53 protein-coding genes, 1 tRNA gene and 2 rRNA genes (1 of these 56 running past the window's edge) are annotated in these 56,834 nt (G+C 58.9%); 40 read left to right on the forward strand and 16 right to left on the reverse strand.

The window, feature by feature from the left end; genetic code table 11:
* The 4 genes from ACTJKV_RS00005 to fdhA form a co-directional block, all read left to right on the forward strand.
* Positions 1–2,591 (forward strand): 23S ribosomal RNA (locus tag ACTJKV_RS00005); the annotation flags it as partial.
* A 128-nt stretch (positions 2,592–2,719) separates the two neighbouring features.
* Positions 2,720–2,834: ribosomal RNA gene (rrf, locus tag ACTJKV_RS00010) — 5S ribosomal RNA — on the forward strand.
* An 80-nt stretch (positions 2,835–2,914) separates the two neighbouring features.
* Positions 2,915–2,991: transfer RNA gene (locus tag ACTJKV_RS00015), tRNA-Met, on the forward strand.
* Between the two features lie 685 nt (positions 2,992–3,676).
* Entirely contained in the window at positions 3,677–4,867 is a 1,191-nt protein-coding gene (gene fdhA, locus ACTJKV_RS00020; RefSeq protein WP_062444156.1) for a formaldehyde dehydrogenase, glutathione-independent, read from the forward strand.
* 89 nt (positions 4,868–4,956) lie between these two features.
* Here the strand turns inward: fdhA and ACTJKV_RS00025 are convergent, their stop codons facing one another.
* Positions 4,957–6,006, reverse strand: a complete 1,050-nt coding sequence (locus ACTJKV_RS00025) for a Fe(3+) ABC transporter substrate-binding protein (protein ID WP_440598371.1) — start codon at positions 6,004–6,006, stop codon at positions 4,957–4,959.
* 279 nt (positions 6,007–6,285) lie between these two features.
* Here ACTJKV_RS00025 and rirA point away from each other — a divergent pair, with 279 nt between their 5' ends.
* The 13 genes from rirA (at position 6,286) to ACTJKV_RS00090 (ending at position 18,269) form a co-directional block, all read left to right on the forward strand.
* Positions 6,286–6,762 (forward strand): iron-responsive transcriptional regulator RirA, encoded by a 477-nt coding sequence (rirA, locus tag ACTJKV_RS00030; protein ID WP_062427286.1) that lies wholly within the window; start codon positions 6,286–6,288, stop codon positions 6,760–6,762.
* A gap of 135 nt (positions 6,763–6,897) precedes the next feature.
* On the forward strand, positions 6,898–7,932 hold the full coding sequence (locus tag ACTJKV_RS00035) for an AbrB family transcriptional regulator (RefSeq protein WP_062427333.1): 1,035 nt from the start codon (positions 6,898–6,900) through the stop codon (positions 7,930–7,932).
* Positions 7,933–8,100: 168 nt separating this feature from the next.
* A complete protein-coding gene (gene osmF, locus ACTJKV_RS00040; protein ID WP_062443412.1) occupies positions 8,101–9,012 on the forward strand; it encodes a glycine betaine ABC transporter substrate-binding protein OsmF in 912 nt (303 codons plus the stop codon).
* A gap of 9 nt (positions 9,013–9,021) precedes the next feature.
* A complete protein-coding gene (locus ACTJKV_RS00045) occupies positions 9,022–10,218 on the forward strand; it encodes an ABC transporter permease (protein WP_274101069.1) in 1,197 nt (398 codons plus the stop codon).
* Complete coding sequence (locus ACTJKV_RS00050; protein WP_274101068.1) at positions 10,215–11,153, forward strand: ABC transporter ATP-binding protein; 939 nt, start codon at positions 10,215–10,217, stop codon at positions 11,151–11,153. The genes ACTJKV_RS00045 and ACTJKV_RS00050 overlap by 4 nt, the downstream gene beginning before the upstream one ends.
* Positions 11,150–11,905 (forward strand): ABC transporter permease, encoded by a 756-nt coding sequence (locus tag ACTJKV_RS00055; RefSeq protein ID WP_440598372.1) that lies wholly within the window; start codon positions 11,150–11,152, stop codon positions 11,903–11,905. The genes ACTJKV_RS00050 and ACTJKV_RS00055 overlap by 4 nt, the downstream gene beginning before the upstream one ends.
* A 98-nt stretch (positions 11,906–12,003) precedes the next feature.
* Entirely contained in the window at positions 12,004–12,945 is a 942-nt protein-coding gene (locus tag ACTJKV_RS00060; protein ID WP_274101066.1) for an ABC transporter substrate-binding protein, read from the forward strand.
* A gap of 69 nt (positions 12,946–13,014) precedes the next feature.
* Positions 13,015–13,788, forward strand: a complete 774-nt coding sequence (locus tag ACTJKV_RS00065; RefSeq protein WP_062443393.1) for an ABC transporter permease — start codon at positions 13,015–13,017, stop codon at positions 13,786–13,788.
* Positions 13,788–14,573, forward strand: coding sequence for an ABC transporter ATP-binding protein (locus tag ACTJKV_RS00070; RefSeq protein ID WP_062599077.1), 786 nt, complete (start codon positions 13,788–13,790; stop codon positions 14,571–14,573). Before ACTJKV_RS00065 ends, ACTJKV_RS00070 begins: the two co-directional genes overlap by 1 nt.
* A gap of 151 nt (positions 14,574–14,724) precedes the next feature.
* Positions 14,725–15,459 carry a histidine utilization repressor gene (gene hutC / locus ACTJKV_RS00075; protein WP_062599616.1) on the forward strand — a complete coding sequence of 245 codons (735 nt, stop codon included), beginning with the start codon at positions 14,725–14,727 and terminating at the stop codon, positions 15,457–15,459.
* Positions 15,460–15,668: 209 nt separating this feature from the next.
* On the forward strand, positions 15,669–16,805 hold the full coding sequence (gene exbB / locus ACTJKV_RS00080; RefSeq protein ID WP_274101094.1) for a tonB-system energizer ExbB: 1,137 nt from the start codon (positions 15,669–15,671) through the stop codon (positions 16,803–16,805).
* Positions 16,806–16,809: 4 nt separating this feature from the next.
* Positions 16,810–17,319 (forward strand): TonB system transport protein ExbD, encoded by a 510-nt coding sequence (exbD, locus tag ACTJKV_RS00085; RefSeq protein WP_274101065.1) that lies wholly within the window; start codon positions 16,810–16,812, stop codon positions 17,317–17,319.
* On the forward strand, positions 17,316–18,269 hold the full coding sequence (locus ACTJKV_RS00090) for a TonB C-terminal domain-containing protein (protein ID WP_274101064.1): 954 nt from the start codon (positions 17,316–17,318) through the stop codon (positions 18,267–18,269). Before exbD ends, ACTJKV_RS00090 begins: the two co-directional genes overlap by 4 nt.
* An 11-nt stretch (positions 18,270–18,280) precedes the next feature.
* Here ACTJKV_RS00090 and phnF read toward each other — a convergent pair whose 3' ends face one another.
* Entirely contained in the window at positions 18,281–19,018 is a 738-nt protein-coding gene (gene phnF / locus ACTJKV_RS00095) for a phosphonate metabolism transcriptional regulator PhnF (RefSeq protein WP_194286750.1), read from the reverse strand.
* Between the two features lie 80 nt (positions 19,019–19,098).
* On the opposite strand from phnF, the gene phnG reads away from it, so the two are divergent.
* The 14 genes from phnG (at position 19,099) to phnN (ending at position 31,486) form a co-directional block, all read left to right on the forward strand.
* Positions 19,099–19,557 carry a phosphonate C-P lyase system protein PhnG gene (gene phnG / locus ACTJKV_RS00100; RefSeq protein WP_274101063.1) on the forward strand — a complete coding sequence of 153 codons (459 nt, stop codon included), beginning with the start codon at positions 19,099–19,101 and terminating at the stop codon, positions 19,555–19,557.
* Positions 19,557–20,162, forward strand: a complete 606-nt coding sequence (gene phnH, locus ACTJKV_RS00105; RefSeq protein ID WP_274101062.1) for a phosphonate C-P lyase system protein PhnH — start codon at positions 19,557–19,559, stop codon at positions 20,160–20,162. Before phnG ends, phnH begins: the two co-directional genes overlap by 1 nt.
* 3 nt (positions 20,163–20,165) lie before the next feature.
* The gene (locus ACTJKV_RS00110; RefSeq protein ID WP_440598373.1) at positions 20,166–21,275 is read left to right on the forward strand and encodes a carbon-phosphorus lyase complex subunit PhnI; all 1,110 of its coding nucleotides are present in this window, start codon (positions 20,166–20,168) and stop codon (positions 21,273–21,275) included.
* Between the two features lie 149 nt (positions 21,276–21,424).
* Positions 21,425–22,342 carry an alpha-D-ribose 1-methylphosphonate 5-phosphate C-P-lyase PhnJ gene (locus ACTJKV_RS00115; RefSeq protein WP_440598374.1) on the forward strand — a complete coding sequence of 306 codons (918 nt, stop codon included), beginning with the start codon at positions 21,425–21,427 and terminating at the stop codon, positions 22,340–22,342.
* Positions 22,339–23,115 carry a phosphonate C-P lyase system protein PhnK gene (phnK, locus tag ACTJKV_RS00120; RefSeq protein ID WP_112955327.1) on the forward strand — a complete coding sequence of 259 codons (777 nt, stop codon included), beginning with the start codon at positions 22,339–22,341 and terminating at the stop codon, positions 23,113–23,115. The genes ACTJKV_RS00115 and phnK overlap by 4 nt, the downstream gene beginning before the upstream one ends.
* A 1-nt stretch (position 23,116) precedes the next feature.
* Positions 23,117–23,824: a phosphonate C-P lyase system protein PhnL gene (phnL, locus tag ACTJKV_RS00125; RefSeq protein WP_113175715.1), complete on the forward strand. Its 708-nt coding sequence runs from the start codon at positions 23,117–23,119 to the stop codon at positions 23,822–23,824.
* Positions 23,821–24,438, forward strand: a complete 618-nt coding sequence (locus ACTJKV_RS00130) for a DapH/DapD/GlmU-related protein (RefSeq protein ID WP_440598375.1) — start codon at positions 23,821–23,823, stop codon at positions 24,436–24,438. The genes phnL and ACTJKV_RS00130 overlap by 4 nt, the downstream gene beginning before the upstream one ends.
* A gap of 115 nt (positions 24,439–24,553) precedes the next feature.
* The gene (phnC, locus tag ACTJKV_RS00135) at positions 24,554–25,429 is read left to right on the forward strand and encodes a phosphonate ABC transporter ATP-binding protein (RefSeq protein WP_062443354.1); all 876 of its coding nucleotides are present in this window, start codon (positions 24,554–24,556) and stop codon (positions 25,427–25,429) included.
* 94 nt (positions 25,430–25,523) lie between these two features.
* Positions 25,524–26,429 (forward strand): phosphonate ABC transporter substrate-binding protein, encoded by a 906-nt coding sequence (gene phnD, locus ACTJKV_RS00140; protein ID WP_062443352.1) that lies wholly within the window; start codon positions 25,524–25,526, stop codon positions 26,427–26,429.
* 166 nt (positions 26,430–26,595) lie between these two features.
* Positions 26,596–27,570 (forward strand): phosphonate ABC transporter, permease protein PhnE, encoded by a 975-nt coding sequence (gene phnE, locus ACTJKV_RS00145; RefSeq protein WP_062427267.1) that lies wholly within the window; start codon positions 26,596–26,598, stop codon positions 27,568–27,570.
* A complete protein-coding gene (phnE, locus tag ACTJKV_RS00150; RefSeq protein WP_062427266.1) occupies positions 27,570–28,919 on the forward strand; it encodes a phosphonate ABC transporter, permease protein PhnE in 1,350 nt (449 codons plus the stop codon). The genes phnE (ACTJKV_RS00145) and phnE (ACTJKV_RS00150) overlap by 1 nt, the downstream gene beginning before the upstream one ends.
* Before the next feature lie 149 nt (positions 28,920–29,068).
* Positions 29,069–29,761, forward strand: coding sequence for a DUF1045 domain-containing protein (locus tag ACTJKV_RS00155; protein ID WP_062427265.1), 693 nt, complete (start codon positions 29,069–29,071; stop codon positions 29,759–29,761).
* Complete coding sequence (locus ACTJKV_RS00160) at positions 29,754–30,890, forward strand: alpha-D-ribose 1-methylphosphonate 5-triphosphate diphosphatase (RefSeq protein WP_062427264.1); 1,137 nt, start codon at positions 29,754–29,756, stop codon at positions 30,888–30,890. Before ACTJKV_RS00155 ends, ACTJKV_RS00160 begins: the two co-directional genes overlap by 8 nt.
* Positions 30,887–31,486, forward strand: coding sequence for a phosphonate metabolism protein/1,5-bisphosphokinase (PRPP-forming) PhnN (phnN, locus tag ACTJKV_RS00165; protein WP_062427263.1), 600 nt, complete (start codon positions 30,887–30,889; stop codon positions 31,484–31,486). Before ACTJKV_RS00160 ends, phnN begins: the two co-directional genes overlap by 4 nt.
* A 9-nt stretch (positions 31,487–31,495) precedes the next feature.
* Here the strand turns inward: phnN and ACTJKV_RS00170 are convergent, their stop codons facing one another.
* Positions 31,496–32,377, reverse strand: coding sequence for a LysR family transcriptional regulator (locus ACTJKV_RS00170; RefSeq protein ID WP_062427262.1), 882 nt, complete (start codon positions 32,375–32,377; stop codon positions 31,496–31,498).
* Positions 32,374–32,685, reverse strand: coding sequence for a putative quinol monooxygenase (locus tag ACTJKV_RS00175; RefSeq protein ID WP_062427261.1), 312 nt, complete (start codon positions 32,683–32,685; stop codon positions 32,374–32,376). Before ACTJKV_RS00175 ends, ACTJKV_RS00170 begins: the two co-directional genes overlap by 4 nt.
* A 155-nt stretch (positions 32,686–32,840) precedes the next feature.
* Here ACTJKV_RS00175 and ACTJKV_RS00180 point away from each other — a divergent pair, with 155 nt between their 5' ends.
* The gene (locus ACTJKV_RS00180; RefSeq protein WP_062427260.1) at positions 32,841–34,337 is read left to right on the forward strand and encodes a CoA-acylating methylmalonate-semialdehyde dehydrogenase; all 1,497 of its coding nucleotides are present in this window, start codon (positions 32,841–32,843) and stop codon (positions 34,335–34,337) included.
* Positions 34,338–34,563: 226 nt separating this feature from the next.
* Here the strand turns inward: ACTJKV_RS00180 and ACTJKV_RS00185 are convergent, their stop codons facing one another.
* From ACTJKV_RS00185 to hutI, 5 genes are read right to left on the reverse strand one after another with little or no spacing between them, the layout of a single operon-like run.
* Positions 34,564–35,130 carry a HutD/Ves family protein gene (locus ACTJKV_RS00185; protein WP_062427259.1) on the reverse strand — a complete coding sequence of 189 codons (567 nt, stop codon included), beginning with the start codon at positions 35,128–35,130 and terminating at the stop codon, positions 34,564–34,566.
* A gap of 3 nt (positions 35,131–35,133) precedes the next feature.
* Positions 35,134–36,819 carry a urocanate hydratase gene (gene hutU, locus ACTJKV_RS00190; RefSeq protein ID WP_062427258.1) on the reverse strand — a complete coding sequence of 562 codons (1,686 nt, stop codon included), beginning with the start codon at positions 36,817–36,819 and terminating at the stop codon, positions 35,134–35,136.
* A 12-nt stretch (positions 36,820–36,831) separates the two neighbouring features.
* Positions 36,832–37,632 (reverse strand): N-formylglutamate deformylase, encoded by an 801-nt coding sequence (gene hutG / locus ACTJKV_RS00195; protein WP_062427257.1) that lies wholly within the window; start codon positions 37,630–37,632, stop codon positions 36,832–36,834.
* Between the two features lies 1 nt (position 37,633).
* On the reverse strand, positions 37,634–39,169 hold the full coding sequence (hutH, locus tag ACTJKV_RS00200) for a histidine ammonia-lyase (RefSeq protein ID WP_274101060.1): 1,536 nt from the start codon (positions 39,167–39,169) through the stop codon (positions 37,634–37,636).
* 3 nt (positions 39,170–39,172) lie between these two features.
* Entirely contained in the window at positions 39,173–40,417 is a 1,245-nt protein-coding gene (gene hutI, locus ACTJKV_RS00205; protein ID WP_274101059.1) for an imidazolonepropionase, read from the reverse strand.
* Positions 40,418–40,502: 85 nt separating this feature from the next.
* Between hutI and ACTJKV_RS00210 the strand changes: the two genes are divergently transcribed.
* The 7 genes from ACTJKV_RS00210 (at position 40,503) to pncB (ending at position 47,830) form a co-directional block, all read left to right on the forward strand.
* Positions 40,503–41,846, forward strand: coding sequence for a formimidoylglutamate deiminase (locus ACTJKV_RS00210; protein WP_062599099.1), 1,344 nt, complete (start codon positions 40,503–40,505; stop codon positions 41,844–41,846).
* 89 nt (positions 41,847–41,935) lie between these two features.
* Positions 41,936–42,865: a DMT family transporter gene (locus ACTJKV_RS00215; RefSeq protein ID WP_440598376.1), complete on the forward strand. Its 930-nt coding sequence runs from the start codon at positions 41,936–41,938 to the stop codon at positions 42,863–42,865.
* A 349-nt stretch (positions 42,866–43,214) separates the two neighbouring features.
* On the forward strand, positions 43,215–44,321 hold the full coding sequence (locus ACTJKV_RS00220; protein WP_062599101.1) for a DUF475 domain-containing protein: 1,107 nt from the start codon (positions 43,215–43,217) through the stop codon (positions 44,319–44,321).
* A gap of 314 nt (positions 44,322–44,635) precedes the next feature.
* On the forward strand, positions 44,636–44,980 hold the full coding sequence (locus tag ACTJKV_RS00225) for a MarR family winged helix-turn-helix transcriptional regulator (RefSeq protein ID WP_062427251.1): 345 nt from the start codon (positions 44,636–44,638) through the stop codon (positions 44,978–44,980).
* Positions 44,981–45,051: 71 nt separating this feature from the next.
* Complete coding sequence (locus tag ACTJKV_RS00230; protein ID WP_274101058.1) at positions 45,052–45,909, forward strand: C40 family peptidase; 858 nt, start codon at positions 45,052–45,054, stop codon at positions 45,907–45,909.
* Positions 45,910–45,996: 87 nt separating this feature from the next.
* Positions 45,997–46,362: a hypothetical protein gene (locus ACTJKV_RS00235; RefSeq protein ID WP_274101057.1), complete on the forward strand. Its 366-nt coding sequence runs from the start codon at positions 45,997–45,999 to the stop codon at positions 46,360–46,362.
* A gap of 163 nt (positions 46,363–46,525) precedes the next feature.
* Complete coding sequence (pncB, locus tag ACTJKV_RS00240; protein ID WP_062443305.1) at positions 46,526–47,830, forward strand: nicotinate phosphoribosyltransferase; 1,305 nt, start codon at positions 46,526–46,528, stop codon at positions 47,828–47,830.
* A 74-nt stretch (positions 47,831–47,904) separates the two neighbouring features.
* Here pncB and ACTJKV_RS00245 read toward each other — a convergent pair whose 3' ends face one another.
* Positions 47,905–49,302: a leucyl aminopeptidase family protein gene (locus ACTJKV_RS00245; protein ID WP_113175703.1), complete on the reverse strand. Its 1,398-nt coding sequence runs from the start codon at positions 49,300–49,302 to the stop codon at positions 47,905–47,907.
* Positions 49,303–49,545: 243 nt separating this feature from the next.
* Between ACTJKV_RS00245 and ACTJKV_RS00250 the strand changes: the two genes are divergently transcribed.
* Positions 49,546–50,262 (forward strand): tetratricopeptide repeat protein, encoded by a 717-nt coding sequence (locus ACTJKV_RS00250; protein ID WP_162236319.1) that lies wholly within the window; start codon positions 49,546–49,548, stop codon positions 50,260–50,262.
* A gap of 108 nt (positions 50,263–50,370) precedes the next feature.
* Here the strand turns inward: ACTJKV_RS00250 and ACTJKV_RS00255 are convergent, their stop codons facing one another.
* The 6 genes in view from ACTJKV_RS00255 to ACTJKV_RS00280 are tightly spaced (at most 42 nt apart) and all read right to left on the reverse strand, a layout consistent with a single transcriptional unit that may run on beyond the window.
* Positions 50,371–51,357, reverse strand: coding sequence for a type II secretion system F family protein (locus ACTJKV_RS00255; RefSeq protein ID WP_274101056.1), 987 nt, complete (start codon positions 51,355–51,357; stop codon positions 50,371–50,373).
* Positions 51,358–51,366: 9 nt separating this feature from the next.
* Positions 51,367–52,371, reverse strand: a complete 1,005-nt coding sequence (locus ACTJKV_RS00260; protein ID WP_062443296.1) for a type II secretion system F family protein — start codon at positions 52,369–52,371, stop codon at positions 51,367–51,369.
* A complete protein-coding gene (locus ACTJKV_RS00265) occupies positions 52,368–53,858 on the reverse strand; it encodes a CpaF family protein (RefSeq protein WP_274101055.1) in 1,491 nt (496 codons plus the stop codon). Before ACTJKV_RS00265 ends, ACTJKV_RS00260 begins: the two co-directional genes overlap by 4 nt.
* 42 nt (positions 53,859–53,900) lie before the next feature.
* A complete protein-coding gene (locus ACTJKV_RS00270) occupies positions 53,901–55,190 on the reverse strand; it encodes an AAA family ATPase (RefSeq protein ID WP_274101054.1) in 1,290 nt (429 codons plus the stop codon).
* Positions 55,191–55,224: 34 nt separating this feature from the next.
* Entirely contained in the window at positions 55,225–55,917 is a 693-nt protein-coding gene (locus tag ACTJKV_RS00275) for a CpaD family pilus assembly protein (RefSeq protein ID WP_274101053.1), read from the reverse strand.
* Positions 55,914–56,834: the 3' portion of a type II and III secretion system protein family protein gene (locus ACTJKV_RS00280; RefSeq protein ID WP_111850253.1), read on the reverse strand. It continues 660 nt past the right edge of the window; only the last 921 of its 1,581 coding nucleotides appear in the window; its start codon lies beyond the right edge, outside the window; the stop codon is at positions 55,914–55,916. Before ACTJKV_RS00280 ends, ACTJKV_RS00275 begins: the two co-directional genes overlap by 4 nt.

Raw genomic sequence — 56,834 nt, forward strand, 5'->3', positions numbered from 1 at the left:
CTGAATACATAGGGTGTAAGAAGCGAACGCAGGGAACTGAAACATCTAAGTACCTGCAGGAAAGGACATCAACCGAGACTCCGTAAGTAGTGGCGAGCGAACGCGGACCAGGCCAGTGGCAATGATGAATAAAGCGGAACGATTTGGAAAGGTCGGCCATAGCGGGTGATAGCCCCGTACGCGTAGAACAGTCATTGTCCTTGAGTAGGGCGGGACACGTGAAATCCTGTCTGAACATGGGGAGACCACTCTCCAAGCCTAAGTACTCGTGCATGACCGATAGCGAACAAGTACCGTGAGGGAAAGGTGAAAAGCACCCCGACGAGGGGAGTGAAATAGAACCTGAAACCGGATGCCTACAAACAGTCGGAGCCCGCAAGGGTGACGGCGTACCTTTTGTATAATGGGTCAACGACTTAGTGTAACGAGCAAGCTTAAGCCGGTAGGTGTAGGCGTAGCGAAAGCGAGTCTGAATAGGGCGTTCAGTTCGTTGCATTAGACCCGAAACCGAGTGATCTAGCCATGAGCAGGCTGAAGGTTGGGTAACACCAACTGGAGGGCCGAACCCATAACTGTTGCAATAGTTCGGGATGACTTGTGGCTAGGGGTGAAAGGCCAATCAAACTCGGAAATAGCTGGTTCTCCGCGAAATCTATTTAGGTAGAGCGTCGACCGAATACCCTCGGGGGTAGAGCACTGGATGGGCTATGGGGACTCACCGTCTTACTGATCCTAACCAAACTCCGAATACCGAGGAGTACTAGTCGGCAGACACACGGCGGGTGCTAACGTCCGTCGTGAAGAGGGCAACAACCCTGACCTCCAGCTAAGGTCCCCAAGTCATGGCTAAGTGGGAAAGGATGTGAGGATCCCAAAACAACCAGGATGTTGGCTTAGAAGCAGCCATCATTTAAAGAAAGCGTAACAGCTCACTGGTCTAAATAAGGGTCTTTGCGCCGAAAATGTAACGGGGCTAAAGCCATGCACCGAAGCTGAGGATACAACGTAAGTTGTGTGGTAGCGGAGCGTTCCGTAAGTCTGTGAAGGCGGACCCGTGAGGGCTGCTGGAGATATCGGAAGTGCGAATGTTGACATGAGTAACGATAAAGGGAGTGAGAGACTCCCTCGCCGAAAGACCAAGGGTTCCTGCTTAAAGTTAATCTGAGCAGGGTTAGCCGGCCCCTAAGACGAGGCGGACACGCGTAGTCGATGGGAACCACGTTAATATTCGTGGGCCTGGTGGTAGTGACGGATCTTGTGTGTTGTTCAACCTTATTGGATTGGTTGGGCGGCGAAGAGGTTCCAGGAAATAGCTCCACCGTATAGACCGTACCCGAAACCGACACAGGTGGTCAGGTAGAGTATACCAAGGCGCTTGAGAGAACTATGTTGAAGGAACTCGGCAAATTGCACGCGTAACTTCGGAAGAAGCGTGACCCTTTTGCACGCAAGTGTGATGGGGTGGCACAGACCAGGGGGTAGCGACTGTTTATCAAAAACACAGGGCTCTGCGAAGTAGCAATACGACGTATAGGGTCTGACGCCTGCCCGGTGCTGGAAGGTTAAAGGGAGAGGTGCAAGCTTTGAACTGAAGCCCCAGTAAACGGCGGCCGTAACTATAACGGTCCTAAGGTAGCGAAATTCCTTGTCGGGTAAGTTCCGACCTGCACGAATGGCGTAACGACTTCCCCGCTGTCTCCAACATAGACTCAGTGAAATTGAATTCCCCGTGAAGATGCGGGGTTCCTGCGGTCAGACGGAAAGACCCCGTGCACCTTTACTATAGCTTTACACTGGCATTCGCCAAGGCATGTGTAGGATAGGTGGTAGGCTTTGAAGCAGGGACGCCAGTTCCTGTGGAGCCATCCTTGAAATACCACCCTTATCTTCGTGGATGTCTAACCGCGGTCCGTTATCCGGATCCGGGACAGTGTATGGTGGGTAGTTTGACTGGGGCGGTCGCCTCCGAAAGAGTAACGGAGGCGCGCGATGGTTAGCTCAGACCGGTCGGAAATCGGTCGTCGAGTGCAATGGCATAAGCTAGCCTGACTGCGAGACTGACAAGTCGAGCAGAGACGAAAGTCGGTCATAGTGATCCGGTGGTCCCGTGTGGAAGGGCCATCGCTCAACGGATAAAAGGTACGCCGGGGATAACAGGCTGATGACCCCCAAGAGTCCATATCGACGGGGTTGTTTGGCACCTCGATGTCGACTCATCGCATCCTGGGGCTGGAGCAGGTCCCAAGGGTATGGCTGTTCGCCATTTAAAGCGGTACGTGAGTTGGGTTCAGAACGTCGTGAGACAGTTCGGTCCCTATCTGCCGTGGGTGTAGGAATATTGACAGGATCTGTCCCTAGTACGAGAGGACCGGGATGGACGTATCTCTGGTGGATCTGTTGTCCTGCCAAGGGCATAGCAGAGTAGCTATATACGGAATGGATAACCGCTGAAGGCATCTAAGCGGGAAACCAACCTGAAAACGAGTGTTCCCTATCAGAGCCGTGGAAGACGACCACGTCGATAGGACGGGTGTGGAAGTGCAGTAATGCATGAAGCTTACCGTTACTAATAGCTCGAGCGACTTCTTCGTTCCCATTGTTCATGCTCATCGAATAAAACTCGATCGCATCACGTGTTCATATCAAATAGAGCCAAAAGCTCTCCAGCTTCTCGATACAACAGCACATGCAAAAGCATGTGCCAGTTGCGTTTCGCCGACCTGGTGGTTATCGCGGGGCGGCTGCACCCGTTCCCATTCCGAACACGGCCGTGAAACGCCCCAGCGCCAATGGTACTCCGTCTTAAGACGCGGGAGAGTAGGTCGCTGCCAGGTCTGCTAAACGCAACTAATTATCTTCTCAATCACAAAACCAACCGGAAGAACACCTTCCAGCCCACCACATTACCAGTTAACGCGGGGTGGAGCAGCCCGGTAGCTCGTCAGGCTCATAACCTGAAGGCCGCAGGTTCAAATCCTGCCCCCGCAACCAAATATACGACGATCATCAAAACCCCGGGGCTCAAAGCCGCGGGGTTTTGGCGTTTCTGGTGCAGCAATGCTTGCCTCCCAGAGTGCGTGGCGTTGGAAGAAGATGCTAACCGCTCCACAATGCGATTCCACTCGAACGGAATGAAAACGGCCGCCTCTCGTTCGGAGGCTCGGTGAACGCTATCACTGATGAAAGTCATTCTCGACCCGTTCGATGACTCTTCGGTACAGAGTAAGCCATTGAGAAAATTGCAAAATCCAATGCAATAGTTTTAGATTTCGCCGGCTTCACTTCCAGCCATACAGTGAGCGCGCGCCTGCCCGACATCCAATATCAAACCCTGATCCCGTGGAATCCGTTGGAAACTGACGCCTGGAAAGCGCAATCTACTGGTTAGAAGCTGGACCTCAGTGTCGTTGAACACACAAGGCGTGTCGTAATCCAGAACGTTTACCTCGGCCCCACGTGGTCTGCTGTCAGCATCGAAACGCCACTTGAGGAGGTGGCGTCATTTGTGTCGATGGCCGGACTCAACCGGTCAGGAGGAGGATCACTCTGGAGGATTCGTTGGTGAGGAACTGGACGTCCCAGTCTTTACAGGATCGCCTATTGATCGTCCGACAGTGGAGAATGTCGCGGCCCTGACGGCTTCGGCATTAATGTTCAAACCATGGAGGAGATGGATATGAGCAGGAACCGAGGCGTTGTCTATTTACGGCCGGGTCAGGTGGAGGTTCGTGATATTGACGATCCGAAGCTGGAAGCCCCGGATGGACGCAGGATCGAGCATGGCGTGATCCTAAAAGTCATTTCGACCAATATTTGCGGCTCGGACCAGCACATGGTGCGTGGTCGCACCACTGCCATGCCAGGTCTCGTCCTAGGTCACGAGATTACCGGCGAAGTCATCGAAAAGGGCATCGATGTCGAGATGCTCGAGGTCGGCGATATCGTCTCCGTACCGTTCAACGTTGCCTGCGGTCGTTGCCGTTGCTGCAAGTCGCAGGACACAGGCGTCTGCCTCACGGTCAATCCATCCCGCGCCGGCGGCGCCTACGGCTATGTCGATATGGGCGGCTGGATCGGCGGCCAGGCGAAATATGTCACCATCCCCTATGCCGACTTCAACCTTCTGAAATTCCCCGATCGCGACAGGGCGATGTCGAAGATCCGCGACCTGACCATGCTGTCCGATATCCTGCCGACCGGTTTCCACGGTGCGGTGAAAGCTGGCGTCGGCGTCGGCTCGACCGTCTATGTGGCGGGTGCGGGTCCCGTCGGTCTTGCTGCTGCAGCCTCTGCCCGTATTCTTGGTGCAGCCGTTGTGATGATCGGCGATTTCAACAAAGACCGTCTGGCGCATGCCGCCAAGGTCGGCTTCGAGCCGGTGGACTTGTCCAAGGGCGATCGCTTAGGCGACATGATTGCCGAGATCGTCGGCACCAATGAAGTCGATAGCGCGATCGACGCCGTTGGCTTCGAGGCGCGCGGACATGCCGGCGGTGAACAGCCTGCTATCGTTCTCAACCAGATGATGGAAATTACCCGTGCCGCCGGTAACATCGGTATTCCGGGCCTCTATGTGACGGAAGATCCGGGCGCGGTGGATGAGGCGGCCAAGCAAGGCAGCCTGTCGCTGCGCTTTGGTCTTGGCTGGGCGAAGGCGCAATCCTTCCACACAGGCCAGACGCCGGTTCTCAAATATAATCGCCAACTCATGCAGGCCATCCTGCATGACCGCCTGCCGATCGCCGATATCGTCAATGCCAAGATCATTGCGCTGGATGACGCGGTCCAAGGCTATGAAAGCTTCGATCAGGGTGCTGCGACCAAGTTCGTCCTCGATCCGCATGGCGATCTGATCAAGGCGGCGTGATCGATTCTGTGGCACGACACCACAAAGAAACGCCCGCGATGTCGTCGCGGGCGTTTCTTTGTCATCGAATAGGTTTCGGCGGCCTGATTTTACTGCGACGGCCCGTCGTTGAAGCCGACTTCGTCGACCAGTTCGGAAGCCTCTTTCCGGTGCGCTGCAATCTCGGTCAGAGACAATGTATCGGGCTTGATCGGGCCAAAGCCCTTGACCACGTCGGAAGGCTGGGCGCCGGGCAGCACCGGATACTCGAACACCTGCTTGGCATAGATCTCCTGCGCTTCTCCTGACGCCAGGAATTCCATCAGCTTCAGGGCGTTTTCCTTGTTCGGCGCATATTTTGTCATGGCGACGCCCGAGATGTTGACATGGGTGCCGCGATCTTCGGCATTGGGGAAGATCACCCTGACGGAATTGGCCCAGACCTTTTCTTCCGGTTCCTGCTCATTGGTCAGCATCAAGCCGACATAGTAGGTATTGCCCAGCGCAATATCGCACTCGCCGGAATAGATGGACTTCGCCTGGCTGCGGTCCGTGCCGTCCGGCTTGCGCGCCAGATTGTTTTTGAGGCCCGTCAGCCAAGTGCGCGTGTAGTCGAGGCCATGATGAGCAATCATCGAGGCAAAGAGTGCGATGTTGTAGGAATGCTGCCCGTCGCGAATGCAGATCTTGCCCTTCCACTTCGGATCGGCAAGTTCCTCATAGGTGATCGACTGCTGAGGCACGCGCTCCTTTGAGGCGTACACTACGCGTCCACGGGTTGTCAGTCCAAACCACTCGCCTTCCGGGTCGCGAAGATTGGCCGGAATATCCTTTTCGATGATCGGGTCGTTGAGCACCGGCTGCGTGACACCACCCTCCTTCGCCTCGACCAGCCGGGCGATATCGACAGTCAGCAGAATATCGGCAGGAGAATTGACGCCTTCGGCCTGGATACGTTCGACCAGGCCCTTGTCCAAGAAGAGAACATTTGTCTCGATCCCGGTTTCCTTGGTGAAGGCGTCGAGCAGCGGCTGGATCAATTCAGGCTGGCGGTAGGAGTAGACATTAACCTCACCACCGGCAAAAGCAGATGACGTGCTGCCACAGGCGATAGATACCACCGCACCGAGCGTCAGAAAGCTGGTTTTCAATCTTGCCATGCCACAGGTCTCCCTTAGCGCGCCGCGCGTCCAAGAATGAACGCACAAAGGACGCGCGATTCACGTTGAATCCACGCATCGTGCTTATCGAAAATCGGTTCCGATTTTCGGGCCGATGCAGTAGGATTGAATAGTGGAGTTCTTTGTTCATGAATCGGCGGGCCGGTCAACGGTCAACCACCGGAGATCGAGCGGGTAAGGAAGTTTTTTTCATGTCTGGAATTGTTCTAAACTGAAAAACAAACTATATAACTCCACATTACCGATCAGGAGATCAGCATGCGTTTGACCAAACAGACCAACTATGCAGTCCGCATGTTGATGTATTGCGCCGCCAATGACGGCAATCTGAGCCGCATCCCTGAAATCGCCAAGGCTTACGGCGTGTCGGAGCTTTTCCTCTTCAAGATTTTGCAGCCGCTCACCAAGGCCGGCCTCGTTGAAACCGTTCGCGGCCGCAATGGCGGCGTCAAGCTTGGGAAACCGGCCGACAAGATTAGCCTGTTCGATGTGGTCAAAGTCACCGAAGACAGCTTTGCCATGGCGGAATGTTTCGAGGACGGCGCTGTCGAATGTCCGCTTGTCGATAGCTGCGGCCTTAATTCCGCACTTCGCAAGGCGCTGAACGCATTCTTCGACGTTCTGACCGAATATTCGATCGACGATCTCGTCAAGGCCCGCCCGCAGATCAACTTTCTTCTCGGTCTCGATCAGCTGGCGCCTCGTGTGCATCCGACGCCGGTCGCAGCGGCCTGATCATCACATCGAGATTTTTTCAAAAGCCCGCCCGCAAGATTGCCGGCGGGCTTTTCTTTTGGAAGAGCTTGATTTCGGCGGCGATGACGGCGCAAGTGGGCGTCTCCTGCTTGCGTTTTGATTCTTACCGGTGCCATGATCTCCATATCCGAGCTTTCTCGCCTTGCCTTGACCGTCTTCATCGGCAGTCTTGGCGCGCTGTTCGGTGTGCTCGTGGGCCTTCCGGCCCCCTTTCTCTGCGGCCCGGCACTCGCCGTTACCGGCGCAAGTCTTCTCGGCCTGACGCTCTCGGTGCCGAAGAATCTTCGCAGCGCCACTTTCGTCATCGTCGGCGTATCGATGGGAACGAACATCACGCCGAACGTCTTTGAAGCGGCCAGAACCTGGCCCTTGAGCTTCGTTGCTGTGCTGTTGACGGTGGTGGTGCTTCTTTATGCAGCCTATTGGATCCTGCGCTTCATCTTCCGCTATGACCACACGACAGCAATGCTCGGTGCGTCTCCCGGCCACCTCAGCTACATCATCAGCCTGACGGCAGAGACCAAGAGCGATCTCGCAACCGTCAGCGTGATCCAGAGTGTGCGCGTTCTGGCACTGACGCTCACCGTGCCTCTGATCGTCAAATATCTCGATCTCGTCAGTGTTGAACCCTCTATCCTGCCGCCACCCATGCCGGCGCTGGAACTTGGATTGACCCTGCTTGCCTCGCTGGCGGTCGGTCTTGTTTTCATGCGCTGGCGCTTTCCGGCGGCACTCCTTCTCGGTGGCGTCGCCGTTTCTATCGGTTCGCACGTCACGGGCTTCTCCAGCGGCGGTGTACCGGATTGGCTTGCCATCCCCACCTACATTGTCCTTGGAAGCCTGATCGGCACGCGCTTCTCGCGCTCCTCGTTGAAGGATATGAGGAAGGCATTCTTGGCTGGTGCCGTCGTGACGGTCGCGGTCGTTGTCCTTGCCTGCTCGATTGCCGTGCTCGTTTCCAGTCTGACGGGTGTTCCGCTCAACGCCGTGATGATTGCATTTGCGCCTGGTGGGCTCGAGACGATGGCAGCCATGGCGGTGATGATGCATGCGGATACGGCCTATGTCGGTTCACATCACGTCCTGCGCCTGCTGTTTCTCTCGGTGCTCATGCCTTTCGTGATCGGTAAACAAGCGCGCGGGCGTTGACCGTCAGGCACGAAACTGCGGATTTTCCTCTGCCCGTATTTTTCGCTGCAACTTTTTTGCCGCCTGCTTCGTTACTTCGTGCTGAACCGGGGACAGTCGCTCATTCGTATTGGTCAGAAAAACGAGGCATTGTCCTGCCCGCGTAACCGTTCCGAGTGGAGATTGCCCATGAACCGTCTGATGAAGCTGGCCAGCGCTGGATTTGCGCTTGCTCTTTATGCCTCCATTGCCCAAGCGCAGGTCGTCGTCTCATCCAAGATCGACACCGAAGGCAGCGTTCTCGGCAACATCATCCAGTCGGTTTTGAACGTCAACAATATCGCCACCACTGACCGCATCCAGCTGGGCGCGACGCCCGTCGTGCGCAAGGCGATTATCGCAGGCGAAATCGATATCTATCCGGAATATACCGGCAACGCCGCCTTCTTCTTCGAAAAGGCAGATGATCCTCTCTGGAAGGATGCCGCCAAGGCCTATGAAGAAGCCAAGACGCTGGACTACGACGCCAACAAGATCGTCTGGTTGTCGCCTTCTCCGGCCAATAATACCTGGGGTATCGCGGTTCGCAAGGATGTGGCGGAGAAGAACAATCTCAAGACACTGAGCGATCTCGGCAAATATGTTGCCGGCGGCGGCCAGATCGTCCTTGCTGCATCTTCTGAATTTGTCAACTCGGCGGCAGCTCTACCCGCCTTCCAGAAGACCTATGGCTTCACGCTGAAGCCGGAGCAGTTGATCACGCTTTCGGGCGGCGATACGGCAGCGACGATTGCCGCGGCCGCCAACCAGACCAACAATGCCAACGCTGCCATGGTCTATGGCACCGATGGCGGCATTGCGCCGTCCGGCCTCGTCGTTCTCACGGATGACAAGAATGTGCAGCCGGTCTATCAGCCTGCGCCCATCATCCGTGAAGAGGTGCTAAAGAAGCATCCTGACATCGAGAAGGTCCTGAAGCCGGTCTTCGAAAAGCTCGATCTTACGACCCTGCAGGAGCTGAATGGCCGTGTGCAGGTGGGCGGGGAGCAGGCCAAGGCCGTTGCGCTCGATTTTCTCACCAAGAACGGCTTCGTGAAGTAAGAGGTGTCGTTGCAGAGCGAGAGCGCCATTTCAAAGCCGCAGACTGTCACACGACATGTCGATAAGGTCGGCGTGCTGATCTGCGGCCTGCTCCTCTATGCTGCACTCGTTCCGCCCTTCGTCAGCTTCCGCGCAAACCGTATTGTGCAAGGGGAAGGGCGCTTTCTGCTGGACAGCATGCCGACCTCTGTCGGTTACGGCCTGATCGGCATCATCATCTTGGCCGCGGCGGTGGCGCTGTTCGTCGCCAACACAAAGGTCCGTTTGGCGACGGCCTTTGCGGCACTGGTCGCGCTGGCCGTTGCGATCGGCCTTTCGGCGTCGTCTCTCATTCCGCCTGAAAACACCTATGCCCGCGTGTCGGCGGCCAGTGGTTTCTGGCTTTTGCTCGCCGGGCTGGTGGTCCTGGCGACGGATGCGATCGCGAGGCTTAATCCAAAGCCTCTGACACGTCTCATCCTTCTGGCTGTGTCACTGCTTCTCCTCAGCGCCTTCCTGCTCTCCGGCCTGTGGAAGGATCTCTCTATCATGAAGGAGTATCAGAGCCGCTCCGATATCTTCTGGACGGAAGCGCAGCGCCACCTTCAACTGGCCTTGGGCTCCGTCTTCGCCGCCATGCTGGCAGGCATTCCTCTGGGAGTGCTCTGTTTCAAGGTGGAGCGCATCCGCGCCGCCATGCTGAACAGTCTCAACATCATCCAGACGATCCCATCCATCGCGCTCTTCGGCCTCCTGATTGCGCCGCTGGGCTGGATCGGCACCCATGTCCCGGGCGCCTCGCAGATCGGTATCCGCGGCATCGGCGCCGCCCCGGCCTTCGTTGCGCTGTTTCTTTATTCCCTGCTCCCGATCGTTTCCAATACGGTCGTCGGGCTCGCCGGCGTTTCGCCTGCCGTGCGTGATGCGGCGCGCGGTATCGGCATGACGGGCCGGCAAAGCCTGTTCAAGGTCGAGTTCCCGCTGGCGCTTCCCATCATCTTGACCGGCATCCGCATCGTGATGGTGCAGAACATCGGGCTTGCAACGATCGCGGCGCTCATCGGTGGCGGGGGCTTCGGTGTCTTTGTCTTCCAGGGGATTGGCCAAACGGCCATGGACCTCGTTCTTCTCGGAACCATCCCGACCGTCATCCTGGGATTTGCCGCGGCAATTCTGCTGGATGCGCTGATCGACAGCAAGCTCCTGGCACGAGGAAAAGCCACATGATCGAAATCGAAGGCCTCACCAAACTATATGGCGAAGCGACGGTGGTCGATAATGTGAGCCTCGCTGTCCAACCCCAAAGCGTTACCGTCATCGTCGGCACATCCGGCTCGGGCAAGACGACGCTTCTGCGCATGATCAATCGTCTCGTCGAGCCGACCTCGGGCGTCATTCGCATCGATGGGCGCAACGTTCTCGATCTGCCGGGCTTCGAACTGCGTCGCAGCATCGGTTATGCCATCCAGGGGCATGGGCTTTTTCCGCATCGGACGGTGGGACAGAACATTGCGACCGTGCCGGAACTGCTGGGCTGGGATCGGCAGCGGGTCTCGGCGAAAGTCCACGAACTACTCACCCTCTTTCAACTTGACCCAAAGCTTTATGCCGACCGCTTCCCAAGCGAACTCTCGGGCGGTCAGCAGCAGCGCGTCGGCGTGGCGCGCGCGCTGGCAGCCGAGCCGAACATTCTTTTGATGGACGAGCCCTTCGGTGCGCTCGACCCGATCATCCGCGCCAAGGCGCAGGAAGATCTCCTGGCGATCCAGAAGAAACTCGGTGTCACCATCGTGCTCGTCACCCACGATATGGATGAGGCCTTCTTCCTGGCGGATCGGATTGCCGTCATGGATAAGGGAAAGGTCGTCCAATATGGACCACCGGCGGAGCTCGTCCTCAACCCGGCAACGCCATTCGTCAGAACGCTGATCGGCGAGCGGGAAAGGCCTTTACGGCTGCTTTCCGTGGCAACCGTCTCCGAGATCGTTGAACCCGGAGAGGCGGAAGGCGAGCCGCTCACCGGCAGCCTTAGCCAACGTGATGCACTGTCCGCCATGCTCTGGGCGGGACGGGACAGTCTCCCGGTTGTCGGCACCGACGGGCAGAAGATCGGTCGCATCCGGCGCGAAACCCTGCTGCAGCAAGCTGCGGGCCGTTCATGACGCGCGCGCACCCAAAAGCGCTGCTCGGACCTCTGCTCCTATTGGGGCTCGCGCTGCTGCTTGTCGTCTTTTTGGCGACACCAGGCACTTTCGCTCCGATCTTCTCACCGCTTGTCCAGACCAACGCACCGGCTATCTACCAGCAGGCCAATCTTCTCTCCCTCACGCTGTCCCATCTGGCAATCGTGGGGATGGCGACGGCAGCTGCCACACTGGTGGCCGCGACACTTGCCATTCTGGTCAGCCGGCCGTTCGGTCGAGAATTCCTGCCGCTGTCGCGCAGCATCGTCAATATCGGCCAGACATTTCCGCCGGTTGCCGTGCTTGCACTTGCGGTGCCGATCATGGGATTTGGGCAGAAGCCAACGCTGGTGGCGCTGTTTCTCTATGCCCTACTTCCCGTCTTCGAAAACACCCTCACGGGCCTGACGACGGTCCCGGCATCAATCACCGAGGCAGCCCGCGGTGCTGGCATGACCGGTTGGCAAAGGCTGTGGAAGATCGATATCCCGCTTGCCATGCCTGCGATCCTCGCCGGCATTCGCCTATCGGCCGTCATCAGCCTCTCAACCGCGACGATCGGCTCGACCGTGGCAGCGCGCACGCTGGGCGAGGTCATCATTGCCGGTCTGCAATCCAACAATCTTGCCTTCATCCTGCAGGGCGGTTTGATCGTGGCGGCACTTGCCGTTTTGATCCACAGTGTGTTTTCGATGCTGGAATCCAAGGCCGCACATCGTGCCGGTCGGTAACGCATTTTGTCTAGACAAATTATTTCCCTTATGAATTAATGCCCCCTAAAGAAGCGGAGAAAATCGCCGCTCAAAAATAAAGCAACAGGGGATCGATCATGAGAAAGACACTGGGTTTCACCCTTTTCGCCGCCGCACTTTTTGCCACCGCGGCCCATGCTGAAACGTCCGTCACCATCGGCATGTCCGGCTGGACCGGCTTTGCGCCGCTGACACTCGCCAAGGAAACGGGTATTTTCGAAAAGAACGGCCTCAAGGTCGATATCAAGAAAATTCCGCAGGCAAGCCGCCATCTGGCGCTGGCGTCTGGTGACATCCAATGCGCGGCGACCACAGTCGAAACCTGGGTGGCATGGAACGCCAATGGCGTGAAATCCACGCAGATCTTCCAGATGGACAAGTCGCATGGCGCGGATGGCATTGCGGTTCGCAATGACATCGCCAAGATTTCCGACCTGAAGGGCAAAACCATCGCCGCATCGGCCCCTGGCACCTCGCCATACTTCTTCCTCGCATGGATCCTCAAGGAGAACGGCCTGACGCTGAAGGACGTGAAGGTGGTGAACCTTGAGCCGGGCCCGGCCGCCCAGGCCTTTGTCGCCGGCCAGAACGATGCCGCCATGACCTATGAGCCCTATCTGTCGACGGTTCGTGCCGCGCCCGACAAGGGCAAGATCATCGCCACCACGCTGGATTATCCAGCCGTCATGGACACCTTCGGCTGCACGCCGGAGTTCCTCAAAGCCCATCCGGACGCGGCAAAGGCATTGGCGACAAGCTATTTCGAAGCGCTCGATGCCATCAAGGCCGATCCTGAAAAAGCTTACGCCACGATGGGCGCGGATGTGAAGCAGTCGGGCGAGGCCTTCGGCAACTCCGCCAAGTTCCTCGAATGGCAGGACAAGGCAGCCAACCAGACGTTCTTCGAAGGCGAGTTCAAGACCTTCTCGGAAAAGGCTGCAGATCTGCTTCTCGAAATCGGCGTCATCAAGTCGAAGCCCGATCTTTCGACGCTCGCCGATACCTCCTTCATCAAGTAATCGGCCATCACGTAATCACATTGGGCGCGGCTTGCCGCCGCGCCCCGCCTCATGACTGTCGGGATCGACATGCAGCCATTACAGCCTATCAGACACAGCACGCGGATTGCGCTCGGCATCCTGTTCTTCGTGCTGTTCTTCCTCGCCTGGGGCATCGCGACGCTGGGTGGGTTCGTTTCGCCAACCTTCCTCGCAGACCCCATCACCATGCTGAATGACGGGATTTATCTGATCACCGCGCAAGGCTTCGCCTATGATATCGGCATGACCATCTGGCGCGTGGTGGGCGGCTTCGTCTTGGCTTCGATCATCGCCGTACCGCTGGGCATCGCCATGGGCGCTTACAAACCGATCGAAGCCTTGCTTGAGCCCTTTGTCTCCTTTGCCCGTTATCTTCCCGCTTCGGCTTTTGTACCGCTGCTGATCCTGTGGGCCGGCATCGGCGAAATGCAGAAGCTGCTGGTGATTTTCATCGGCGCAGTGTTCCAGATCATCCTCATGGTCGCCGTCGCCGTTGCCGCAACGAGGCGTGATCTCGTCGAGGCTGCCTATACGCTCGGCGCCAAGGACCGCGGCGTCGTGCGCCGGGTTCTCATCCCCGCCAATGCACCGGATATTGCCGAGATTCTGCGGCTCGTTCTCGGCTGGGCCTGGACCTATGTCATCGTGGCGGAACTGATCGGCGCGTCGTCCGGCATCGGCTATATGATCATCAACAGCCAGGCGCTGATGGCGACGGGCCAGATCATCTTCGGCATCATCGTCATCGGCGTTATCGGCCTTATCTCTGACTTTGCCTTCAAGTCTCTCAATCGCAAACTGTTCGCCTGGAGGCTTGCCTGATGAATGAACTCGTCATCCAGGGCGTCAGCCGCACCTTTCCGGGCGTGCGTGGCGGCACGCCGACACTTGCTCTGCAACCGACGGATCTCGAAATTCCCAGGAATGATTTCGTCACCATCCTCGGGCCATCCGGCTGCGGAAAGTCGACGCTGCTTCGTATTATCGCCGGCCTCGATCGCCCGACTACCGGCAAGGTTTTGCTGGCTGGCCAGGAGGTGAAGGGACCGGGCGCCGATCGCGGCATGGTCTTCCAGTCCTACACGCTGTTTCCCTGGCTCACGATCCGCGAAAACGTGGCCTTTGGCCTGCGCGAGCGCGGGGTGGCGGAGAAGGAAAAGTGGGAGATCGTCGATAGCTACATCGACAAGGTGGGCTTGAGAGGCTTCGAGAACCACTGGCCGAAACAACTGTCCGGCGGCATGCAGCAGAGAACGGCGATTGCCAGAGCGCTGGCCAACGGTCCGCGCATTCTGCTGCTCGATGAACCCTTCGGCGCACTGGACAACCAGACGCGCGGCCTCATGCAGGAACTGCTGCTGGGCATCTGGGAGCGGGAGCAGAAAACGGTGATCTTCGTGACGCATGATATCGAGGAAGCGGTCTTCATGGCCAACCGTGTGGTCACGATGTCGGCGCGTCCCGGTCGCATCAAGTCGATCACCCCGGTCGATCTTCCGCATCCGCGTCATTACACCGTCAAGGCAAGCCCTGAATTCTCGGAGTTGCGTGCGCGGCTGACAGAGGAAATCCGCGGTGAGGCTATTGTGGCAGCCACCCATGGCTAAGCTTCGGCGACGGTGATATCAGGCGGCTATTAAAGCGCCGTGCGTCCTATTGGACGCACAAGGGACGCTTTATCTTTTTGAATATACGCATCGTGCTTTTCCGAAAATCGATGCAGATTTTCGAGCCGATGCCGTAAACGGAACAAAAACCATGGCTGAAGCGGCGGCACCGCAGGAAAGGTCCTTACACGAACGCATCATGAGCGACGTGGAAGGCCGGATTCTGTCGGGCGAATGGCCCCCCGGCTATCGTATTCCCTTCGAGCACGAGCTGACGAAGGAATATGACTGTTCCCGCATGACGGTGAACAAGGCGCTGACCGAACTGGTCAAAAAGGGCCTGATCGAGCGCCGCCGTCGCTCCGGCAGCTTCGTTACACGGCCGCACGCCCAATCCGCCGTTCTGGAAATCCACGATATCCAGCGAGAAGTTCAGCAGATGGGCCTGACCTACCGTTATCATCTGGATCATCGCGAGCTGCGCAAGGCGACAGCACAGGATCGCGCCGCGCTGGAGGTAAAGGCGGGGGCCAGCATTCTCTCGCTGACCTGCCGGCACTTCACCGGCGACATTCCTTTTTGCCTGGAAGATCGCATCGTCAACGTATCCGCCGTGCCTGAGGCAAAAGATGCGGATTTCTCCTCGGTGGGTCCGGGGTCATGGCTTTTGCAGATGGTCCCCTGGAGCGCTGCCGAGCACCGCATCCGCGCCATCTCCGCCGACCGCCGGATCGCAGATGCGCTGGCCATTCCTGTCGGTACCGCTTGCCTCGTCGTTGAGAGACGGACTTGGCATGGTCAAGTCTATGTGACCCATGTCACGGTGACCTATCCCGGCGAGCGTCATGAACTTGTGGCGCAATTCCTGCCGATGCAACAGCAGTGATGGTGCACGAACGGAGGTGCAGAAACATCGCTTCATCACGCATGTTTTTGTAAAAGATGAGTTTACAGCTCCGGTTTCTCCAATGTATTAGTGGCTAATCTTACTCCACTTATAGCGGAGCGGGCTTGCGTGTCCGCTACTCTGGTGCGGGTGAGGGCTATGCCGATGCGTCTGGTCGTCGTGCAGTACAGAAAACCCGGGACCATCTGATGACCTCCATACTCTCGATTTCTTCGTCCAATCCTGTCATGGCATCCTGGGCGCGCTGCCGACCCATGGCGCTGGCGGTGACCGTCTTGATCAGCGCCTCCTCCTTGCAGGCGTTTGCCCAGACCGCGGCGCCCTCAGAGAACATGCCTGCGACCACTCAGACAGAGCAGGTTCCTTCGCCGGCTACGAATTCCGCCCCATCCGCCCCCACTCAGCCCTCGCAGACACCACAGGCGCAGCAAGCCGCACCACAGAATCAGCAACCGCCTGCAGCGACTGCTCCGGCCACGCAAGCTCCGGCTCAACCGTCGGACGCACAGGCACCTGCATCAGCAGAGCCACCGGCAGCACAGCCAACGCTATCTGGCGAGGCTCTTTCTGCGGTGGAGGTCAGTGCCGATGAACGGTCCGATATTCCGCACAACCTCTCTCCCTGGGGCATGTTCATGGCGGCCGATTGGGTCGTCAAAAGCGTCATGATCGGCCTTGCTCTCGCCTCGCTCATCACCTGGACGGTCTGGCTGGCGAAATCGATCGAGCTTGCCGCCGCGCGCTTGCGGGCGGGCTCGACGCTGAAAATCGTTCACAAGGCGAAAACGCTGGCCGAAGCGACGGAGGCGGTCGAGAGCAAGGGCGGTCCCGCCGCCTTGATGTTGCGCATGGCCTCCTACGAGATGCAGCTCTCCGACGCGGTTGTGGCTCATACCGATGGCGGAGGCATCAAGGAACGCGTGTCCTCCATCCTGTCGCGTATCGAAACCCATGCAGGACGCCGCATGTCGCGCGGCACAGGTGTGCTGGCCTCGATCGGCTCGGTATCACCCTTCGTCGGCCTCTTCGGCACGGTCTGGGGCATCATGAACGCCTTTATCGGCATTTCCGAATCGCAGACGACGAACCTAGCGATCGTGGCACCCGGCATCGCCGAAGCCTTGCTGGCAACGGCAATCGGCCTGGTAGCCGCCATTCCTGCGGTGGTGATCTACAACGTCTTTGCCCGTTCCATTACCGGCTATCGTCATCTGCTGGCCGATGTTGCCGCCGGCGTCGAGCGCCTGGTCAGCCGTGATCTCGATTTCCGCCGCATCCCCCCGGGCAGTGCCAGCAAGCCCCAGGTCTCCCTGGTAGGACGATAAGATCATGGCAGGCGGTATTCGAGAAAGCCACGGGGACGACCTTCCCGAAAACCACGAGATCAACGTCACGCCGTTCATCGACGTGATGCTGGTGTTGCTCATCATCTTCATGGTGGCGGCACCGCTTGCGACCGTGGATGTCAATGTCGACCTTCCGGCTTCGACAGCAAAACCGGCCGAGCGCCCCGATGAGCCTCTGTATCTGACGGTAAAGGACGACCTCTCGCTCAATATCGGCAATGATGCGGTGGCGCGTGAAGCGCTTGCGACGAGCCTCGACGCCAAGACCGGCGGCAAGAAGGACACACGTATCTTCCTGCGCGCTGACAAGGCGGTGGATTACGGCCACTTCATGGAGATCATGAACCTGCTGCGTGACAGCGGCTATCTGAAGATCGCGCTTGTTGGGTTGGAGGGGACTGCAGGCTCTGCGCCAGCAGGGGCACCGGTCTCCAATTCCAGCCAGCCGCAACCGGGCCAGCCTGCGCCTGGCCCGAATGGAGGGTCGCAGTGACGGACCCCGTCTACCCTCGTTCCAGACAATCCCGCTTGGGAGAGGTCGCGCTCTGGTCCGTCGCGGCACTGGTGATGATCTCGGTGCATGCCGCAGGCGCCTATTATCTGATGCAGGAAAAGCCTAAAGAGCAGGGCGATAACGCGCCTCAGGCGGCGATCATGATTGAGCTTGCCGCCCTGCCTGAGGCCGTCAATACCGAAGAAACGGTCGAAGCCAATGACGAGGTCGAGACGGAAGAGGTCAAAAGCAACGTCACCCAGCCTGTCGAAGAACCTCCGCCCGTAGAACCTCCGCCGGAGCCGGTTCCAGAGCCTGTCGTTGAAGAGCCGCCAGTGGAGCCCGAGCCTACCCCCGAAGTGCCGCCGGAGGTGGTGCAGCAGCCTGTAGAGGAGCCCGCGCCGCCAGAACCGGTGCAGGAGGTCGATCCCATCGAGCAGCAGCAGGTGGCGGAACTCGAAAATGTCGAGGTTCCCCTTCCTGTGCTTCGTCCTCCGCCTCCGCCACCAGTACAGAAGAAGGTGGAGAAGGAAAAAGAGCCGGAAAAGAAACGAGTGCAAAAGCCGACGCCGGCGCCACAGCAATCGCAGCGCCGCGATATCGCCAAGGCTGAGGCAACACAGTCGGACAGAACGGCGGCATCTCGCAACAGCGCGGGTTCTGCATCGTCTTCCATGTCTCCCGCTGACTGGAAATCGAGGGTGCATAGCGCTGTTGCACGTAGTGTGAAACGAATGAACCCCCGAGGCAAAAAAATGATTGTTGATTTCTCCGTCTCTTTCACCGCTGCGTCGGACGGCTCTCTACAGCAGGCGAGACTTTCTCCGTCTACGGGCAATCCTGAATGGGATAAGAAAATAATCGCGGCTGTCGGGCGTGTGTCGGTCCCGCCGCCGCCGTCTGGCGCGGACCCATTTGTCAAACTACCACTAAGAATTGAGGTGAACTGACCTGCGCTTCCTCAATTCTCTACAGTGAATTGCACCACATCCGCCGGAAAGCGGCTTGTGCCGAACTGGATCGGCTGGCCGTCCATGTCGACATTCAAGGAATCGGAGACGAGAAGAATGGCGCCCGGCGACAATTCGAGATCGGCCAGATCGTCGGCCTCCGCATGCCGGGCAGAGACTGTTGTTGACGCCCGGACGTAGTCGGCCACGCCGGATCGCTTCAGCGCCTCCGTTATTGAGCCCGTGTCTTCATAGTCAGTGGCGATGCCGCTGAAACGGTCGGCTGGAAACCAGGAGGTCGAGCGCGACACTGGCTTATGATCGACCTTTCGCAGCAACTCCAGCCGGATCAGTGGCGTACCCGGCGCAACATTCAGCTTCTCGGCAAGAGCTGTCGTCGCTCCCTCGAGGGAATGCGCCAAGAGCAGCCCTTCCATCTCCCGTGCCTGATCGCCAAGACCAGTGGTAAAACGCGTTCGCTTCGAGATCGGGAAATTCAGGCGATCTTTTCGGGTGATGAGTGTCCCGCGGCCTTGCAGTGCCTGAACGATGCCTTCATCCGCAAGTGCTGCAATGGCGCCTCTGACGGTATGGCGATTGACGCCGAAGCGCTCCGCCAGCACCATTTCAGATGGTAACATGCCGGTGCCGTCATAGTCGCCCGCAGCAATCGCCGTTCTGATCCGGTCGGCGATCTGGCGCCAAAGCGCCACGCCATTCTTCTTTCGCATATTGTTCGTCAGGGTCATGTCACACGCTTGTCATGCTGGAGGCTTACATCTAAGCTATCTTGTATGGTTGTCTATATCAATAGACGTTTGAGGATAAAATGAACGAACCGACCGAAATTCAAGAGGCGAGAAAGCGGGCCGCAGGGCTGCTGGCCCGTGCGACGGTTGAAGAGCTTCTCAAGTGCTGGAGCGCTCTGGATACCAAGCCGCAAGTCGAAAAGGTGCGTGGACCGGAAACCGGGCTCGTCATGGTGCGCGGAAAGATCGGCGGCGGCGGTTCGCCCTTCAATCTCGGAGAAGCGACCGTGACGCGCGCCACCGTCAAGCTTGCCTCCGGCACGATCGGCCATGCCCATGCGCTCGGCACCAGCCGCAAGCAGGCGTGGTATGCAGCAATCGCCGATGCGCTTTGGCAGGAAGAGACGACCCGTCCTCTGGTTGAGCGTGAGGTCCTCGCTGTGGTCGCGTCTCGTCTTGAAAAACGCAAGACCAACGCCATTCAGCAAACCGCCGCAACCCGCGTCGATTTCTTCACCATGGTACGGGGAGACGACTGATGTCCGCCAAAGCAAACATCGTAACCGGCGGCTTTTCCGATCCGGTCTTCGATTCCCAGCACATCTTCAAGGCTGCGATGGACGGCATGGCGCGGCCGGGAAAGCTGCAGTCGTTCGATCTGCCGATCCAGCCGCCAAGCCCTCTAGGCAAGGCCGCAGGCGGCATTCTTCTCACCCTTTGTGACTACGAGACGCCCGTGTGGATGAACGGCGCCTTTTCGAAGTCGGTTGTGCCAAGCTGGCTGAGCTTCCATACCGGAGCGCAGATGGCGCCCACCAAGGCTGACGCCCGTTTCGCGGTTCTGGATGCCGGAAGCACGCTCTCCTCCTTCGCTCTCTTCGCTCAGGGTAGCCAGGAATATCCCGACCGCTCCGCAACCGTGATCATCGAAGTACCAGATCTGACAAGCGGCCCAGCCTTGCGCCTTTCCGGCCCCGGCATCCGCGAGAGCGAGATCATCCGCCCTTCGGGCCTGCCCGACATCTTTGTGCGGCTTTGGAGCGAAAACCGCGCGGTCTTCCCCCGCGGTGTCGATGTCATCCTCACCTGCGGCAGCCACTTCATCTGCCTGCCGCGCTCCACCCGCATCGAGACGGAGGCCTGAGCCATGTATGTTGCCGTAAAGGGCGGAGAAACCGCCATTGCCAATGCACACCGCCTGCTGGCCGATCGTCGTCGTGGAGACCGCAACCTGCCGGCCATGACGATCGGCCAGATCGTCGAACAGCTTGGCCTGGCCGTCGACCGGGTGATGGCCGAAGCCTCGCTTCATGATCGCTCGCTCGCAGCTCTCGCCGTCAAGCAATCGCGTGGGGACATGATCGAGGCGATCTTCCTGCTGCGCGCCTATCGCACGACACTCCCACGTTTCGGCTATTCCAACCCGGTGGAAACGGGCGAGATGCTGGTCGAGCGCCGCGTGTCGGCGACCTACAAGGATCTGCCCGGCGGACAGTTGCTGGGCCCGACCTTCGACTACACCCACCGCCTGCTCGATCCTTCGCTTCTCGAAGATGGAGAAGTGGAGGAGCCTGTCCTGCGCGATTCAGAAGCCGAACACATCATGCGCGTTTCGGAAATCCTGGCGGAAGAAGGCCTGATCGAAAGCGATGGTGACATGCCGGAAGACCATATTACCGGCGATCTGACCCGCGAACCGATGGAATTTCCCATGGCACGCGATTTGCGGCTGCAGTCGCTCGCCCGCGGCGATGAAGGTTTCCTCCTCGCATTGGCCTATTCGACCCAGCGCGGCTACGGCCGCAACCATCCCTTCGTCGGTGAAGTCAGAATTGGCGAGGTGGAGGTCGAGCTGGATATCCCCGAACTCGGCTTTGCCGTCTCCATCGGCGATATTCAGGTGACCGAGTGCCAGATGGTGAACCAGTTCAAGGGTTCGGCCAAGGCGCCGCCGCAATTCACCCGCGGCTACGGCCTCGTCTTCGGGCAAAGTGAACGCAAAGCCATGGCGATGTCGCTGGTGGACCGGGCGTTACGCGCAGACGAGTTCGGTGAGGACAGAACCGCACCGGCTCAGGACGAAGAATTTGTGATTTCGCATGCGGACAATGTTCAGTCGACAGGTTTCGTGGAGCATCTGAAACTCCCGCACTATGTCGATTTCCAGGCTGAACTTGGTCTTGTCAGAAAGATGCGCGCCGATTTCGAGGCTGCGCAAAGATCAGATGAAAGTTGGTTGAACGATGCTGCCGAATAAAGACTTGGTTTCAGCGCTGCTCGTTGAACCAGTATGCGCAAAATACGCTGGATGCTGCAAATACAGTGAAGAACAGCGCAATGAGAATTCCGATCTCCATGATCATTTACTCCTGACATCCGTTGTGACTTACGGAAGGACAACGCACGATGCTTGAAGAAGTTTCATTTGAAGAGACCTTCGCCGATGAAGGTCTCGCTACGTACAATTTCGCCTATCTGGACGAACAGACCAAGCGGATGATCCGCCGCGCTATTCTGAAGGCGATCGCCATACCCGGCTACCAGGTGCCGTTTGCCTCGCGTGAGATGCCCATGCCCTACGGCTGGGGAACGGGTGGCGTGCAGGTGACAGCCTCGATCCTCGGACTGCATGATGTGCTGAAGGTCATAGATCAGGGGGCGGATGATACGACCAATGCCGTCTCCATCCGCGCCTTTTTCCAGAAGGTTGCGAATGTCGCCGTCACCACGCATACCAAGGAAGCCACCGTCATCCAGACCCGTCACCGCGTTCCTGAAGAAACGCTGACGGAAGGTCAGGTGCTGGTCTACCAGGTGCCGATTCCTGAGCCTCTGCGCTTCCTCGAGCCACGCGAGACCGAGACCCGCGTCATGCACGCGCTGGAAGAATATGGCCTGATGCATGTGCGCCTCTATGAGGACATTGCCCATAATGGTCGCATTTCGAAAACCTACGCCTATCCGGTGAAGGTCGCAGGCCGATACGTTATGGACCCGTCGCCGACGCCGAAATTCGACAATCCGAAAATGCATATGTCGGAAGCCTTGCAGCTCTTCGGCGCCGGGCGTGAAAAGCGTATCTATGCCGTGCCGCCTTACACCGAAGTCGTCAGCCTCGATTTCGACGACCATCCCTTCGAGATTCAGACCTTCGACAAGCCCTGTGCGCTGTGTGGTGCGGACCATGTCTATCTCGATGAAGTCATCCTGGATGATCGGGGCGGGCGCATGTTCGTCTGCTCCGATACCGACCATTGCGAAGATCGGCGCGAACATGGCCATCGCGGCCATCTCCTGGCCGATGTGAAGGAGGCCGCAGAATGAGCGACCAGCCGCTTTTGAAAGTCCGCGACGTTTCCAAATATTACGGTGACCGCGCCGGTTGCCGCAACGTCTCCTTCGATCTTTGGCCGGGAGAAGTCCTGGCGATCGTCGGCGAATCCGGTTCCGGCAAGACCACGCTGCTGAACTGCATTTCCACCCGGCTGATGCCGACCACCGGCAGCGTCGAATATCGCATGCGCGACGGGTCTCTTCGCGATCTCTATCATATGGGCGAGGCGGAGCGACGTTTCCTCATGCGCACCGATTGGGGCTTCGTTCACCAGAATCCGGCTGACGGTCTGCGCATGACGGTATCTGCCGGCGCCAATGTCGGCGAACGGCTCATGGCAGTCGGCAACCGGCATTATGGCAATATCCGCAACACCGCCAGCGAATGGCTGGAGCGGGTGGAGATCGGCACCGATCGCATCGATGATCAGCCGCGTGCCTTTTCCGGCGGAATGCGCCAGCGCCTGCAGATCGCCCGCAACCTCGTCACCTCGCCGCGCCTCGTCTTCATGGACGAGCCGACCGGCGGTCTGGATGTCTCGGTCCAGGCAAGGCTTCTCGATCTCGTTCGCGGTCTCGTCAACGATCTCGGCCTGTCCGTCATCGTCGTCACCCATGACCTTGCGGTTGCACGGCTCCTGTCGCACCGCATGATGGTGATGAAGGATGGCAACGTCATCGAGCATGGCTTGACAGACCGCGTGCTGGACGACCCGCGCGAGCCCTATACTCAGCTTCTCGTTTCCTCGATCCTGCAGGTGTGACATGCCGACCCCCCTCATTGTTTCGGAAGTCTTCAAAAGCTTCACCATGCATCTGCGTGACGGGATCGAACTGCCTGTCGTGCGCAATGTGAACTTCTCTGTCCAGGCGGGCGAATGCGTCGTGCTTGGCGGGCCTTCGGGGATCGGGAAAAGCTCCATCCTCAAGATGCTCTATGGCAATTATGCCATCGATAGCGGCCAGATCCTCATCAAGCATGAGGGACAGATGGTCGATATCGGCAGTGCCGCACCCCGCACCGTGCTGGAGGTCCGTCACCGCAGCCTTGGCTATGTCAGCCAGTTCCTGCGCACCGTTCCGCGCGTCGCCGCCGTCGATGTGGTGGCCGAGCCGCTGCTTGCTCGAAAAATTCCGGTCGAAGAGGCGCGCGAGCGGGCAGGGGAGTTGCTATCGAAGCTCAACTTGCCACGGGAATTGTGGTCCCTGCCACCCGCGACCTTCTCCGGCGGCGAACAGCAGCGCGTCAACATTGCCCGCGGCTTCATTACCGACCACGCCATCCTGCTTCTGGATGAGCCGACGGCGTCGCTCGATGCGGCCAATCGCAAGGTCGTGGTGGAGATGATCCGGCAAAAGAAGGCCGAAGGAACAGCCCTTCTCGGCATTTTTCACGATGAGGAAGTACGTGAAGCCGTGGCCGATCGCATCCTCGATGTCTCGCAGTTCTCACCCAGAAAGATCGCAGCATGAGTGTCAAAGTTGGCCTGGAACCGGCCATTCACGAAAGCGCCCGCGTCGTCAACTCCAAGCTCGGCCGTTACATCGAAGTCTCGGAGCGCTGCCGCATCGAAGAAGTGGAGATGGACGACTACTCCTACATCATGCAGGACGGTGCCGTCTGGTGCGCGACGATTGGCAGGTTCGTCAACATCGCCGCCTCGGTGCGCATCAATGCAACCAACCATCCCATGTCGCGCGCGACGCTGCACCACTTCACCTACCGCGCCCATAACTATTGGGACGATGCGGAGGATGAGACGGAGTTCTTCGCCGCAAGACGCGCCAGACGCGTCGTCATCGGCCATGATGTCTGGATCGGACACGGCGCGACCATCCTGCCCGGCGTCACCATCGGCAATGGCGCCGTCGTCGGTGCCGGTGCCGTGGTCTCGAAAGATGTTGCGCCTTACACCATCGTCGGCGGTGTCCCGGCCAAAATCATCCGGCGCCGTTTTCCAGAAGAGATCGGCGAGCGCATGGACCGACTGGCCTGGTGGGATTGGGATCATGCGAGGCTTCGCGCTGCCCTCGATGATTTCCGTTCGCTCGAAGCGGAGGCCTTTCTTGCCAAGTATGACGGGTAAACGAACACCATCTCCCGTAACGTCAGCCTTGTAATAATTTCTTCATCAAACTGACATTCGCGCTTCACGCACCCCTGATAGGCCGAATCCGAAATAACGAGACTGGATTTGGCCTATGACTTTTCACCTCAAGCAGGTAACGCGCCGCTTCGGCAAATCGACCGCCGTCGACAGCGTGACGCTCGATATCCCCCAGGGCCAGATGGTCGGCGTCATCGGACGTTCGGGTGCAGGCAAATCCACCCTCCTGCGCATGATCAACCGCCTGGTCGATCCCACATCCGGCTCCATTCATTTCGGTGATCTCGAGGTTTCCTCACTCCGCGGCGCCGCGCTTCGCCACTGGCAGCGCGATTGCGCCATGATCTTCCAGCAATTCAATCTCGTGCCGCGTCTCGACGTTCTGACCAACGTCATGCTCGGTCGCCTCGATCACCGCTCCACGGTCTTGAGCCTGCTCAGCATCTTCACCACCGAAGAGCGTCTGATGGCGATTTCAGCACTGGAGCGCCTGGGGATCGAACATGTGGCGATGCAGCCGGCCGGCACGCTGTCGGGTGGGCAGCAGCAGCGTGTGGCGATCGCACGTGCACTGATGCAGTCGCCGCGCATGCTGCTTGCCGATGAGCCCATTGCCTCGCTTGACCCGCTCAACGCAAAAATCGTCATGGATGCGCTGCGCGACATCAATGAGCGCGAAGGCATCACCGTCATCACCAACCTGCACACGCTGGATACTGCCCGCAATTATTGTGAGCGCATCATCGGCATGGCGGCCGGTCGCGTCGTCTTCGACGGCACGCCCGCCGAACTCGATGCCCGCGCGGTCAAGGAAATCTACGGTACTGATTCTCATGGTGCCGGCATCGACGAAACCATGACGTCGACCAGCATCACCATTGAAGGTGCGGAGCTTGCCGCGCGCGCCCAACACCCATCTGCCGGTCCTGAAGCTTCTGCTCCCAAGCCGCTTTCCATGGCTGGACTGTAAGGACCGCACAGCATCGATCCGCCCGCGTCAGGGGCCAATATCACATTCCATATCGTGTCAAACTCCGGCTCGCCGGAAAAACGGAGATAAATCCATGTTGAAGAAAGCTCTTCTTTCGGCGGTTGCACTTGGCCTTCTGGCCGGTTCGGCTCTCGCTCAGGACGTCAAGGTTCTGCGCATCGGCCTCGATGGCGGCGAAAACTCCAACGACCAGCTGCGCAACGCGCAGTGCATTGCCGATGGCCTGAAGGCTGCAACCGGTGTTGAGCAGGTTCAGCTCTTCCCATCGCCGGACTATAACGGCGTTATTCAGGGTCTGCTGGGCGGCACCATCGACATTGCTTCCATGGGCGCATCCTCCTACGCCAAGATCGCTATTCAGGACCCGAAGGCTGTCGATCCGATCCTGACATACACCGGCGCTGACGGCTCCAGCGGCTATTACACCATCATGGTTGCCCGCAAGGACTCCGGCATCAAGACGCTGGCAGACGCCAAGGGCAAGAAGCTCGGCTTTGCCGATCCGGACTCCACCTCCGGTTACTTGATCCCGAACGTCGCTCTGCCGAAGGAAACCGGCAAGCCGGTCAAGGAATACTTCTCTGAAACCGGCTTCGGCGGCGGCCATGAGAACCTCGTTCTCGCCGTTCTCGACAAAAAGTTCGATGTCGGCACCACCTTCGGTTCCGGCGTGGGCAAGTGGGAAGAAGGCTACAGCTCCGGCAACCTCCACCAGATGGTCGCCAAGGGCAATCTCGACATGGACGATCTCGTCGAAGTCTGGAAGTCGCCGCTGATCCCGAACGGTCCGCTTATGGTTGCCAACAAGGTCGGCGAGCCGATGAAGGAAAAGATCGAAGCTTTCTTCCTCGACCTGCCGAAGAAGGACCTCGCTTGCTTCCAGGGCTTCACCCAGGGCAAGAACAAGGAATACATCAAGGTCGATCCGTCCTTCTACCAGACGATCGTTGATGCCCGTAAGGCCGTTATCGGCGGCTGATTGCCAACAACAGCATGAGACGGCGGCGTCAGAAAGACGCCGCCGTTTTTTTAAAGCGCAGCCCGGGAACGCCGTCACGCTTCCAAAGGGATGCCGCTGAAACGGTGAATGAGAGCATCGGTGAATCCATCGTCACCCGCATGGCTCCGGCAAGGACGCAAAAGACATGGCCAGCACGCCAATCACCCCAGATACGTTGGGCGAGGCCTCGAAGAAGGTCATGCAGCACTACCAGCAACAGCTGGTCACGCGACGCATCTACACCGGCATCGCCATCGTCGTCTTTCTTGCGTTGCTCTTTGCCTCGCTCGATTTTGCCAATAGCGCCAATTCCGGCAAGTTTTTCGAGCGGCTGCCCTATTTCTTCGATTTTATGAAGACCTTCCTGCCGAACAGCCCGATGGAAGTCGTTCGCGCCATGTTCGATCTGCCGTCACCCTATGCCGACGGCTCTCTGAAATACGACTATGTCTCGGAGCGGGTCTATATCGGCGACGGCTTTTATATTCCGCATTTCTTCTATCAGCTGATCATCACTCTGAACATTGCGCTGGTTTCGACACTGATCGGCACGGCCTTCGCTTTCGCACTGTGCTTCTTTGCTTCCACCAATCTCGTCGGCGCCGGTGCCGTGCGTTTTGCCGTCAGACGCATGCTGGAAGTGATGCGCGCCTTTCCGGAAATCGTCATCGCCGGATTGCTGACCGCCATCCTTTCGCTCGGGCCCATTGCCGCCATCGTCGCCATCACTATTCATACCGTCGGCGCGCTCGGAAAACTCTTCTTCGAAGTCGTCGAAAATGCCGACATGAAGCCGGATGAGGGCTTGCGGGCATCGGGTGCCAACTGGCTGGAGCGTGTGCGCTTTGCCATCGTGCCGCAGGTTCTGCCAAATTTCGTCTCCTATGCGCTGCTGCGCGCCGAAATCAATGTGCGCGCCTCCACCATCATCGGCGCTGTTGGCGGCGGCGGTATCGGCGAGGTCTTTCGCCTGGCGATCGGCAATGATCATGCCGCCAAGACCTATGCCATCATCATCATGCTGCTGGTCACCATCATCGCCGTCGACCAGTTTTCCGGCTGGCTGCGCCGCAGGCTGATCGGCCATCAATCCTTTGAATTCGGACGGGGAGCGGCCTGATGTCCACTAGCTTTGTCATAAATGGTGCGGATCGCGAACGCCTTCTTTCGCAATATCCGCAGGTCTTCCAGCAGAGCTTCCTGCGCCGGTACGGATTGTTCCTCGGCCTCGTCGCGGTTTTCGCCTATCTCGTCATCTGCTTCTTCGCCTTCAATGTCGGCCCCGCTCTGATGAATGGCCGCTGGGAGCGCGCGTCGAGCTATATTCAGGACTGGTATTCCTGGCGCGCTCAGCCGCGACTTCGCTTTGAAGATGGCAAGGTGGTTCCGCAGTGGACGAGCCGCGGTCAATATCCGGCCAATGCCCATATCAGCTGGCTTCAGCCTCTTCCGGATGGCGGCTATAGCGTGATCTATGGCGGTGGGCAGAACCGTATCGATGTCATGCCGACGCAGGCGAACGTCTATATTGACGGCACGCTCTATCCGGTGGCGATCGGCGCAGACCGCGTTACGGCGCCCGCCGGCGCGCCGTCTCAGATCCGCCAGGACGAGAACAAGGTCGTGGTCGACTACGGTTTTGCCGGACAGGCGGAAATCCGCACCTCGCAACTTTACGTCCAGCGCCGTTTCCTTGGTTGGGCCAATTTCTTCTTCGATACCCGTTCGCAGTTCTGGGGCAAAAGCTGGGGGGAGCTCGCGTCGCTCGCCCTTTGGCAGCCCCGCATCGATCCAGCGCAGTCCAACATTTCGAAAATGGTCGATGACTTCCTGGGGAACGACGTCTGGCAGCATGAGGATATCTTGTCCAAACTGCTGCAGACGCTCGTCATGGCGTTTCTCGGCACGCTGCTCGGCACGCTCGTTGCGTTCCCGCTCGCCTTCATCGCCGCGCGCAACATTACCGCCAACAGGGTGGCAAACTGGGGCATGAAGCGCGTGTTCGATTTCCTGCGCTCCATCGATATGCTGATCTGGGCGCTGTTCTTTACCCGCAGCTTTGGCCCCGGACCGATCCCCGGTATCGCTGCGATCTTCTTCACCGATACCGGCGCGCTTGGAAAGGTCTATGCCGAGGCGCTGGAAAATGTCGATGACAAGCAGCGCGAAGGCGTGAAGTCTGTCGGTGCGTCGCCAATGATCGTCAATCGCTATGGCGTCATTCCGCAGGTGCTTCCGGTTTTCATTTCGCAGTCGCTCTATTTCTGGGAAAGCAACACCCGCTCCGCCACCATTATCGGCGCGGTCGGTGCGGGCGGTATCGGCCTCAAGCTTCTGGAAGCCATGCGCACCAATCAGGATTGGGACAAGGTCGCCTATATGGTGCTGTTGATCCTCATCGTCGTCTTCCTTTTCGACAATATGTCGAATGCGATCCGCTCCCGTCTGATCGGCAAACCGCATCATTAAGACGATGTAGATATCCGGCAAATTTGTCGGGCGATATCATCATTCTGTCATGGAAAAGGTCTACCTCGCACTTCTGACCTTGCGGGGTAGAGACGAGTCGTCTCAAATGACGCTTCCGCTGTTTTCATGACGTTTGAAAGTGCGACATCGTGCGCTACGCTCTCTATTTTTCGCCCTCCGCCACCGATCCGCTGACTGAGACAGCGTCGCGGTGGCTGGGGCGCCACGCCTTTTCCGAAGAGGTGTTTGACGATTACGTGAGCTTCGCCGATGTGACGGAAGATCCGAGACGCTACGGCTTCCACGCCACGCTGAAAGCGCCCTTCGAGCTCGCGGCCGACAAAAGCGAAGAGCAACTGGTCGAGGCATTTTCGGCCTTTGCCTCCTCACGCACCGCCTTCGATATTCCGGAAGTCGTTGTTGGATCGCTCGGACCCTTCTTCGCTCTGGTGCCTGCGGCACGCCACCAGCCGCTTCAGGATTTTGCCGCCGATGTGGTCGAGCATTTCGAGCCCTTCCGTGCGCCCCTCTCCGAGCGCGACATTGCCCGTCGGAAACCCGAGACGCTGAGCGAAAGCCAGCGCGCCAACCTGCATCGCTTCGGCTATCCCTACGTCATGGACGATTTCCGCTTCCACATGACCCTGACCGGGCCGGTGAGTGACGGGCGCAGCGACGAGATGGCGGATATCCTTACCAAGACATTTGCCGGCTTCATCCATCGCCCGCTGACGATCTCCGGCCTTGGCCTTTTCGTCGAAAAGGAGCGGGGCGAAGCCTTTACCGTTCATAGCTGGCAGCCACTGGCTGCTCCCAATACGAAAGATGTCCGAAATGGCTGAACATGTCCTATCCAATGCGCGCATCGTGCTGTCCGACGATGTCGTCCAAGGCTCCGTCCTGATCCGCGATGGCGTGATTGCCGATATCAGCGAGGGTTCATCAAGAACCGGAGAAGATTTCGAGGGCGACTATCTGATCCCCGGCCTCGTCGAATTGCACACCGACCACCTGGAGCAGCATTATTCGCCGCGCCCCGGTGTAACCTGGGACAAGATCGCCGCCATTCAGGCGCATGATGCGCAGGTCGCATCTTCCGGCATCACCACCGTCTTCGATTGCCTGCGTCTAGGCTCGGATGAGGATGGCGGCTTTGCGCGAGGCGAAATGCGTGACATGGCCGATGCCATCGAAAAGGCGAAGGGTGAAGATCGCCTTCGCTCCGACCACCTGCTGCATCTACGCTGCGAAGTCGCCTCCGCCGACGTGCTGGAGCATTTCGAAGATTTCGAAAACGATCCGCATGTGCGGCTGATCTCGCTGATGGACCATTCCCCAGGCCAGCGTCAGTTCCAGACGATGGATCAGTACGTCATGTTCTACCAGAAGAAGCGCGGCTTGAGTGACGAAGCCTTCAAGGCTTTTGTTGATCGACGCGTCTCTGCGTCGGAAAAATTCTCCGGCAAGCACCGCGACTATCTGTCGGCCCGTTGCGCTGAACGCGGCATCACGGTGGCAAGCCATGACGACGCGACGGAAGCCCATGTCGAGGAAGCTATTGGCCATGGTGTGCGTCTTGCCGAATTTCCAACGAGTGTCGAGGCTGCCCAGGCCTCTCACACCGCTGGCATGAGCGTGCTGATGGGCGCGCCGAACATCGTTCGCGGCAAATCCCATTCCGGCAATATTGCTGCCCGCGATCTCGCCGAACTCGGCGTTCTCGATGTACTGTCGTCGGACTACGTGCCTTTCAGCCTGCTTTACGCACCCTTCCTGCTGGCCGATCAGGTGGAAGGCATGACCCTTCCCAAGGCGCTTGCGATGGTGACGGCAACGCCGGCGAAGACCGTTGGCCTGACGGATCGCGGTTCCATTGCCGAAGGCCTGCGTGCAGACCTCGTGCGGGTTCGTCGCGAAAGCGGCGTGCCTGTGGTGCGGAGCGTCTGGCGACAGGGAAAACGTGTCGCATGAGCCTCGCATCGTCTGACTCACCGTCACCAAGCCTCAACCTGCTCGGAACGATGATTGTCGTCGTCGGCCCGAGTGGCGCCGGCAAGGATACGCTCATCGATTATGCCGCAGACCACCTGCGGGATAATCCCGATGTGCATTTCGTTCGCCGTGTCATCACCCGAGACAGCGATGCTGGTGGTGAAAACCACCAGGGCTGCACCGAAGAAGCGTTTCAGCGCAAAAAGGTAGCCGGCGAATTTTGTGTGTCATGGAGTGCCCACGGCCTGCATTACGGCATTCCCGCATCGGTTAAAGAGCATCTGAAGACGGGTGGTGTGGCGGTGGCCAATGGCTCGCGCTCGGCGCTGCCGCATTTCAGAAGTGCTTTCCCGTCATTGAAGGTGGTCGTGGTTACGGCCCGGCCGGAAATCCTGTCGGAGAGGCTGGCAAATCGCGGACGCGAGAGCATGGCGGAAATCATGGGGCGGCTCGATCGTAGGGTCGATGCCATCTGCGATAGTTTCGATGTAACGACCATCGACAATAGTGGCGAGATTGAAGAGGCCGGATCGGCCTTGCTGGCTCTGCTCCAGGATTGTCTGTCGGCTCGCTAACCGGTTCGCTTACAAGAAGCTGCGACGTTCTTTCGCGACGATATCCTGCAAAAACTGCACGACTGTCCTCACGCGGGCAAGTTGGCGGGCATTCTCGTGATAGGCCGTCCAGTAGGATCGCCGGATAGAAATCTCGGGAAGCAGCCGCACAAGGCTTGGATCGTTGCGGGCAATGTAATCATGCAGGATGCAAATCCCCGCGCCGGAACGCACCGCCTCGGTCTGACCGATCGCGCTGGAAACCGCAAATGTCGCGTCCCAGTCGCGCATGATTTCAGCGGTAAAATTGAGCGATGGCGAAAAGATCAGATCTTCGACATATCCAATCCGCCGATGCTGCCTCAAATCCTCGACAGATTGAGGTGCCGGATTTTGTTCGAGATAGGTTTTCGACGCGTAGAGGCCGAGTGAGTAATCGGTCAGCTTTGAAAAGACCAGCCGCCCCTGCTCGGGCCGCTCGATTGTAATGGCAATGTCGGCCTCGCGGTGGGAAAGCGAAAAAGACCGCGGTACAGGCACCAACTCGATCCGTAATTCCGGATGCGCCGCCGTCAATGCACCAAGACGCGGCGCGAGAAACGAGACGCCAAAGCCATCCGGAGCTCCGATCCTGACCGTACCGCTGATCGCTGAGAGGCCTTGGCCCAGAACAGCCTGAGCGGAAAGCATTTCAGCTTCCATGCGCTCTGCGGAGATGAGAAACCGTGCCCCTTCTTCCGTCAATTCGCAGCCATTGGTGCGGCGGACGAAGAGCCTTGTCTCCAGGGCGGTTTCCAGCAAGGTCAGGCGCCTCGACAAGGTTGCGTGATTGAGACCAAGCCGTCGTGAGGCGGCAAGGATCTGGCCTGTCCGGGCGACCGCCAGAAACAGGCGCACATCGTCCCAGTTCATTTGCTCACCATTGCTACAGGCTCGACATCGATCAGGCTCAGCGACCGGATCATCATCTGGGTTTCGCGCTTGTATTTGAGAAAATGCGGCGTCTGTAAGTGCGCCTCATAGGCCTGGACGTCGCGGTAGACTTCTAGAATGCGGATTGTCTCCGGGGCATCCTTCAAGGCGACGGCGTTGAGAGCGAGGACGCCCTCTTCAAGTCGCACCGAAGCCTCGATCTCCTCAATCAAGAGATGGCGGTAATCTTCAAGATGGACAGGATCGATTTCGAGCTCCGCCATCCTCACAATGCGCTTGTTATCCATCGCACTTCGCCTCCGCTTTGCAAAAAACCCCAAACATCGATCGCCTATCATGGGGTAGGACTTTAATTTACGCACAACGGATGATTACTCCCGGTCATTGATTTGTGCAAATTAAAGCGCGAAGGTGCCGCAACGAAAAATCCAAGGAGGACACCATGAACGAGATCGGCCATTTCATTGACGGCAAGCGCGTGGCAGGCACGAGCGGCCGCACGTCGAATGTCTTCAACCCGGCAACCGGCGAAGTGCAGGCAACGGTGGCGCTGGCAAGCGATGCCGAAATCCTCGCCGCGGTGCAGAGCGCCAAGGCCGCGCAGCCGAAATGGGCCGCGACCAACCCGCAGCGTCGCGCCCGCGTCTTCTTCAAGTTCGTCGAACTCCTCAACAAGAACATGGATGAGCTGGCGGTGCTTCTCTCCAGCGAGCACGGCAAGACGGTCGAAGATTCCAAGGGCGATATCATTCGCGGCCTGGAAGTCTGCGAGTTCGTCTGTGGCATTCCGCATCTCGCCAAGGGCGAGTTCACCGAAGGCGCTGGCCCGGCGATCGACATGTATTCCATCCGCCAGCCGGTCGGCATTGGTGCAGGTATCACGCCGTTCAACTTCCCTGCCATGATCCCCATGTGGATGTTCGCCCCGGCAATCGCCTGCGGCAACGCCTTCATCCTCAAGCCATCCGAGCGTGATCCTTCCTTGCCGATCCGTCTCGCAGAATTGATGATCGAAGCAGGTCTGCCCGCCGGCATTCTCAACGTCATCAATGGCGACAAGAGCGCGGTTGATGGTCTTTTGACCAACCCGGACGTCGGCGCTGTCTCCTTCGTCGGCTCCACGCCGATTGCCCGTTACGTCTATGGAACCGCTGCCATGAACGGCAAGCGCGCCCAGTGCTTCGGCGGCGCGAAGAACCACATGATCATCATGCCGGATGCCGATCTCGATCAGGCCGTCAACGCGCTGATGGGTGCCGGTTACGGTTCGGCTGGCGAACGCTGCATGGCCGTCTCAGTCGCCGTACCTGTGGGCGAAGACACCGCCAATCGTCTCGTCGAAAAGCTTATCCCGCAAATTGAAGCTCTGAAGATCGGTCCTTACACTGACGACAAGGCCGATATGGGTCCGCTCATCACCAAGGAAGCCCAGGCGCGCGTCAAGGGTCTGATCGACAGCGGTGTCGAGCAGGGCGCCAAGCTTCTCGTCGATGGTCGCGATTTCAAGCTGCAGGGCTATGAGGACGGTTACTTCGTCGGCGGCTGCCTGTTCGACCACGTCACGCCTGACATGGATATCTACAAGCAGGAAATCTTCGGACCGGTTCTCTCCGTCGTCCGCGCCCAGAACTACGAAGAAGCGCTCGACCTGCCGATGAAGCATGAATATGGCAATGGCGTCGCCATCTTCACCCGCGACGGCGATGCCGCCCGCGACTTTGCTTCCCGCATCAATATCGGCATGATCGGCGTCAACGTTCCGATCCCGGTTCCGCTCGCCTATCACTCCTTCGGCGGCTGGAAGGCCTCGAGCTTCGGCGACCTCAACCAGCATGGCACGGATTCAATCAAGTTCTGGACCAAGACCAAGACGATCACCGCCCGCTGGCCATCCGGCATCAAGTCGGGTGCTGAATTCGTCATGCCGACGATGAAGTGATGCGGATTGAAGTTTGAAGGATGGAGGCCCCGTTTGCGCGGGGCCTTTCTTTTGGTAGCCCAAACTCTTCCTCGGGTCATCCTAGGGCTTGACCCGAGGATCCATTTTTCCCAACGGCGTTAATGGCTTATAGATCCTAGGCTCAAGGCGGAGGATGACGGCTAAGAGGGAAGTTGGCCGTCGTCTTCAAGCAGAGCATCGCTTGAGCTCGTCTCTTAGTCCAGCGCTAAGCAGCCCCTTGAAGTCGTATTTCATAGCAGACGATATTCTCAGCCGTCACGCTGGCATCCTCTCCAACGAGCACGCAATCCATCGCCTCCAGCTTCACCGTCTCGCCCGCAGTGGTGAACGTAACGGGCCCCGTCGCCAGAAGATACACCGTCTCCCCACGTTCACAGCCATGCACCGAGAACGAACTAGCGCGTCGCTCAACGCAATGCGCAAACCGCCCTCGACGCGTCATGACGTTGAGATCGGTGATCGCGCCATCCACAAGCGTTGCGTCGACAGGAACATCGGCGGCAAAACGAAGCGGATCGCTTTCCATCGTCAAAAGAACCTGTGCCGCAGCATCGATGGTGAGCGACATGCCGTGCCCGGACAGAATGGATAGCGTTCGATCAATCTCCGGAAACAGAGAAAAAGCGCCGTCATTGGCTACGCTTGCCATGCTGATCCGCCACTCGAACGCGTCCATGGACGCGCCCGGCGGAAAGACGGCGATTTCCACCGTCTCTCCCTTGCCGTTCTTCCACGGCATGCGCTTGTACTCTGACGCGCGAAGCCGCCTCATCGCTCAGTTACCCAGAATGCCGGGCAGGCGAAGGCCCTTCTCCTTGGCGCAATCGAGCGCGATGTCGTAACCGGCATCCGCGTGGCGCATCACGCCCGTCGCCGGGTCGTTCCACAGCACGCGCTCCAGACGGCGTGCGGCATCATCCGTGCCGTCGGCGCAGATGACGACACCCGAGTGCTGCGAGAAGCCCATGCCGACGCCGCCGCCATGGTGCAGCGACACCCAGGTGGCGCCCGATGCGGTGTTGAGCAGCGCGTTCAACAGCGGCCAGTCGGAAACGGCATCCGAGCCGTCCTTCATCGCTTCGGTCTCGCGATTGGGTGAGGCGACCGAGCCGGAATCGAGGTGATCGCGACCGATCACGACCGGGGCCTTCAACTCGCCGCTCTTGACCATGTCGTTGAAGGCAAGCGCCAGGCGATGCCGATCGCCAAGACCAACCCAGCAAATACGCGCTGGCAGACCCTGGAAGGCGATGCGCTCACGCGCCATGTCCAGCCAGTTGTGCAGGTGTTTGTTGTCCGGCAGCAGTTCCTTCACCTTGGCGTCGGTCTTGTAGATGTCTTCCGGATCACCCGAAAGGGCAGCCCAACGGAACGGCCCGATGCCGCGGCAAAAGAGCGGACGGATATAGGCAGGCACGAAACCGGGGAAGGCGAAGGCGTTTTCGAAGCCCTCTTCCTTGGCGACCTGGCGGATATTGTTGCCGTAATCGAGCGTTGGAACACCGGCGTTCCAGAAATCCACCATGGCCTGAACCTGCGTCTTCATCGAAGCGCGGGCAGCAGCCTCCACCGCCTTCGGATCGCTTTCCTGCTTGGCGCGCCATTCGGCGACGCTCCAGCCGGAAGGCAGATAGCCATGGATTGGGTCATGCGCGGACGTCTGGTCGGTGACGATATCAGGGCGTGCACCGCCAGCCTTCATCCGCTTGACGAGTTCCGGGAAGATATCGGCGGCATTGCCGATCAGGCCAACGGACTTCGCTTCGCCCGCCTTGGTCCACTGGTCGATCAGCGCAAGCGCCTCATCCAGCGTATGCGCCTTGGCATCGAGGTAGCGGGTGCGCAGGCGGAAATCGACGCGGGTCTCGTCACATTCGACAGCCAGGCAGCAGGCGCCTGCCATCACGGCTGCGAGCGGCTGTGCGCCACCCATGCCACCAAGGCCACCGGTCAGGATCCACTTGCCTGTGAGGTTGCCGCCGAAATGCTGGCGCCCGGCTTCCACGAAGGTTTCGTAGGTGCCCTGAACGATGCCCTGCGTGCCGATATAGATCCACGACCCGGCCGTCATCTGGCCGTACATGGCAAGGCCCTTGCGGTCCAGTTCATTGAAATGCTCCCACGTCGCCCAATGCGGAACGAGGTTGGAGTTGGCGATCAGCACGCGCGGCGCGTCCTTGTGGGTGCGAAACACGCCGACAGGCTTGCCGGATTGCACCAGCAGCGTCTCGTCTTCGTTGAGGTCCTTCAGCGTGGCGACGATCCGGTCGAAATCCTCCCAGGTGCGCGCTGCACGACCAATGCCGCCATAGACCACCAGTTCATGCGGGCGCTCCGCGACATCCGGGTCCAGGTTGTTCATCAACATGCGCAACGGCGCCTCGGTCATCCAACTCTTGGCATTTAGTTCCGGACCCTGCGGTGCGCGGACTTCTCGTTCGTTATGACGCGGGTTTGTCATGATCTTTCCCCTTTATGGTCTGAGAGCGAGCGCAAAATCTTGCATGCGCGTCAGAATGGTTTTGAGATGGGTGCGGAGTTTCGCGGCCTTGTCGTCATCATAGGCAAAGGGCGGCGTCTCAGTTTTGAGATGCGTGCATTGCGCAAGCTCCATCTGGATCGCATGCACGCCCTTATCCGGCTGGCCGTAGTGACGCGTCGTCCAGCCGCCCTTGAAGCGGCCATTGAGAATGGACGTATAGCCTTCAGCCGCCGAGGTCACATCGACGGCAATGGCCTCCACCGCCGGATCGCAGGTCTTGCCCATATCCGTGCCGATGTTGAAATCCGGCAGCTTTCCTTCGAAGAGGAAGGGAATATTCGAGCGGATGGAATGGCAATCATAGAGGATCGCCACGCCATGGATCGCCTTCACACGGTCGATCTCGGCTGCAAGCGCTGCATGATAAGGCGCATGGAAATGCTGCAGCCGGTAGGCGATATCCTCTTCCGTCGGCGCCTCACCCTCTTTCCAGATCGCCTCGCCATCGAAATCCGTTTCCGGCACGAGGCCGGTCGTGTTCTGGCCTGGATAAAGGCTGGTGCCGGAAGGATCGCGATTGGCATCGATCACATAGCGATGGAAGGTGGCGCGCACCGTCGTCGCGTCGGAGAGCAGACCGGCATAAAGCTCGTGAATGTGCCAGTCCGTGTCTGCCAGCAGCTGGCCATTGTCGTTCAGCCGCTCCCAGATCTCTGGTGGAACGTCCGTGCCAGTGTGCGGCAGACCGAGAATGACGGGCGATCGACCCTGGTGGATATCGACGACTGACATCTCAAGCCTCCAGCTTCGGCAGAATGCCATCTGAAATCGCACCCACCAGCGCACCGGTAGCGATCAGGTCGGATGCGGCCTTGAGATCGGGCGCCATGTAGCGATCCTCTTCAAGCGAGGGAATTTCTGCGCGCAGAACAGACATGGCCTTCTGCAGCTCAGGACTCGTCTTCAATGGACCGCGAAGCTCGACGCCCTGCACGGCAGACAGCGCCTCGATGCCAAGGATGGCGAAGAGATTGTCCGTCATGGGCAGCAGGCGGCGCGCGCCGTGGCAGGCCATGGACACATGGTCTTCCTGGTTGGCGGAAGTCGGCGTGGAATCGACGGATGCCGGATGCGACATCTGCTTGTTTTCGCTCATCAGCGCAGCCGACGTTACTTCGGCGATCATCAGCCCGGAGTTCAGGCCGGGCTTCTTCGAAAGAAAGGCCGGCAGGCCATAGGAGAGGGCCGGATCGACCAGAAGCGCGATACGACGCTGGGCAATCGCACCGATTTCGCAGATCGCAAGGGCGGTCTGGTCCGCGGCAAAGGCCACGGGCTCTGCATGGAAATTGCCGCCGGAGACGACCGAGTTATCGGACAGAACCAGCGGGTTATCGGTCACCGCATTGGCTTCGATTTCGAGCGTCTTCGCCACCTGTCGCAGAAGATCGAGGCATGCGCCATCCACCTGCGGCTGGCAGCGGATGCAATAGGGGTCCTGAACCCGCTCGTCGCCTTCAATATGGCTGACGCGGATTTCCGATCCTTCCAGCAACTGCCGAAGGGCCGCACCGGCGTCGATCTGGCCCTTGTGGCCGCGAAGCGTCTGAATATCAGGGTGGAAGGGTGCCGAAGACCCCATCGCCGCATCGGTGGAAAGCGCGCCGGTGATGAGGGCTGCCTGTGCCGCGCGATGGGCGCGGAAGAGACCGGCGAGCGCCAGCGCGGTCGATGTCTGCGTGCCGTTGATCAGCGCCAGACCTTCCTTGGCCGCTAGAACCACAGGTGTCAGCCCGGCCTTTGCCAGCGCGTCGCGGGCGGCCATCTGCTCGCCGCCAAAGAAGGCTTCGCCTTCGCCCATCATTACTGCGGCCATATGCGCGAGCGGCGCAAGATCGCCCGAAGCACCGACCGAGCCCTTCTCCGGGATTAGCGGAATGACGCCCTTTTCCAGCATCGCCTCGATCAGCCGCACCAGCTCCAGCCGCACACCGGACGCGCCGCGCCCAAGGGAGATGAGCTTGAGCGCCATGATCAGCCGCACGACATTTTCCGGCAGGGGCGCGCCAACGCCGCAGCAATGGGAAAGGATCAGATTGCGCTGAAGGGTCGCGACATCGGCGGCATCGATCTTGATCGAGGCCAGTTTGCCGAAGCCGGTATTGATGCCATAGACCGGCGCGTTGCCGGCGGCGATATCAGCGATGCGCTTCGCCGCCTTCTCGATACCGGTATCGAAGGAGGGATGGAGCTTGGCGGCACCATTCTCCCAGTAGATTGTCGCGAGATCGGCAAGTGGCACTGCGCCCGGATGAAGAATGATGGTCATGGTTCAGATCGTCCGTCCCTTGAAGATGCGTGCATGAAGCGGATTGAAGCCGATGCGATAGACGAGTTCCGCCGGACGCTCGATGTTCCAGATGGCGAGATCGGCAGATTTTCCAACTTCCAGCGTGCCGGCCTCGGCGAGAATACCGAGAGCCTTGGCGGCGTTGCGGGTCGTGGCGGTGAGGCACTCATCCACCGTCATGCGAAAGAGTGTCGCTCCCATATTCATGGTGAGCAACAGCGATGTCAGCGGCGAGGTGCCGGGATTGCAATCTGTCGCAAGCGCGATCTCTGCGCCCGCATCGCGCAGAGCCTGCATCGGCGGAAGCTTTGTTTCGCGCAGCGCATAGAAAGCGCCCGGCAGAAGAACGGCCACAGTGCCGGATGTGGCGAGCGCCTTCGCACCAGCCTCGTCCAGATGTTCCAGATGGTCGGCTGAAAGTGCGCCATAGGAGGCGGCCAGTTCTGCGCCGTGAAGATTGGATAGCTGTTCTGCGTGAAGCTTGATCGGCAGGCCGAGTGCTTTGGCCTTGTCAAAGACGACGCGCATTTCCTCGACGGAAAAAGCGATGCCTTCGCAAAACCCATCGACCGCATCAACCAGCTTTTCGTGATGCGCACGTTCCATACCGGGCAATACAACGTCGGCTATGTAATCCGCATTCCGCCCTTTGTATTCGGCGGGCGTCGCATGGGCGGCGAGATAGCTAGTCAGAACACGAACCGGACGCAAAGTTTCGAGCCTCCGCGCGACGCGCAGCATCTTCAGTTCGGTGTCGATATTGAGCCCATAGCCGGATTTGATCTCAATGGTGGAAACACCTTCGGCAAGCAGCGTGTCGAGGCGGGGAAGGGCTTCCGCGACCAGTTCGTCTTCGCTCCTCGTGCGGGTATCACGCACGGAAGAGACGATACCGCCGCCAGCCTTGGCGATCTCTTCATAGCTTGCGCCATTCAGACGCATCTCGAATTCCATGGCGCGGTTGCCGCCAAAGACCAGATGCGTGTGGCAATCGATCAATCCGGGCGTGATCCAGCGGCCATCACAATCGATGGTCTCTGCCTCGGCGATCAGGTTTGAAGGGAGCTCGGATTCGGGACCGACAAACACGATCCGTCCATCTTTGGCGGCAATTGCGCCGCCCTCGATAATGCCAAGGCCGTCACGGGAAGGATCAAGCGTCGCAAGGCGGGCGTTTCGCCAGAGCGAAATGCCGTTGTCGGCCGAGGTGGAATTCCGGTTTGTCATCAGTTTTTCCTTCCCTTCTGATCAATATGTATATACATAATAGAGGTTGAGGCAAGAGCCTGTTCGAGGAAATTGAGGAGCCGACATGTTCATCCATGCTGAAACCGCTTTGTTGCCGACAGGTTGGGCGACCAATGTTCGCCTCGAGATCGCAGATGGTAAGATCTTGTCGGTCACGCAGGGCGTGGAAGCCGTCGCCGGTGACGAGCGTCACGCGGTGCTCGTGCCTGCCATGCCGAACCTTCACAGCCACGCCTTTCAACGCGCCATGGCCGGCATGGTGGAACGGCGCGGTGCCACCGAGGACAGTTTCTGGAGCTGGCGCACGCTGATGTACCGCTTCGCCCTGTCGATGACGCCGGAGCAGGTGGAGGCGGTGGCAGCTCAGCTTTACATGGAAATGCTGGAGGCCGGTTTTGGTCGCGTGGGTGAGTTTCATTATCTCCATCACGACAAGGATGGCGCTCATTATGCCAACATTGCGGAGCTGGCCGAACGCATCGCTGCCGCAGCATCGCAAACCGGTATTTCTCTGACATTGCTGCCAGTCCTCTACGCCCATTCCGGTTTCGGCGGCGAGCCTCCTGTGGAAGGCCAGCGCCGCTTTATCAACTCGACTGACAGTTTCGCCCGTCTGCTGGAGGGTTGCCGCAGAGCTGTCTCAGCTTTGCCCGCAAGCGTCGTCGGCGTTGCTCCCCATAGCCTGCGCGCTGTAACGCCGGAAGAGCTGAGCTTTGCCGCGCAATTGGCGCCCGATGCGCCGCTTCACATTCACATTGCCGAGCAGGTGAAAGAGGTTGAAGACTGCATCGCCTGGTCCGGCAGGCGTCCGGTGGAATGGCTGCTGGAGAATGCGGAGGTCACGGATCGCTGGTGCCTCATCCACGCAACGCATATGACGGAAGCCGAAACGCAAGGCGTGGCCAGAAAGGGTGCGATTGCTGGTCTCTGCCCGATCACGGAAGCCAATCTCGGGGATGGCACCTTTTCTGCCGTTGAATTCCTCAAACATGGCGGCACCTTCGGCATCGGCTCGGACAGCAATGTGCTGATCGGTGTCGGTGAAGAGCTGCGTCAGCTCGAATATTCTCAACGCCTTTCGCACCGCGCGCGCAACGTTATTGCCCCGGCCAATGGCTCGACGGGCCGCACCCTATTCGACGGCGCTTTGACGGGCGGCGCGAAGGCTTTGGGTGTCAAGGCCGGGATCGCCGCAGGCAATGCCGCGGATTTCTCATCCTTGAATGTGGAGGCCGCTCCCTATCTGCAAGGCGACGATATTCTCGACGGCTGGATTTTCGGCAATCTCGTCAAGCCGCATGACGTGTGGATCGGCGGCAAGCCAGTGGTGCGCGACGGCGCACACATCCGACGCGATGAAATTGCAGGTCGCTTCCAGCACACGATGCGGCAGCTTTTGTCCGTCTGACGCGAATAGATGAAGCTAATATAGGCGCCGGACGACCTTGACTCGGAGAACAAGCTCGCCGAGTCATTGCGGTCAGGGAGTTCAGACACATGCCACATTTTCTTCGCCAGCTTTCGCCGACGGGCCTCGGCGTCGCGGTCATGCTTTTCGGCATGCTGCTCTTCGCGCTCAACGATGCGATGGGCAAGTTCCTCGTCTCCACCTACAGCCTCGGTCAGGTGATCGCCGTGCGTAGCATCGCGGCCGTCATTATCCTGCTGCCGATCGTTTGGAGGGCAGGGTTGCAGAAACTGGTGAATGTCGAGCGCCCCGGCCTTCAGGTCGCACGTGTCGTTTTCTCCACCGCAGAACTCTTCTGCTTCTATTTCGCCGTAGCGGCGCTTCCGCTTGCCGACGTCATGACATACTGGCTGGCGGCACCCATCTATGTAGCTGCGCTCTCGCCCTTCCTTCTTGGCGAGAAAGTCGGCTGGCGGCGATGGACGGCCATCGGTATCGGCTTTGTAGGCGTGCTGATAGCGCTGAAACCAAGCTCGGCCTCGTTGACCAGCGCGGCCTTCTTTTCCATCCTTGGCAGTGCGGCCTTTGCCTTCATGATGCTGTCCGGCCGGCAGCTTCGCAACACGCCGGACACGGTTCTGGCTTTCTGGCAGATTATCGGGGCAGGGCTTGCCGGCATTGTCGCCATTCTCATCACGCCGTCCGGCTGGATTCCGATACAATCCGGTTTCGACCTGTCGCTGCTCGCACTTCTCGGTATCGTGGCGATGACCGCGCATGTGCTGGTCAATCGCGCGCTCAAACTCGCCGATGCGGCGACGGTTGCGCCCTTGCAATACACATTGCTGCTGTGGGCCGTCATCTTCGGCTGGCTGATCTTCGGCGATGTGCCGCAGCTCAGCATTGTCATTGGCGCCGGGTTGATCGTTCTCTCGGGGCTCTACATCTTCTTCCGCGAGAATGCCGTGAAGCGCAAACAGGCAAAGACGGCAGTTCAGCCCATCGAAGATCTGGTCTGATCCTTAAGCGCACCGCAACGATGGCTTGGTGCCCGGATACAACCTGAGAGACGTAAAGCAGGGGTCATCGAGCCGCGGAGAGTCTGACGACCAGCCAAAAAACAACTTTGACCTTGACGAAATCACGAAGTTGAGAGACTAGAGTGACATGCTGCCCCTGACATCGGGCAGGATGAAACCTTGGTGCCGGGCCCCTCTGGCGAGAGTTTTACGGCGCTCTCGCGATGTCGGTACCGCCTGCTTATGACGCCGGCGGATGAACACCCATGAACAACTCAACCATGCATTCTGTGCTGGCGCGCGACGCCATGCACATCTCCCGCTCTCCAAATGTCGCGGGAGCTTTGTGATGACCCCCACCACGCAATCCACGCTCTCCTATTTCAAATGGGCCTTTATCGTCACGGTCGTCGGCCTCCTTCTTGGCGGCTATCTCGGCTGGGAAATGACCGGCACTGTGAGTGGCACCGCCACGATCTTCTTCATCTGCGCGGTGCTGGCCGTGCTGGAAATCTCGCTCTCCTTCGACAACGCCATCGTCAATGCCAACAAGCTGAAGGACATGACGCCGGAGTGGCAGCATCGCTTCCTCACCTGGGGCATTCTGATCGCCGTCTTCGGCATGCGTATCGTCTTCCCGCTTCTGATCGTCGTCATCGCCGCTAATGTCGGCCCTTGGACGGCTATGGTGATGGCCGCGACCGAGCCGGATCGCTACGCCCAGATCATGCATGACGCCCATCTGCCGATTGCGGCTTTTGGCGGCACCTTCCTGATGATGGTTGGCCTCAGCTTCTTCTTCGACCATGAGAAGGACGTTCACTGGGTCCGTTGGTTCGAGGAAAAGATTGCGACCTATTCCTCGATCAAGGGCATCGAGATCGCCTTCGTCCTGATCATCATGCTGATCTTCACGCGCATCATCAGCAACAGCACCAACCCTGATCTCGGCCCGGAAGCAGCCAATGTCTTCTTCACCTCCGCGATCTGGGGCCTCTTGACCTTCCTTCTGGTGGAAGTGCTTGGCGGCGTCCTCGATCGCAGCCAGCAGATGCTGGAAGGCGCGGCGAAGGGTGGCTTCGGCGCGTTCCTGTACCTCGAAGTTCTGGATGCCAGCTTCTCCTTCGATGGTGTCATCGGCGCCTTCGCTCTGACGTCGAACCTCTTCATCATCGCCATCGGCCTTGGTATCGGCGCCATGTATGTGCGCTCCATGACCATCATGCTGGTGGAGAAGGGGACGCTCGCGGAATATCGCTATCTGGAGCACGGCGCCTTCTACGCGATCCTGATCCTCGCGGTGATCATGTACACGCAAAGCCTCGTCCACATTCCGGAAGTCATCACCGGTCTTGGCGGCGCGACCCTCATCGGCATCGCGCTCTGGTCTTCGATCCGCTACAACAGGCAGGAAAAAGCCCGCGAAGCCGGTGCCGTGCATGGCGCCAAAGTCTGACGAAGCGCAAGACCCTCGCCTTGAATGGTAGAGGGTCGCTGCATCTTAATTTTGCGCGGCGCTTAAAAAATCGCCCGTGACCCCTCGCAATCGATGCGAATCGAGGGTGCGGAGACGCCAAATTGTCGAAATGGCAGGTTGGCACGCTTCCTGCATCTTGAGTTCCCAAGTCCAGAGGGGACGCGAAAGCTCAAAAGAGCAGAGACAGACCGCCGCCATTTCGAAGAGAAAACTTCGATGGCGGCGGTTTTGTTTTTATTCACCGCTTGGCGCGATGATGTGCGCGATTGTTACAAGAACAGAGAGGTCCCGACGTGCCAGTGGAATTGTCGCCAAGCCAGGCGCTTGGCTTGTGGCACCGCGTCGCGCTGGCGCAGGTGGAAGACAATGCGCCTGATCTGACACTGAGACAAACGGCGATCCTTCTCCAGATTTATCTGGTGCCACCGCCGCACACGGTTCGCGGCTTGGCGAGTGTACTTGGCGTCACCAAGCCTGTGATCACGCGAGCACTCGACAGCATGGGCGCGATGGGTCTTGTCGATCGTGAGCGCGATGCGAAGGACCGCCGCAATGTGGTGATCAAACGCACGGTCGCTGGCGCGCTTTATCTGGAAAAATTCGGCGATCTGATTATTGATGGAGCAAGAAAAGCTTAATGCTCGAAAGTTGCCGCATTGCCGTTCGATGAACGTCAGATAAACCTTTCGAAAACCAGGACCGAACGACCATGACATCCGCCGAAACGCTTGACCGCCGACTGAACGTCTTCCGCGCCGATATCGCAGATGCGAAACTTGAAGGCAGGGTCGAGGCACAGCGTTTCATTACTGGCGAATCCGCGCAAATCGCCCTTCCCGTCATCGGGCTTCGCCCGAAGCCCGATATGGCCTCTGGCATCGATACCGAACTGCTGCTTGGCGAGGCCATCCGTGTTTTCGATAGCGCCGATGGCTGGGCCTTTGTGCAGGCTGAGGTTGATGGTTATGTCGGTTACGTTCCAGATGCTGCGGTGGGCCCTGTGGAAGCGGCGACCCATATCGTCATCGCTCCCCGCACCTTTCTCTATCCCGCCGCTGAACTGAGAAAGCCGCCCGTTGCGGCCCTTTCCATGGGCAGCCGCCTGACATTCGTCGGCGAAGAGGAGACGCGCGGAACGCGCTACCTGATGACGGCAAAAGGCGAGGGCGTGATTGCCGCCCATTGTCTGCCCGTCGACCAGCAGATTTCGAGCGACTACGTCGCGGTCGCGCTGCGCTTTCTGGAAACACCCTATCTCTGGGGCGGCCGCTCCGGCTTCGGCATTGATTGCTCCGGCCTCGTACAGCTGTCGATGGCTATGACTGGCAAGTTTGCGCTGCGCGATACGGATATGCAGGTGAAGTCTCTCGGAACCGAAATCGAGCGCGATGCCTTGCGCCGCGGCGACCTCGTCTTCTGGAAAGGCCATGTGGGCATCATGGAGGACGAAAAGACGTTGCTGCACGCCAACGGCCATACGATGAATGTCGCACGCGAAAATCTGGACGAGGCCATTGAGCGGATTGGCTGGCTCTATGACAGACCGACAGCCTATCGCCGTCCGTGATTGCTCACGAAAACGTTTTGAAAGGCATCCTGCGGATCACGTTGGCTCTGCTTATATGAACGTCATCTTGCATTGGGATGCGATATGATGAGAAGCCTGAAACGTGCTCTTGCCGGTCTGACTGTGTGCCTTGTCGCCTGGGCCGTGCCCCAAGCTGGCACGGCCCAGATCGTCTATAAGGACGGTTATCTGCCCGCCCCCGACGCCTATGCCAATCTGCCTGGCGTGAAGGACCCGAAGACGCTGCAGCCGCAGGAGCGCTATCGCTGCCATTCGACTGTTGTTGAATCCAGCAACCCGAACGGCCCTTATCGCGATCTTTTCGGCAGCGATGGCCTGCCCGTTCAAGGCTATCGCTGCTCCGGCTCGTCAGGCACGTCCTTCTTCGGCACCAGAGTGCCGACATCGAAGGACTGGTATCCAGGCATCAACCCGCCCGCCACCGACTTCTAAATCGCTTTGGATTTCGCGAGTACCGTACCTGCATCAACCGGTCTGGACTTGCCATGCGCTTTTCAGATAAGTCTTTGACCCACAAGGTTCATGACCTTTAAAAATGCGCGGCGATGCCGGACCTGCCTCATGCAAGGGTCTGGCGCGGGGGATAGCAGCAGCAATGACGAAGACAGACATAGCGACCCGTGTTCACAACCACACCTGGAAGCTTGATCCCATCATCCGCAGCCTGATCGACACGGATTTCTACAAGCTGTTGATGTTGCAGATGATCTGGAAGCTCTATCCGGATGTCAATGCCACTTTCTCCCTAATCAACCGGACGAAGACGGTTCGGCTTGCAGAGGAAATCGACGAGGTCGAACTGCGCGAGCAGCTCGACCATGCGCGCAGCCTTCGACTGACGAAGAAGGAAAGCATCTGGCTTGCCGGTAACACCTTCTACGGACGCTCGCAGATTTTCGAGCCGGAGTTTCTTTCCTGGCTCTCCAGCTATCAATTGCCCGAATATGAGCTCTTCAAGCGCGACGGCCAGTACGAGCTGAATTTCCATGGCCGCTGGATGGATACCACGCTATGGGAAATCCCGGCGCTCGCCATCGTCAATGAGTTGCGTTCGAGAAGCGCGATGCGTTCGCTCGGCTATTTTACCCTCGACGTGCTCTATGCCCGTGCGAAGGCCAAGATGTGGGCAAAGGTGGAGCGGTTGCGCGAACTTCCTGGCCTGCGCATCTCCGATTTCGGCACGCGCCGCCGCCACAGCTTCCTGTGGCAGCGCTGGTGCGTCGAAGCGCTGAAGGAAGGCATCGGCCCGGCCTTTACCGGAACGAGCAATGTATTGCTGGCGATGGATTCCGATCTCGAAGCCGTCGGCACCAATGCGCATGAACTGCCGATGGTCGTGGCCGCTCTGGCACAGAACGACGAGGACCTGGCCGCAGCACCCTATCAGGTGATGAAGGACTGGAATCGGCTCTATGGCGGCAATCTTCTGATCGTCCTGCCGGACGCCTTCGGCACGGCGGCCTTCCTGCGCAATGCGCCGGAATGGGTGGCCGATTGGACAGGCTTCAGACCGGATAGCGCACCGCCGATCGAAGGCGGTGAAAAGATCATCGAGTGGTGGAAGAAGATGGGCCGCGACCCGAAGAAGAAGCTTCTCATCTTCTCCGACGGGCTGGATGTCGATGCCATTATCGACACCTATAAGCATTTCGAAGGCCGTGCGCGCATGAGCTTCGGCTGGGGCACCAACCTCACCAATGATTTTGCCGGCTGCGCGCCGAAAACCATCGAAGGCTTGAAGCCGATCTCGGTCGTCTGCAAGGTGAGCGATGCCAATGGCCGCCCCGCGGTCAAGCTTTCCGACAATCCGCAAAAGGCGACCGGCGAGGCAGACGAGGTGCAACGCTATCTGAAGTTCTTCGGCCAGGAAGACCGTAAGGACCAGAAGGTTCTGGTGTAAGCGCCTTCAAGAACTGCGATCTCACCCGGCCCGGTCATCCTCGCCTTGAGCGGCGAGGATGAAAATGCGTACGCTTATTTCTTCGCAAAGCTGCGGGAGATGTAGTGGAACAGAGCGCGGATCGCCTGTGCCTCGCCACCCACCGAAGTGTGCGGACGCTCGCTGAGCGACCATCCGTAGATATCGAAATGTACCCATTTCTTCGTGGCCGTGACGAAGCGCTTGAGGAAGAGCGCTGCGGTGATCGACCCGGCCATGCCGCCGGACGGCGCATTTGTAAGGTCGGCGGCGCGGGAGCGAATGTCCTTATCGTAACCCATATGAAGCGGTAGCCGCCACAGCGGATCGTCAGTATCGATGCTGGCCTCTGCGATGCTGTGCGCAAGGTCTTCATCATCCGTGTAGAAGGGCGGGACGTCAGGTCCGAGGGCGACGCGCGCAGCCCCCGTCAGTGTCGCCATGTCGATCATCAGGTCGGGCGCGTCCTCGTCGGCATAGGCCAGCGCATCGGCGAGAATCAGTCGACCCTCGGCATCGGTATTGTCGATCTGGACGGTTAGACCCTTGCGGCTCTTGTAGATGTCGCCAGGCCGGAAGGCATTGGCGGAGATGGAGTTTTCAACCGCCGGAACGAGGACGCGAAGATCGATGGGCAGGCGTGCGTCCATGATCATCAGCGCGAGACCAAGCACGTTAGCCGCACCGCCCATATCCTTCTTCATCAGGGCCATGGAGGAGGAGGGTTTGATATCGAGCCCGCCTGTGTCGAAGCAAACACCCTTGCCGACGAGCGTCAGGCGCGGATGACCTTTCTTGCCCCATGACATTTCCAGCAGGCGCGGCGCGCTGGCACTGGCGCGGCCAACCGCATGCACAAGCGGAAAGTTCTCCTTCAAGAGATCGTCGCCGGTGATGACGGAAACCTGCGCCTTGTAGTGGGCGGCCAGACTGCGAAAAGCGATCTCGAGTTCGTCCGGCCCCATGTCATTGGTAGGAACGTTGATCAGATCGCGCGCCAGGAAGACACCGGCCAGCACGCGCTTGATCTCCGCATCTTCGGCATCGCGGGGAATGAGAAGTTTCGGGCCTATGCTTTTGGCGGCACGATACTTGTCGAAGCGATAGGCGCCGAGACCGAAGCCGAGCGCCAGTCGATTGACGGTGAGCGGTGCCGTCTCGATATGCCAGTCGCCTTCGGGAAGCTCGCGCGCCAGTTTTCCGGCGATGAAAGGAAGCTCCGAAGGGTTGGTCCCGAGCCCAAGCAACGCGCCGCCCAGAGCGCCTTCCGCAGAAGGGATCAACAGGATGGCACCCGCTTCTGCTTTAAAGCCTGCCTTCTTCGCCCAGTCGAGGGCGATGGGATCGATGGCACCCTGATCGATGTGGGCGGGCGTAACCGCAAAAACGGGAAGTGTCTCCCCAGGTTTCGAACTGAAGGGAGTGGCGCGCTCGATGAATTGATAAGGGACCATTGTCTGCTTTCGTAAACGGCTGAGGCGGGCAAATTAACACTCTGTTAGGGTTAACAGATTATTGCTGGAGCGAAAGTTGCGTGGTGCACGCTGCTTCGATGAAATATCCGATCACAGGGCCGGGGCGATATCATGATTGCGATTTCCTCACATCATGCCAACAAGCGCATCCTCCTTCGGGGTGCCTGTGCCGCTGTTCTGGCGCTGAGCCTTTCGGCCTGCTCCACGAACCGTCCGGACCGCATGTCGACGGGATCGATTTCTCCTGCCGTCTCGCACTCCTATGATCAGATGAACATGGATCAATTGCGCCAGGCGGAAGCCTCGGTTGGCGCATCCTATGCCCGCAATCCCAAGGATCGCAACACCGGGCTCAACTACGCCAACATCTTGATGATGACGGGCAAGAACGCACAGGCGCTTGCCGTCATGCAGCAAGTGGCGATCGCCTATCCAGCAGACCGTGAGGTTCTGGCGGCCTATGGCAAGTCACAGGCTGCCGCCGGCCAGCTGGAACAGGCGCTCAACACCATCCAGCGCGCGCAAACCCCCGATAGACCGGATTGGCGCCTCTATTCCGCAGAAGGTGCGGTTCTGGATCAGTTGGGCCGTTCGAACGAAGCCCGGACGAAGTATCGTCAGGCTCTTGACTTGAAACCCAACGATCCGAGCATCCTCTCAAATCTTGGAATGTCCTACGTTCTGCAAAACGATCCGCGCACCGCAGAGACCTATCTGCGCAGTGCCGCCGGGCAGCCCGGTGCCGATAGCCGTATTCGCCAGAATCTGGCGCTGGTCGTAGGCCTTCAGGGACGTTTTGAGGAAGCGCAGAAGATCGCCACGCAGGAGCTCTCTCCTCAGCAGGCGCAGGCCAACCTCACCTATCTCCGCGGCATGCTGTCTCAGCAAAATGCCTGGTCGCAGCTTTCCGACAAGAACAAGAAGACGGAAGTCCGGTAAGCACTTCTTCTTGTAGATCCCCTCAGCGACGGCGGAGCCGTGTGCCGCAGCATTGCGACCCCTCATCATCGGTCTGGAACGGCACGGCTGGCGCTGTCGGCACCGTCATCAAAACGAGTCGGCAACGCGAATACCGGCGGGACCGAGAATCACTGCAACCAGCACCGGCAGGAAAAACAGGATCATCGGCACGGTGAGCTTGGGCGGCAAGGCGGCTGCCTTCTTCTCGGCCTCGTTCATGCGCTCGTCACGACCCTCCTGCGCCAGAACGCGCAAAGCCTGGGAGAGCGGCGTACCGTAGCGTTCCGCCTGGATGAGCGCCTGAACGACGTTCTTCACGCCGTCCAACTGTGTGCGCAATCCAAGATTTTCCAGCGCGACGCGGCGATCCTGTAAAAAGGACAGCTCTGCCACCGTCAGCACCATTTCTTCCGCAAGTTCCGGAGACTGCTCCGTCATTTCATCTGCCACGCGGCGCATGGCGATTTCCATGGTGGTTCCGGATTCGACGCAGATGAGCATCAGGTCCAGCGCATCCGGCCAGCTCCGCTTGATCGACTTTTGGCGCTTGGTGATGCGGTTCGAGATATAGATATTCGGCGCGTAAAATCCGAGATAGCCGAACAACAGGACAGCCATGAGACGGACAAAAAAGCTGTAATTGGCAAGGTTGTTCAGGCCGTAGACCCAGAACGCTGCGAGGATCAGAAAGATGAAGGGCAGAATGAAGCGTGCCGCCAGAAACGTATTCAGCGCGTTCTGAGAGCGAAAACCTGCCGCCTTCAGCTTGTTCATCGTATTGGCATCCACCAGCGCCTCACGCAGGTTGAAGCGCTCCACGATCTTCGTGGCGGATTTACTCTGCGTGGCTCGGAGGCTTGCTTTGCCGGCCTTGTTCGCGCCATCCGTCCGCTCACGTTCGCGCACGCGAATGCGCTCGCGTTCCGTCGATACCGCTTTCGTCCGCCGGTTGAGGTCCGCGCGGTTCAGATAGGGCATAGCCAATGTATAGACGGTGGAGAAAGCTGCAAAGGCAACAAGAGCACCGATGATCAAGTGCAGGTTGAGAAGGCTGGACATGATATGATCAAACATGGAACGGCCTCAAATCTCGAAGTTGATCATGTTGCGCATGATGATGATGCCGATCGACATCCACACCGCAGAGCAGCCGAGAATGAGGTGCCCTCGCTGGTCGGTGAACAGCACCATCAGATAGTCTGGGGAGGTAAGATAGACCAGGAACGCTACGATGAAGGGCAGGGCTCCGATGATCACGGCAGAGGCCTTCGCCTCCATCGACAACGCGCTGACCTTGGCCTTCATCTTGCGCCGATCGCGCAGCACCTTTGAAAGGTTGCCGAGCGTTTCGGACAGATTGCCGCCGGCCTGTGCCTGCATTGCAATGACGATTCCGAAGAAACTCACCTCAGGCAGAGGCATTGTCAGCGTCATGCGCTCGATGGCTTCGGGTAGCGACATGCCGACCTGCTGGGAATCGACGACGCGTCTGAACTCCGTCTTCACCGGCTCCTGACCGTCGGAGGCGATGAGCCTTACCGCTTCGTTGAGTGGAAGGCCGGATCGGATCGAGCGGCACATCACGTCGAGCGCATTCGGAAACTCCTCGAGAAACTTGGTCTGACGACGTTTCACAAGAAACCGTAAAACCCAGCGGGGAGCACCGAGAACGCCAATAAAGCCGATGCCGAGCGCCACGAGAAGCGGCATGTCGTAAAGAAGAGCAACCAGTGCCGCGAACACAGAAAGACCGGCGCTGATGAGATAGAGCCTGGAAGGTGAGATCGACAGATTGGCCTGAAGAATGAGGCTCTTCACGCTTGCATTGTTGCGCTTTTTGGCCTTCTCGTTTTGTTTTTTCTCCAACTCTTTCAGCATGTCCTGCGTCGACTTGCGACGCTTGGTGGTTTCCTGAAGGCGGTCGCGCGCGGCTTTCATGTTGATGCGGTCTGTTTCGGCCGCCTTCACTCGGTTGACGCGGGTCGCAGTTTTCTTCTCCGTTTCGATTTGCGGAAACAGGAAAACATAGGCGAGCGAGCCGGCCGAAATGGCGACGAGAACGATGAGAAGCAGCATTGTCATGGTCATTGGCTATTGCGCTCCATCGCCTCCAAGGCCGCAGCAAGACGCTGTTCCTCGTTGAAATAGCGAACCCGATCGTGGAAGTGCGGCTTGGTAATTCCGCTGGACACGTGCCGTCCGATCAAGCGTCCGTTGGAGTCCTCCCCCTCGATCTCATATTTGAAGAGGTCCTGCGTGATGATCACATCACCTTCCATGCCGACGACTTCCGTCACCTGGGTAATCCGTCTGGAGCCGTCGCGAAGACGCGCGGCCTGGATGATGACATCAACGGATGAAGCGATGATTTCACGAACGGTTTTTGCCGGTAGCGTATAGCCGCCCATGGCAATCATCGATTCCATACGGCTCAGACACTCGCGGGGCGTATTGGCGTGGATTGTACCCATCGAGCCGTCGTGACCGGTATTCATGGCCTGCAGAAGGTCGAAGACTTCCGGTCCACGGACTTCGCCGACGATGATACGTTCAGGCCGCATACGCAGGCAGTTCTTGATCAGGTCACGCATGGTGATCTCGCCTTCGCCTTCGATATTCGGCGGGCGGGTTTCAAGGCGCACGACGTGCGGCTGCTGAAGCTGAAGCTCGGCGGTGTCTTCGCAGGTTATCACGCGTTCATCGCGGTCGATATAGCTCGTCAGGCAGTTGAGAAGGGTCGTCTTACCTGAGCCGGTACCGCCGGAGATCACGACATTGCAGCGGACGCGGCCGATGATCTGCAGAAGGACAGCTCCCTCCGGCGTGATCGCGCCGAAGCGGACCAACTGGTCAAGCGTCAACTTGTCTTTCTTGAACTTACGGATCGTCAGAGCCGGTCCATCGATCGACAACGGCGGAGCAATCACGTTGACGCGCGAGCCGTCTGGAAGGCGCGCATCGCAGATCGGGCTTGATTCGTCGACGCGACGGCCCACCTGGCTGACGATGCGCTGGCAGATCGAAAGCAGCTGGGCATTGTCGCGGAAGCGGATATCGGATTCGATCGTCTTGCCGTTGACTTCGATGAAGGTCTGTCCGGCGCCATTGACCATGATGTCGGCAATGTCGTCACGCGCCAGAAGCGGCTCCAGCGGACCATAACCCAGAACATCGTTGCAGATATCTTCCAGCAGTTCTTCCTGCTCGGAGATCGACATCGCGAAGTTTTTGATTGTGATGATATCGTTGACGATATCGCGGATTTCTTCGCGCGCGCTCTCCCCGTCGAGCTTTGAAAGCTGGGAGAGATCGATGGTGTCGATCAAGGCGGAGAAGACCTGAGCCTTCGTCTGGTAATAGTCCTCGGTGCGCACACGCTTGCGGGCCTGGCTGCCTGTGTCCTTTTGAACCGCAGAAGGCTTAGGCGCCGGTGGCTGCATCACGATAGTCTGTGATGGACGGGGTTCGTCCATCACAGGCGGCGCGTTCATGACAGCCGGATGGGCAGCCGGCAAAGCAGGCCGTCCATTGTTTGCGCTTCGCCCGAAGCCTTCGCCGCCACGTTTTCCAAACATCTCTTGTCTTCCGGTCTGTCGTCTCGTGGACCAATCCACGTTTTACTTGCGTTTCAGGATTTCCATGAACTTGCCGAGCCCCGGTCGTTTCGCTTTGCGGGCCGACGATCGGCCCGTGAGCACGTGCGAAAGCTGGGAGAAGGTTTCCGCAACCGGCGATTTGGCGTCGATCTCACTGATCATTCGCCCGCTGTTGGAGGCAGCACCGAAGAGCTGAATATCGAAGGGGATGATGGCAAGCGGCTCGATTTCCAGCGGCTCGAAGAAGTCGGTAGGATCGATCTCAGGACGCTTCGCCATCCCCACCTGGTTCAGAACCAGATGCGGCGCCTTGTCGTTCGGTCGCAGCTTCTTCAATGCATCGAGAAGGTTCTTGGTGTTTCTTAGATTTGCCAGGTCCGGCACGGCGGTGATGACCACCTCATCGACCTCTGCCAGAACGGCCTGCGTCCAGTCCGACCAGACATGGGGTACGTCCAGCACCGCAACCGGTGCGCTGCGTTGCAGGAGCTCCAAAAGTGGCTGGAAGGCCGCTCTATCGAAATCATAGGCACGGTCGAGAAGCGATGGCGCGGCCAGAATGGACAGGTTTTCGGAACATTTGGTCAGCAGGCGATCAAGAAAAACCTCGTCGAGCCGATCCGGCGCGAAGACTGCCTCGGCAATTCCTTGTGCGGGGTCCTGATCGAAGTCGATATTGACCGTCCCGAAGGGCAGATCCAGGTCCGCAAGAATGGTCTCGGTGGAAAACAGGCTCGATATTCCGAAGGCACAATTATGCGCGATGGTGGAAGAGCCGACACCGCCCTTGGCACCGATGAAGGCGATGCTCCGCCCAAGCGGCTCAGCCTCCGGATCGACGAAGATCGCGGAGATTGACGCCATCAGGTCCGACGCTTTGATCGGTGAAACGAGGTACTCGGAAATACCGTTGCGCATCAGGTCGCGGTAGAGCGCGATATCGTTGTGACAACCGATGATGATGACGCGCGTCGATGGATCGCATACCTCTGCCAGTGGTGCGAGATCGCTCAGAAGCGTCGATGGATCGCGATGGGTTTCGAGGATGACGAGATTGGGCGTGGCTGTGGATGAAAACGTTCTCGCAGCCGCTTCGATCTCGCCATTGGTCACCCGCATGCTGACCTTGTTCATCCGCCGGTCGGCTGCCAGCCGCTCCATCGTCCGCTGCATAGCCTCGCTTTCACAGAAGGCGTGGATCGAGATGCGTGGCAAAGGACGCACACTCTCCAACTCGCCCGGGCGGAGCGCGTCTTCGGCGACTGGCACATCTGCGTTGTTGTGCCGAATATCGTAGTTCACCGGGTTCATATCAGATCCTGTCGCTCAAGCTGGGAGGCGCGTCTTAGTCGTTCGTGGTGGCTGTGTTCTTACCGGCGCGATACTTGCCGAGTACGACCGATCGCCGTTCAGCGTCGATCGGGCTCATGCCGCGGGGGCCGACGAGATCCATGGGGTTGGCGATCTGTGCCGCCAGATTGTTCTGGGAAGCGCAGCCGAAATTGTACCAGTTCTTGTTGGACGAGGTGTTGCTGTTCAAGTCTTCGGGCCACTGGCCGCACTGACCCGTCATGGCGGTGACGGCGACATAGGAAAGCCGTATGGGCGCCGCATCGCCGTAGGGCGAAGCACCATAAGGAACCTCGGCGATCTTGCCTGCTGGAATGCCGGAAGACGTCAGGATCGATCGGATTTGACGCTTGATGATGGACGCGGAAGCTGCATTGGCCGAGCCCGTTGGCACCTGCATTTGAACGATGCTCGTGGAACTCGCCACATAGTTCTGGACGAAGCCCTTCACATTTTCGGCCATAGCCCCGGGCAGCCTGTTGTCTGCCGGAGAGACTGGAATATCCAGCGAGTGTTGCGCTTCGGACAGGGTGATCGGGTGGCGCGTGCGATAGTCGTCTGGAATGGCGCCCGTCGTCTGTGGGTCGCGGGCACAACCCTGCAGGGCGGCGACGGCAGCGAGCACGCAGACGAGTTGACCGAGGCGCAGATAAGAAACAGAATTCGTCAGAGGGTGCGTTTTCGTCATTTGTAGATAAATCCTACCGAGCCCTGATATGGCTGTGCCTGAACCTGCTGCCTGTTGTTGCCGTAGACCTTGTTCACCCGGTTCATGAAAAACGTCGCGGAGTCATTTTCCGGGCTGAAGTTATCATCCGGCCGCGCGATCTGATTACGTGCCACGGGCCGAACGAGATAGGGCGTGGCGATTATGACAAGTTCGGTCTCGTTGCGAATGAAATCCTTGCTGCGGAACAGCGTGCCGAGAATTGGAACCTTGGACGCACCTGGGAGGCCTGACATAGCCTGGCGGACATTGTCCTGCACCAGACCTGCAATCACGATCGAGCCGCCCGATGGCAACTCGACGCTTGTCGATGCTTCGCGCTTGCGGATCGATAGATAGGTGCTGCCAGGAACGCGGCTCGTGTTGCCATTGCCTGAGACGACGTTGCCTTCATAGGTCGGCTCGGACACGTTGGTCTCGATTTTCAGGCTGATGCGGCCTGGAGACAGCACGACCGGCCGGAAATTCAACTCGATACCATATTCAACCGTATCGGTCTGACGCGTCACAGTCGGCACATTATTGTCGTCGAAAGTGACGTTCTGAACGCCGGCAAGACGGAAGTCCCCGCCGACATAGAACTTTGCCTGCTCGCCGGAAATCGCAGTCAGGCTTGGTTCGGCGAGCGTGCGCATGACGCCCGCCTGCTCCATGGCATTGAAATAGCTAGAAAGAGCGACCTTGCCGATGGCGCCCCCGATATTGCCGGAGCCTCCAATCGCCAGCGCGTTGCCGAGGTTGGCTGGATTGGAGAACGAGACCGCTCCACCGAAATCCGAGCCCGAGCCGCTGATAGAGCCGTTGAAGCCGAGCTGCTTGAGAACCTGCCGGCTGACTTCGGCGACCGTCACTTTCAGCGTAACCTGATCTTCGCCCTC

The sequence above is a fragment of the Agrobacterium sp. 22117 genome (assembly GCF_052045735.1).
Lineage (GTDB): Bacteria > Pseudomonadota > Alphaproteobacteria > Rhizobiales > Rhizobiaceae > Agrobacterium > Agrobacterium cavarae.

Coding starts and splice junctions, on each gene's coding strand:
- fdhA (WP_062444156.1), top strand. CDS start 3,677: ATGAGCAGGAACCGAGGCGTTGTCTATTTACGGCCGGGTCAGGTGGAG.
- ACTJKV_RS00025 (WP_440598371.1), bottom strand. CDS start 6,006: ATGGCAAGATTGAAAACCAGCTTTCTGACGCTCGGTGCGGTGGTATCT.
- rirA (WP_062427286.1), top strand. CDS start 6,286: ATGCGTTTGACCAAACAGACCAACTATGCAGTCCGCATGTTGATGTAT.
- ACTJKV_RS00035 (WP_062427333.1), top strand. CDS start 6,898: ATGATCTCCATATCCGAGCTTTCTCGCCTTGCCTTGACCGTCTTCATC.
- osmF (WP_062443412.1), top strand. CDS start 8,101: ATGAACCGTCTGATGAAGCTGGCCAGCGCTGGATTTGCGCTTGCTCTT.
- ACTJKV_RS00050 (WP_274101068.1), top strand. CDS start 10,215: ATGATCGAAATCGAAGGCCTCACCAAACTATATGGCGAAGCGACGGTG.
- ACTJKV_RS00055 (WP_440598372.1), top strand. CDS start 11,150: ATGACGCGCGCGCACCCAAAAGCGCTGCTCGGACCTCTGCTCCTATTG.
- ACTJKV_RS00060 (WP_274101066.1), top strand. CDS start 12,004: ATGAGAAAGACACTGGGTTTCACCCTTTTCGCCGCCGCACTTTTTGCC.
- ACTJKV_RS00065 (WP_062443393.1), top strand. CDS start 13,015: ATGCAGCCATTACAGCCTATCAGACACAGCACGCGGATTGCGCTCGGC.
- ACTJKV_RS00070 (WP_062599077.1), top strand. CDS start 13,788: ATGAATGAACTCGTCATCCAGGGCGTCAGCCGCACCTTTCCGGGCGTG.
- hutC (WP_062599616.1), top strand. CDS start 14,725: ATGGCTGAAGCGGCGGCACCGCAGGAAAGGTCCTTACACGAACGCATC.
- exbB (WP_274101094.1), top strand. CDS start 15,669: ATGACCTCCATACTCTCGATTTCTTCGTCCAATCCTGTCATGGCATCC.
- exbD (WP_274101065.1), top strand. CDS start 16,810: ATGGCAGGCGGTATTCGAGAAAGCCACGGGGACGACCTTCCCGAAAAC.
- phnF (WP_194286750.1), bottom strand. CDS start 19,018: ATGACCCTGACGAACAATATGCGAAAGAAGAATGGCGTGGCGCTTTGG.
- phnG (WP_274101063.1), top strand. CDS start 19,099: ATGAACGAACCGACCGAAATTCAAGAGGCGAGAAAGCGGGCCGCAGGG.
- phnH (WP_274101062.1), top strand. CDS start 19,557: ATGTCCGCCAAAGCAAACATCGTAACCGGCGGCTTTTCCGATCCGGTC.
- ACTJKV_RS00110 (WP_440598373.1), top strand. CDS start 20,166: ATGTATGTTGCCGTAAAGGGCGGAGAAACCGCCATTGCCAATGCACAC.
- ACTJKV_RS00115 (WP_440598374.1), top strand. CDS start 21,425: ATGCTTGAAGAAGTTTCATTTGAAGAGACCTTCGCCGATGAAGGTCTC.
- phnK (WP_112955327.1), top strand. CDS start 22,339: ATGAGCGACCAGCCGCTTTTGAAAGTCCGCGACGTTTCCAAATATTAC.
- phnL (WP_113175715.1), top strand. CDS start 23,117: ATGCCGACCCCCCTCATTGTTTCGGAAGTCTTCAAAAGCTTCACCATG.
- ACTJKV_RS00130 (WP_440598375.1), top strand. CDS start 23,821: ATGAGTGTCAAAGTTGGCCTGGAACCGGCCATTCACGAAAGCGCCCGC.
- phnC (WP_062443354.1), top strand. CDS start 24,554: ATGACTTTTCACCTCAAGCAGGTAACGCGCCGCTTCGGCAAATCGACC.
- phnD (WP_062443352.1), top strand. CDS start 25,524: ATGTTGAAGAAAGCTCTTCTTTCGGCGGTTGCACTTGGCCTTCTGGCC.
- phnE (WP_062427267.1), top strand. CDS start 26,596: ATGGCCAGCACGCCAATCACCCCAGATACGTTGGGCGAGGCCTCGAAG.
- phnE (WP_062427266.1), top strand. CDS start 27,570: ATGTCCACTAGCTTTGTCATAAATGGTGCGGATCGCGAACGCCTTCTT.
- ACTJKV_RS00160 (WP_062427264.1), top strand. CDS start 29,754: ATGGCTGAACATGTCCTATCCAATGCGCGCATCGTGCTGTCCGACGAT.
- phnN (WP_062427263.1), top strand. CDS start 30,887: ATGAGCCTCGCATCGTCTGACTCACCGTCACCAAGCCTCAACCTGCTC.
- ACTJKV_RS00170 (WP_062427262.1), bottom strand. CDS start 32,377: ATGAACTGGGACGATGTGCGCCTGTTTCTGGCGGTCGCCCGGACAGGC.
- ACTJKV_RS00175 (WP_062427261.1), bottom strand. CDS start 32,685: ATGGATAACAAGCGCATTGTGAGGATGGCGGAGCTCGAAATCGATCCT.
- ACTJKV_RS00180 (WP_062427260.1), top strand. CDS start 32,841: ATGAACGAGATCGGCCATTTCATTGACGGCAAGCGCGTGGCAGGCACG.
- ACTJKV_RS00185 (WP_062427259.1), bottom strand. CDS start 35,130: ATGAGGCGGCTTCGCGCGTCAGAGTACAAGCGCATGCCGTGGAAGAAC.
- hutU (WP_062427258.1), bottom strand. CDS start 36,819: ATGACAAACCCGCGTCATAACGAACGAGAAGTCCGCGCACCGCAGGGT.
- hutG (WP_062427257.1), bottom strand. CDS start 37,632: ATGTCAGTCGTCGATATCCACCAGGGTCGATCGCCCGTCATTCTCGGT.
- hutH (WP_274101060.1), bottom strand. CDS start 39,169: ATGACCATCATTCTTCATCCGGGCGCAGTGCCACTTGCCGATCTCGCG.
- hutI (WP_274101059.1), bottom strand. CDS start 40,417: ATGACAAACCGGAATTCCACCTCGGCCGACAACGGCATTTCGCTCTGG.
- ACTJKV_RS00210 (WP_062599099.1), top strand. CDS start 40,503: ATGTTCATCCATGCTGAAACCGCTTTGTTGCCGACAGGTTGGGCGACC.
- ACTJKV_RS00215 (WP_440598376.1), top strand. CDS start 41,936: ATGCCACATTTTCTTCGCCAGCTTTCGCCGACGGGCCTCGGCGTCGCG.
- ACTJKV_RS00220 (WP_062599101.1), top strand. CDS start 43,215: ATGACCCCCACCACGCAATCCACGCTCTCCTATTTCAAATGGGCCTTT.
- ACTJKV_RS00230 (WP_274101058.1), top strand. CDS start 45,052: ATGACATCCGCCGAAACGCTTGACCGCCGACTGAACGTCTTCCGCGCC.
- ACTJKV_RS00235 (WP_274101057.1), top strand. CDS start 45,997: ATGAGAAGCCTGAAACGTGCTCTTGCCGGTCTGACTGTGTGCCTTGTC.
- pncB (WP_062443305.1), top strand. CDS start 46,526: ATGACGAAGACAGACATAGCGACCCGTGTTCACAACCACACCTGGAAG.
- ACTJKV_RS00245 (WP_113175703.1), bottom strand. CDS start 49,302: ATGGTCCCTTATCAATTCATCGAGCGCGCCACTCCCTTCAGTTCGAAA.
- ACTJKV_RS00250 (WP_162236319.1), top strand. CDS start 49,546: ATGTCGACGGGATCGATTTCTCCTGCCGTCTCGCACTCCTATGATCAG.
- ACTJKV_RS00255 (WP_274101056.1), bottom strand. CDS start 51,357: ATGTTTGATCATATCATGTCCAGCCTTCTCAACCTGCACTTGATCATC.
- ACTJKV_RS00260 (WP_062443296.1), bottom strand. CDS start 52,371: ATGACCATGACAATGCTGCTTCTCATCGTTCTCGTCGCCATTTCGGCC.
- ACTJKV_RS00265 (WP_274101055.1), bottom strand. CDS start 53,858: ATGTTTGGAAAACGTGGCGGCGAAGGCTTCGGGCGAAGCGCAAACAAT.
- ACTJKV_RS00270 (WP_274101054.1), bottom strand. CDS start 55,190: ATGAACCCGGTGAACTACGATATTCGGCACAACAACGCAGATGTGCCA.
- ACTJKV_RS00275 (WP_274101053.1), bottom strand. CDS start 55,917: ATGACGAAAACGCACCCTCTGACGAATTCTGTTTCTTATCTGCGCCTC.